At 62.3% G+C, this 57671-nt stretch carries 47 protein-coding genes and 2 pseudogenes (2 of these 49 running past the window's edge); 26 read left to right on the forward strand and 23 right to left on the reverse strand.

What is annotated here, in order from left to right; all coding sequences use genetic code 11:
* Both QFZ57_RS19205 and QFZ57_RS19210 read left to right on the forward strand, forming a co-directional pair.
* Positions 1–463: the final stretch of an alkaline phosphatase D family protein gene (locus QFZ57_RS19205; protein WP_306901361.1), read on the forward strand. Its footprint begins 1127 nt before the window's first position; only the last 463 of its 1590 coding nucleotides appear in the window; its start codon lies off the left edge, out of view; the stop codon is at positions 461–463.
* 102 nt (positions 464–565) lie between these two features.
* Positions 566–1324 (forward strand): hemerythrin domain-containing protein, encoded by a 759-nt coding sequence (locus QFZ57_RS19210; protein ID WP_306901362.1) that lies wholly within the window; start codon positions 566–568, stop codon positions 1322–1324.
* 65 nt (positions 1325–1389) lie between these two features.
* Here the strand turns inward: QFZ57_RS19210 and QFZ57_RS19215 are convergent, their stop codons facing one another.
* On the reverse strand, positions 1390–2391 hold the full coding sequence (locus tag QFZ57_RS19215; RefSeq protein ID WP_306632065.1) for a metallophosphoesterase family protein: 1002 nt from the start codon (positions 2389–2391) through the stop codon (positions 1390–1392).
* 333 nt (positions 2392–2724) lie between these two features.
* Between QFZ57_RS19215 and QFZ57_RS19220 the strand changes: the two genes are divergently transcribed.
* The 4 genes from QFZ57_RS19220 (at position 2725) to QFZ57_RS19235 (ending at position 6821) form a co-directional block, all read left to right on the forward strand.
* Positions 2725–3714, forward strand: a complete 990-nt coding sequence (locus QFZ57_RS19220) for a 2-keto-3-deoxygluconate permease (RefSeq protein WP_306901363.1) — start codon at positions 2725–2727, stop codon at positions 3712–3714.
* Positions 3711–4916, forward strand: coding sequence for a four-carbon acid sugar kinase family protein (locus QFZ57_RS19225; RefSeq protein ID WP_306901364.1), 1206 nt, complete (start codon positions 3711–3713; stop codon positions 4914–4916). The genes QFZ57_RS19220 and QFZ57_RS19225 overlap by 4 nt, the downstream gene beginning before the upstream one ends.
* Positions 4916–5920 (forward strand): 4-hydroxythreonine-4-phosphate dehydrogenase PdxA, encoded by a 1005-nt coding sequence (gene pdxA, locus QFZ57_RS19230; RefSeq protein ID WP_306901365.1) that lies wholly within the window; start codon positions 4916–4918, stop codon positions 5918–5920. Before QFZ57_RS19225 ends, pdxA begins: the two co-directional genes overlap by 1 nt.
* Before the next feature lie 127 nt (positions 5921–6047).
* A complete protein-coding gene (locus tag QFZ57_RS19235; protein ID WP_306901367.1) occupies positions 6048–6821 on the forward strand; it encodes a DeoR/GlpR family DNA-binding transcription regulator in 774 nt (257 codons plus the stop codon).
* A 32-nt stretch (positions 6822–6853) separates the two neighbouring features.
* On the opposite strand, the gene QFZ57_RS19240 is transcribed toward QFZ57_RS19235, so the two are convergent.
* On the reverse strand, positions 6854–7795 hold the full coding sequence (locus tag QFZ57_RS19240; RefSeq protein ID WP_306901368.1) for a metallophosphoesterase: 942 nt from the start codon (positions 7793–7795) through the stop codon (positions 6854–6856).
* A 257-nt stretch (positions 7796–8052) separates the two neighbouring features.
* Between QFZ57_RS19240 and QFZ57_RS19245 the strand changes: the two genes are divergently transcribed.
* The 3 genes from QFZ57_RS19245 (at position 8053) to QFZ57_RS19260 (ending at position 9796) form a co-directional block, all read left to right on the forward strand.
* Positions 8053–8316, forward strand: a complete 264-nt coding sequence (locus tag QFZ57_RS19245; protein WP_306901369.1) for a hypothetical protein — start codon at positions 8053–8055, stop codon at positions 8314–8316.
* Between the two features lie 824 nt (positions 8317–9140).
* Positions 9141–9407, forward strand: a complete 267-nt coding sequence (locus QFZ57_RS19255; protein ID WP_306901370.1) for a type II toxin-antitoxin system Phd/YefM family antitoxin — start codon at positions 9141–9143, stop codon at positions 9405–9407.
* Complete coding sequence (locus QFZ57_RS19260) at positions 9404–9796, forward strand: type II toxin-antitoxin system VapC family toxin (RefSeq protein ID WP_306901371.1); 393 nt, start codon at positions 9404–9406, stop codon at positions 9794–9796. Before QFZ57_RS19255 ends, QFZ57_RS19260 begins: the two co-directional genes overlap by 4 nt.
* Positions 9797–9830: 34 nt before the next feature.
* Here the strand turns inward: QFZ57_RS19260 and QFZ57_RS19265 are convergent, their stop codons facing one another.
* Positions 9831–10721 carry an SDR family oxidoreductase gene (locus QFZ57_RS19265; protein ID WP_306901372.1) on the reverse strand — a complete coding sequence of 297 codons (891 nt, stop codon included), beginning with the start codon at positions 10719–10721 and terminating at the stop codon, positions 9831–9833.
* Positions 10718–11170: a nuclear transport factor 2 family protein gene (locus QFZ57_RS19270; protein ID WP_306901373.1), complete on the reverse strand. Its 453-nt coding sequence runs from the start codon at positions 11168–11170 to the stop codon at positions 10718–10720. The genes QFZ57_RS19265 and QFZ57_RS19270 overlap by 4 nt, the downstream gene beginning before the upstream one ends.
* Positions 11171–11269: 99 nt before the next feature.
* Between QFZ57_RS19270 and QFZ57_RS19275 the strand changes: the two genes are divergently transcribed.
* The gene (locus QFZ57_RS19275; protein WP_306901374.1) at positions 11270–11932 is read left to right on the forward strand and encodes a TetR/AcrR family transcriptional regulator; all 663 of its coding nucleotides are present in this window, start codon (positions 11270–11272) and stop codon (positions 11930–11932) included.
* Positions 11933–12083: 151 nt separating this feature from the next.
* A complete protein-coding gene (locus QFZ57_RS19280) occupies positions 12084–12461 on the forward strand; it encodes a DUF7793 family protein (protein WP_306901375.1) in 378 nt (125 codons plus the stop codon).
* A gap of 23 nt (positions 12462–12484) precedes the next feature.
* On the opposite strand, the gene QFZ57_RS19285 is transcribed toward QFZ57_RS19280, so the two are convergent.
* Positions 12485–12964 (reverse strand): nucleoside deaminase, encoded by a 480-nt coding sequence (locus tag QFZ57_RS19285; RefSeq protein WP_306901376.1) that lies wholly within the window; start codon positions 12962–12964, stop codon positions 12485–12487.
* Positions 12965–13149: 185 nt separating this feature from the next.
* On the opposite strand from QFZ57_RS19285, the gene QFZ57_RS19290 reads away from it, so the two are divergent.
* On the forward strand, positions 13150–13725 hold the full coding sequence (locus tag QFZ57_RS19290) for an HNH endonuclease (protein ID WP_306901377.1): 576 nt from the start codon (positions 13150–13152) through the stop codon (positions 13723–13725).
* A gap of 12 nt (positions 13726–13737) precedes the next feature.
* On the opposite strand, the gene QFZ57_RS19295 is transcribed toward QFZ57_RS19290, so the two are convergent.
* From QFZ57_RS19295 to QFZ57_RS19315, 5 genes and pseudogenes are all read right to left on the reverse strand, one after another.
* Positions 13738–14994, reverse strand: coding sequence for a S8 family serine peptidase (locus QFZ57_RS19295; protein WP_306901378.1), 1257 nt, complete (start codon positions 14992–14994; stop codon positions 13738–13740).
* Between the two features lie 99 nt (positions 14995–15093).
* A complete protein-coding gene (locus QFZ57_RS19300) occupies positions 15094–15960 on the reverse strand; it encodes a class I SAM-dependent methyltransferase (RefSeq protein ID WP_306901379.1) in 867 nt (288 codons plus the stop codon).
* A gap of 37 nt (positions 15961–15997) precedes the next feature.
* Positions 15998–17311 carry a beta-propeller fold lactonase family protein gene (locus QFZ57_RS19305; protein WP_306901380.1) on the reverse strand — a complete coding sequence of 438 codons (1314 nt, stop codon included), beginning with the start codon at positions 17309–17311 and terminating at the stop codon, positions 15998–16000.
* A 371-nt stretch (positions 17312–17682) separates the two neighbouring features.
* Positions 17683–18739 (reverse strand): annotated as a pseudogene (locus QFZ57_RS19310) (2,3-butanediol dehydrogenase).
* A 15-nt stretch (positions 18740–18754) separates the two neighbouring features.
* Positions 18755–19066: pseudogene (locus QFZ57_RS19315) on the reverse strand (NAD(P)/FAD-dependent oxidoreductase); the annotation flags it as partial.
* Positions 19067–19169: 103 nt separating this feature from the next.
* On the opposite strand from QFZ57_RS19315, the gene QFZ57_RS19320 reads away from it, so the two are divergent.
* The gene (locus QFZ57_RS19320; RefSeq protein WP_306901639.1) at positions 19170–19673 is read left to right on the forward strand and encodes a hypothetical protein; all 504 of its coding nucleotides are present in this window, start codon (positions 19170–19172) and stop codon (positions 19671–19673) included.
* 396 nt (positions 19674–20069) lie between these two features.
* A complete protein-coding gene (locus QFZ57_RS19325) occupies positions 20070–21194 on the forward strand; it encodes a hypothetical protein (RefSeq protein WP_306901381.1) in 1125 nt (374 codons plus the stop codon).
* 148 nt (positions 21195–21342) lie between these two features.
* On the opposite strand, the gene QFZ57_RS19330 is transcribed toward QFZ57_RS19325, so the two are convergent.
* From QFZ57_RS19330 to QFZ57_RS19355, 6 genes are all read right to left on the reverse strand, one after another.
* On the reverse strand, positions 21343–22461 hold the full coding sequence (locus QFZ57_RS19330; protein WP_306901383.1) for a Wadjet anti-phage system protein JetD domain-containing protein: 1119 nt from the start codon (positions 22459–22461) through the stop codon (positions 21343–21345).
* An 11-nt stretch (positions 22462–22472) separates the two neighbouring features.
* The gene (locus tag QFZ57_RS19335; RefSeq protein WP_306901384.1) at positions 22473–23585 is read right to left on the reverse strand and encodes an SbcC/MukB-like Walker B domain-containing protein; all 1113 of its coding nucleotides are present in this window, start codon (positions 23583–23585) and stop codon (positions 22473–22475) included.
* Positions 23586–23697: 112 nt separating this feature from the next.
* Positions 23698–25908: an ATP-binding protein gene (locus QFZ57_RS19340; RefSeq protein WP_306901385.1), complete on the reverse strand. Its 2211-nt coding sequence runs from the start codon at positions 25906–25908 to the stop codon at positions 23698–23700.
* A gap of 2 nt (positions 25909–25910) precedes the next feature.
* On the reverse strand, positions 25911–26585 hold the full coding sequence (locus QFZ57_RS19345) for a DUF4194 domain-containing protein (RefSeq protein ID WP_306901386.1): 675 nt from the start codon (positions 26583–26585) through the stop codon (positions 25911–25913).
* Positions 26582–28054: a DUF3375 domain-containing protein gene (locus QFZ57_RS19350; protein WP_306901387.1), complete on the reverse strand. Its 1473-nt coding sequence runs from the start codon at positions 28052–28054 to the stop codon at positions 26582–26584. The genes QFZ57_RS19345 and QFZ57_RS19350 overlap by 4 nt, the downstream gene beginning before the upstream one ends.
* 149 nt (positions 28055–28203) lie before the next feature.
* Positions 28204–28830, reverse strand: coding sequence for a DUF4230 domain-containing protein (locus tag QFZ57_RS19355; RefSeq protein WP_306901388.1), 627 nt, complete (start codon positions 28828–28830; stop codon positions 28204–28206).
* Positions 28831–29266: 436 nt separating this feature from the next.
* On the opposite strand from QFZ57_RS19355, the gene QFZ57_RS19360 reads away from it, so the two are divergent.
* Positions 29267–30403 (forward strand): hypothetical protein, encoded by a 1137-nt coding sequence (locus QFZ57_RS19360; RefSeq protein WP_306901389.1) that lies wholly within the window; start codon positions 29267–29269, stop codon positions 30401–30403.
* 85 nt (positions 30404–30488) lie between these two features.
* Positions 30489–30716: a hypothetical protein gene (locus QFZ57_RS19365; protein WP_306901390.1), complete on the forward strand. Its 228-nt coding sequence runs from the start codon at positions 30489–30491 to the stop codon at positions 30714–30716.
* 201 nt (positions 30717–30917) lie between these two features.
* On the opposite strand, the gene QFZ57_RS19370 is transcribed toward QFZ57_RS19365, so the two are convergent.
* From QFZ57_RS19370 to QFZ57_RS19395, 6 genes are all read right to left on the reverse strand, one after another.
* Positions 30918–36287: a DUF3320 domain-containing protein gene (locus QFZ57_RS19370; protein WP_306901391.1), complete on the reverse strand. Its 5370-nt coding sequence runs from the start codon at positions 36285–36287 to the stop codon at positions 30918–30920.
* Positions 36178–37368, reverse strand: a complete 1191-nt coding sequence (locus tag QFZ57_RS19375; RefSeq protein ID WP_306901392.1) for a Swt1 family HEPN domain-containing protein — start codon at positions 37366–37368, stop codon at positions 36178–36180. Before QFZ57_RS19375 ends, QFZ57_RS19370 begins: the two co-directional genes overlap by 110 nt.
* Positions 37369–37585: 217 nt before the next feature.
* Positions 37586–37846 (reverse strand): DUF6994 family protein, encoded by a 261-nt coding sequence (locus QFZ57_RS19380; protein ID WP_306901393.1) that lies wholly within the window; start codon positions 37844–37846, stop codon positions 37586–37588.
* Entirely contained in the window at positions 37843–38052 is a 210-nt protein-coding gene (locus QFZ57_RS19385) for a hypothetical protein (protein ID WP_306901394.1), read from the reverse strand. The genes QFZ57_RS19380 and QFZ57_RS19385 overlap by 4 nt, the downstream gene beginning before the upstream one ends.
* Positions 38053–38157: 105 nt before the next feature.
* Complete coding sequence (locus QFZ57_RS19390; RefSeq protein ID WP_306901395.1) at positions 38158–38988, reverse strand: PIN-like domain-containing protein; 831 nt, start codon at positions 38986–38988, stop codon at positions 38158–38160.
* The gene (locus QFZ57_RS19395; protein ID WP_306901397.1) at positions 38978–40570 is read right to left on the reverse strand and encodes a DUF262 domain-containing protein; all 1593 of its coding nucleotides are present in this window, start codon (positions 40568–40570) and stop codon (positions 38978–38980) included. The genes QFZ57_RS19390 and QFZ57_RS19395 overlap by 11 nt, the downstream gene beginning before the upstream one ends.
* A 415-nt stretch (positions 40571–40985) precedes the next feature.
* Here QFZ57_RS19395 and QFZ57_RS19400 point away from each other — a divergent pair, with 415 nt between their 5' ends.
* The 9 genes from QFZ57_RS19400 (at position 40986) to QFZ57_RS19440 (ending at position 55878) form a co-directional block, all read left to right on the forward strand.
* Positions 40986–42956 carry a type I restriction-modification system subunit M gene (locus QFZ57_RS19400; RefSeq protein WP_306901398.1) on the forward strand — a complete coding sequence of 657 codons (1971 nt, stop codon included), beginning with the start codon at positions 40986–40988 and terminating at the stop codon, positions 42954–42956.
* Positions 42953–44191 (forward strand): restriction endonuclease subunit S, encoded by a 1239-nt coding sequence (locus QFZ57_RS19405; RefSeq protein ID WP_306901399.1) that lies wholly within the window; start codon positions 42953–42955, stop codon positions 44189–44191. Before QFZ57_RS19400 ends, QFZ57_RS19405 begins: the two co-directional genes overlap by 4 nt.
* A gap of 10 nt (positions 44192–44201) precedes the next feature.
* A complete protein-coding gene (locus QFZ57_RS19410) occupies positions 44202–44798 on the forward strand; it encodes a hypothetical protein (protein WP_306901400.1) in 597 nt (198 codons plus the stop codon).
* A gap of 8 nt (positions 44799–44806) precedes the next feature.
* Positions 44807–45757: a GIY-YIG nuclease family protein gene (locus QFZ57_RS19415; protein WP_306901401.1), complete on the forward strand. Its 951-nt coding sequence runs from the start codon at positions 44807–44809 to the stop codon at positions 45755–45757.
* Positions 45758–45760: 3 nt separating this feature from the next.
* Positions 45761–48838 (forward strand): type I restriction endonuclease subunit R, encoded by a 3078-nt coding sequence (locus tag QFZ57_RS19420; RefSeq protein ID WP_306901402.1) that lies wholly within the window; start codon positions 45761–45763, stop codon positions 48836–48838.
* Positions 48835–49377: a hypothetical protein gene (locus tag QFZ57_RS19425; RefSeq protein WP_306901403.1), complete on the forward strand. Its 543-nt coding sequence runs from the start codon at positions 48835–48837 to the stop codon at positions 49375–49377. Before QFZ57_RS19420 ends, QFZ57_RS19425 begins: the two co-directional genes overlap by 4 nt.
* 214 nt (positions 49378–49591) lie before the next feature.
* Positions 49592–50866 (forward strand): DUF6361 family protein, encoded by a 1275-nt coding sequence (locus tag QFZ57_RS19430; RefSeq protein ID WP_306901404.1) that lies wholly within the window; start codon positions 49592–49594, stop codon positions 50864–50866.
* Positions 50859–52739, forward strand: coding sequence for a phospholipase D family protein (locus QFZ57_RS19435; protein ID WP_306901405.1), 1881 nt, complete (start codon positions 50859–50861; stop codon positions 52737–52739). The genes QFZ57_RS19430 and QFZ57_RS19435 overlap by 8 nt, the downstream gene beginning before the upstream one ends.
* Positions 52729–55878, forward strand: coding sequence for a helicase C-terminal domain-containing protein (locus QFZ57_RS19440; protein WP_306901406.1), 3150 nt, complete (start codon positions 52729–52731; stop codon positions 55876–55878). Before QFZ57_RS19435 ends, QFZ57_RS19440 begins: the two co-directional genes overlap by 11 nt.
* A 244-nt stretch (positions 55879–56122) precedes the next feature.
* On the opposite strand, the gene QFZ57_RS19445 is transcribed toward QFZ57_RS19440, so the two are convergent.
* Positions 56123–56245: a hypothetical protein gene (locus QFZ57_RS19445; protein WP_306901407.1), complete on the reverse strand. Its 123-nt coding sequence runs from the start codon at positions 56243–56245 to the stop codon at positions 56123–56125.
* A 12-nt stretch (positions 56246–56257) separates the two neighbouring features.
* Between QFZ57_RS19445 and QFZ57_RS19450 the strand changes: the two genes are divergently transcribed.
* Positions 56258–57671, forward strand: the 5' end (the start) of a protein-coding gene (locus tag QFZ57_RS19450) for a helicase-related protein (protein WP_306901408.1). 1682 nt of this gene lie beyond the right edge of the window; the window shows 1414 of its 3096 coding nt (coding positions 1–1414); its start codon is at positions 56258–56260; its stop codon lies beyond the right edge, outside the window.

The following is a 57671-nucleotide window of genomic DNA, read 5'->3' on the forward strand; positions in this document are numbered from 1 at the left end:
CGCCGAACGCGACCGGGCCCAGGCGCTGGACGTCGACGACGTCTCCATGGACGGCTGGGACGGGTACGCGGCCTCCCGCCGGCGCATCACCCAGGGCTGGATCGATGCGAAGGTGCGCAACGCCGTCGTCCTCACCGGGGATGTGCACCGCCACTGGGCCAACGACGTGAAGGTGGACTACAAGGACCCCGCCTCCCCCGCGGTGGGCTCGGAGCTGGTGTGCACCTCCATCACCTCCACCGGCGACGGCACCGGCTCCACCACGGACGCCACCATGGCCTGGAACCCGCACCTGAAGTTCTACAACGACAACCGCGGCTACGTAAACACCCGCATCACCAGGGACGCGGTGACCGCCGACTTCCGGGTGCTGGACCACGTAACGACGCCGGGCGCACCGGCGTCCACGAAGGCCTCCTTCGAGATCCGCGACGGGGTTCCGGGGCTGCAGGCGCGGGCCTGATACTCCCCCGGGGGTCGGCGGCGGGTCCCGCCGTCGACCTTTCTCCCGGGCATTGTGCGCCTCCTGGCGTGCGGGGCTACGATGCTGCCGGGGAGAGGTCCTTTGGTCTCACTGACCGACGACAGGGGCCAGGCAATGACCGACTTCTTCACCATGCGTCCCGGTGAGACCGCCCCTCCCCTCCCGGCGGGACCCATCCTGTGCGGCGGGACTGCGGGTATGCGGCGCATCCACCGCTTCTTCCTCTGGGCTTACGGCGAAGCGCCCGGGCTGGTGCGTTCTGCCGCGGCCGGCGACACGGCCCGCGCCGCCTACGTGGGGGAAGTACTGGGGAACTTCGACAAGGTGCTGCACATTCACCACGAAGGCGAGGACCTGCTGATGTACCCGCAACTGAAGGAGCGGGCGCCTGCATGCGCCCTGCATATAGGGCAAATGCTCGATCAGCACCGACAGGTCACCCAGAGGCTCGAGGCAATCGAACCGGTCCGGCTGCGCTGGATGCGGACGGCGGACGAGGAGCAGGCTGCGGAACTTGCTGCCCGCTACGAGGACCTGTCCAGCGTCCTCAACACGCATCTGCGCCGCGAGGTTACGGAGATGATGCCAGTTGCGGACAGGGTGATGACTGAGAAAGAGATGAAGGAGGCCGGGCAGCACGGGATCCAGGAGCTCGACAAGAAGTTCCTGGTGGGCTACCTCGGCATGGTGCTGGCCACGAATCCTCCGGCGGACCGGAAGGAGCTGTTCAAGGAGATCCCTCCCCCGGTCCGGCTCGCCTATCGCTTGGTGGGGCGGCGCCTGTACCGGAAGCAGTACGCAACGCTCTTTCCGGGACGCCCGATTCCCGAGACGCTGTAGCGCGTTGTGTCCCCGCCACGCAGCCGGAAGTCGGAGCGGTTGAGGCCTCGGCTCTTACTGGTGTTTTACTGCGCGGAGCGCGTACCCGAATCTGTGCTCTTCCCGGTGGTCGGGACGAAGTTCCAGTCGAACGACCCATCGCCGCGCAACGTCAGCCGCAGGAATCCGCGCGTATCGCTGAACCGCTTGGCAATGTATTTCGGCTTGCTGGTGAACGGACGGAGATCGATGCCGCCCGTGGACACCTGGAATGCGGTCATCCCGTCATCGACGCACTTGTCCGCGTTGTTCACCGGGCAGGACCGTTCGTAGTTGTGCTGGGACCCGGACAGGGTCAGCCGGACCCGGTGCTTCCACATCACGTCGATCCACGGCTTCTGCTCATCGGCCCGCCCGTGCTCCTCTGTGTCCGACGTAAAGTACGGCTCGTGGTACACGACTGCCAGGTGCTTGCCCGCCGCCCGGGCGGCACCGAGGTCCTTATCCAGCCACTTTGTTGCAGCCTCGGCCTGCCCTTGGTCATACCGCCAGAGCGCGGATGACAGGAACGCGAAGTGCCAGTTCCCGAAGTCCTTTGAGTACGGTTCCCCGTTCCCGATGGACCCACGTTCCTGGTTGGTCGCCGCCTTCTCCGGGGCCCCCGGGCATTGGCCGTTCATGAACTTTGCCAGGTCTTCGTTACGGCCGGGTTCCCAGTCGTGGTTGGGGCCGGACACCCAGTACAACTTGGGCTTGGTGCCGCCCCACAGCCGCTTCCAGGAGTTCACGTAGCCGTCGCAGTAGCCGGTCTCGTACTGGAAGTCCCCGAGCCCCAGGAACGCGTCAATCTCGTTGTCTTCCACAAGCCGGGTAATTGCCGCACCGTTCCGCCCGGACGGGCTGTCAGGGTCAACGTTGTCCGCGGGGTTCATGTCACCCACGGCGGCGATGTGGACATCGGGCACAGGGGACGGGGAGTTGGGCGGCTTCGGATCGCCGGTGCAACCCGCAGCAGAAAGCGCCAGCAGGACTGCGGCAGCGACGGCTACACGCTTGGAGGGACTATGACGAGGGAGTGCTGGCCGCATCCCTTCCCCCCTTTTCAGCAGCAGGACTGCAGGTCGGCTTGGGGAAGTCAGCCAAGCGCACCGGCACCTTTGATGTTCCTTAGGGGCTGGTCCGGCTGTCAAGGGTGCAGCGCTGTGAGTTTCCGGGGCCACGGCCCCTGCGGTGTCCGCGGTTGTGGCTGGTGAACAGTGTTTAGGGCCCTTGAGGCTCCGGCGGGATGCCATGCTCCTGCACTCATTTGCGCGTTTTGCGCACTAAAGATTGCGCTAAACGCGCAGTTTCTCTATGATGTAAATCATGATCGGAGCCGGGCGGCTCGGTCCCCCCTCCCCCAACAACAATGAGGTTGCTTCATGTCTGTCCCAATCAAGGCCACCATGGAAAAAGTCCCTGGTGGCATGATGCTGATCCCGCTGCTCATCGGCGCACTGCTGGGCACCTTTGCACCGGACTCGGCCAAGTTCTTCGGTTCTTTCACAGGTGCACTCTTCACCGGCGGCACCACCATCCTGGCGGTGTTCTACGTGTGCATGGGTGCCAGCATCGACATCAAAGCCACACCGTACATCCTGAAAAAGGGCGGCGTCCTTTTCGGCAGCAAAGTCCTGTTCGCCATCATCATCGGTGTCATCGCCGGCAGGTTCATGGGTGAACTTCCGATCAACGGCGGACTCCTGACCGGCCTGTCGGTCCTGGCCATCCTGGCAGCCCTTAATGACACCAACGGTGGAATGTACATGGCCCTGATGGGCCAGTACGGCAAGCCCAAGGATGTGGCGGCCTACTCGGTCATGACGCTGGAATCGGGCCCCTTCCTGACGATGGTTACCCTTGGCGTCGCAGGCCTCTCGGCCTTCCCGTGGCAGGCCCTCGTGGGCGCCATCATCCCCCTGCTCCTCGGAGCCATCCTGGGTGCCCTCGACCCAGCCATGCGTAAGTTCCTCTCCTCCGCGGCCACCGTCCTGATTCCGTTCTTCGCCCTTGCACTGGGCTTTGGCCTGAACCTGAACCAGGTTCTCAATGCAGGACTTCTGGGTGTGGCGCTTGGCCTGTTCGTCCTGATCGCCGGCGGAGCTGTCCTCTTCTTCGCCGACAAGCTGACCGGAGGTTCCGGCATTGCCGGGCTGGCGGCAGCCACCACCGCGGGCAACGCTGCAACGGTTCCCATGCTGGTAGCCGCGGCCAATCCTGCGTACGCTGCCGCAGCCGGACCTGCCACCGTGCTGGTAGCCGCATCCGTGGTGGTCACCGCCATCGGCTGCCCCCTTATGGTTGCCTGGTACGCCAAGCGGCTGAGGGCCAAGGAGGCCGTGGCAGCACCGGAGGTATCGCACGCTGTATGAACACGGACGCAGCCATGCGGTGGGCAATCATCGCTGACGACCTGACGGGGGCGGCCGATGCGGCCGCCGCCTACGGCCCCACGCACAGCAGTTGCGTGATCCTCGACGTCGAGTCTGCTTGGCCTGACGCTGAGATTCTCTCGATCAATACCGAGAGCCGCTATTTGACCGGGGAGGAAGCTTCCGCTGCAGTCACCTCGGCGGTCGGTCGGGCCCTTGGGCAACACCGCAGGGTCTTCAAGAAGATCGACTCCTTGCTCCGCGGAAATGTTGGTGTCGAAGTCGCAGCGGCGCTCTCGCAGGTCACGCAGGGCCGCGGAAAAGGTCTCGCCATTGTGGCTCCGGCCTTTCCCGGCACGGGAAGGACCACAATCGGCGGCATCGTCCATGTCGACGGCGTGCAACACGCCAAAGGAAACTTCGGCGGCGACGTCGCCGCGGCGCTGGCCGCCGGTGTCCTGACCGCCGAGGTGGTTGCCGGCGCAGCCGGACGCAACCCCTCGGAACTGGCGCGGCACCTGCGGGAGGTGCAGGCCCGGGGTGCTGACGCCGTCGTACTCGACGCTGCTTCGGATGATGACCTGCAAACCATCGTTGCGGCTGCGGACCTGCTGGACTTCCCGGCGCTCCTGGTCGGCTCCGGAGGGCTGGCGGGACACATCGCTGCGCGAGAAGAAGGCACGGTTGCGCGAAATGTGCAGGAGCGGCGGGTCAGCCGGACCCTGACCGTGATTGGCAGCTATTCAAACCTCGCGCGGCAGCAGACCGAGGCGCTGGTCGAGGCGGGCGCCCAGCACATCACGCTGGACCACTCCGGCCTGGACGATACGGCGGTTCCCCGCCAGGTTGCCCAGGCGATGGCCCGGACGGATGTGGTGCTAACACCGGATCCGATGGGCATCATCGATAAGTCGCAGGCACTTGTGGTGGCAGAGGCTCTGGCCCGCGCCACCGCTGCGGGCATCGGGCACTGTGACGCCCTCGTCCTGACCGGCGGGGAGACGGCCACGGCCGTCCTCAAAGCCCTCGGCGCGGGCAGCTTTACGGTCCTCGGGGAGATTGAACCCGGCGTCGTCATGAGCCTGCTGCCCGAGCCCCTCCCCCTGCTGGTCACCAAGGCCGGCGCGTTCGGGGACGCCGGTACGCTGGCCCGGACCAAAGAATTTCTTACTGGCACAACGACTGAAATGAGTATCAAATAATGGGACGCCCGATTGTAGCCATCACCATGGGCGATGCAGCCGGCATCGGTCCGGAGATCATCGTCAAGGCCCTGGCCGACGACGAATTGCGGTCAAAGGCCCGCATGCTCGTCATCGGCGACCTTCGCCGGCTGCAGCTCGCCGCGGACATCGTGGCCAGCCCGCTGACCCTGCGCAAGGTCTCGGAACCGTCGGAAGCTTTGTTCGACGAGGGCACCATCGACGTGCTGGACATCGACTGCATCCCGGAGGACCTGGCCTGGGGCGAGCTCTCTGCAGCGGCCGGGCACGGTTCATACCTCTTCATCGAGAAGGCTGTTGCACTCGCCATGGACCGCCAGGTGGATGCTATTTGCACCGGTCCGCTGAACAAGGCGGCCCTGCACGCGGCCGGCCACAAGTTCCCCGGGCACACGGAGCTCCTCGCCGAGCTGACCGGCACCGAGGAAGTTTCCATGATGCTGACCGCCCCGAAGATGCGCGTCATCCACGTGACCACCCACATCGGCCTGATCGACGCGATCGCCAAGATCAACGGCGACCTGGTCTACCGGACCATCAAGCGCGGCTATGAACTGCTGCGCGCCTCCGGGATCGAAAACCCGCGGATCGCCGTGTGCGCCATCAACCCGCACGCCGGCGAGAACGGTCTGTTCGGCTACGGTGAGGAGGCGGAGAAGATCCAGCCGGGCATTGAGAAGGCCCAGGCGGACGGCATCGACGCGTTCGGCCCGCTCCCGGCGGACACCCTGTTCTTCCTGGCCGGCCGCGGCGACTTCGACCTGGTGGTAGCCCAGTACCACGACCAGGGCCACGGCCCGGTCAAGGTCCTCGGACTGGAGAACGGCGTGAACATCACCGTGGGCCTGCCCGTGGTGCGTACTTCCGTGGACCATGGCACGGCCTTCGATATCGCGGGCAAGAACATTGCCGACCACGAATCGCTGCTTGAAGCACTGCGGCAGGCAGTGGACCTGGCGCCGTCGCGGGACGAGGCTCTCTAAGCGTTCGCAAGGGACAAACGGCCGGTCAGCGTAGAATTGCTGACCGGCCGTTTTGCTGCTCCTTGCTGCCGACCTGCCGGGGGCCGGAACTAGCATGGTTACCACTGCCACGGGAAGGAGACCGGTAATGCTGAGCGCAAACGCGCGGCGCGAGGAGATCTACCACCTTGCCGTGACCACCGGTCTGGCCTCCGTGGAAGAGCTCTCCGCACGGTTCGAGGTGACCGCGTCCACCATTCGCCGGGACCTTGCGCTGCTGAACGGGCAGGGCCGGCTGGCCCGCACCTACGGCGGAGCCATGGCCCTGGGCGCGCACCCGGAAGCGTCGCTGCGACAGCGCACCGGCGAGGCATTCGAGCAGAAGCACGCCATCGCCCGCTGGGCCGCTTCCGTGATCCGCCCCGGGGAGAACATCCTGCTCGACGCCGGCTCCACCGTAGGTGCACTGGCCCACGAGCTGCGCGGCTTCGGGAAGCTGTCTGTGACCACGCCGGGCATCAACACGATGCAAGAGCTGGCCGATTCGGAGGGCATCGAGGTGGACTGCCTGGGCGGCCGGCTGCGGAGCCTTTCGCAGAGTTTTGTGGGTCCCCTGGCCGAGGCGGCCCTGGAGCGGATGAGCTTTGACCGGGTGTTCCTGGGCGCCGACGCCGTCACCGCCGAGGACGGCATCTGCGAAGCCGACCACTCCCAGACCCGGCTCAAGGAACTCATGGCCCGACGCGGCCGGGACGTCTACGTACTGGCGGACTCTTCGAAGCTCGGTCTCCGGCCCTTCCACGCCTGGGCACGGCTTGCGCTCCCCTGGACCCTGGTGACGGACGACGGCGCCGACCCCGAGCAGGTGCAGAAGTTCCGGGACGCGGGGGTTGCGGTTGAGATGGCAGCGATCGGCGGCTGAGGCTGCGGCCGGTGGCTGAGGCCCAGGCTTTACTACGGTGCCGAACGCGTACCTGAGTCCGCGCTCAGCCCCGACGTTGGTACGAAGATCCACTCGAAAGACCCGTCGTGCCGCAGTGTCAGCCGAAGGAACCCGTGCGTGTCATTGAACCGCTTCTCGATGTACGGCGGGCTGCTGAGGAAGGAGCGGAGACCCATACCTCCAGTAGAAACCTGGAACGCAGTCATCCCGTCACTGACGCACTCATCAGCGTTGTTCACCGGACAGGACCGTTCGTAGTTGTGCTGCGACCCTGACAGGGTCAACCGGACCCGGTGCTTCCACATCACGTCGATCCACGGCTTGTGCTCCGCAGCCCGCTCATGTTCGTCCGTGTTCGATGTGAAGTACGGCTCGTGGTGCACCACTGCCAGGTGCTTACCCGCCGCCTTGGCAGCAGCCAGGTCCTTGTCCAGCCACGCCGTTAGCTCCCGGGCCCGCCCGGGGTCGTACCGCCAGAGTGCGGACGACAGGAAGGCGAAGTGCCAGTTCCCGAAGTCCTTCGAGTACGGTTCCCCGTTCCGGATGAAGCCGCGCTCCTGGTTGACCGCAGCCTTTGCTGAAGACCCGGGGCACTGCCCATTCATGAAGTTATCGAGGTCTTCGTTGCGGTCAGGTTCCCAGTCGTGGTTTTGGGCGGACACCCAGTACAACTTTGGTTTCGTGCCGCCCCACAGCCGCTCCCAGTACTTTACGTAGTCTTCGCAGTACGCCGTGGAGTATTGGAAGTCCCCGAGCCCCAGGAACGCGTCAATCTCATTGTTCTCCACGAGCTGGGTGATCGCCGCACCGTTCCTGCCGGACGGGCTATCAGGCGCATAGTTCTTGTGGCCGTTCATGTCACCCACAGCAGCGATGCGGACCTCCGGAGGGCTGGTGCAACCTGCGGCAGAGCCCGCCAGGAGGGCCGCAGCGGTTGCGTACAAAATCCGCAAGGCTCTTGGATGAGGGAATGCTGGCTCCATCGCCACCCCCTTCAAGTAGCCGGATCACTCGTCGGCCTGCGATACACCAACGACGCGCCCCGGCACCTTGATAATGCTGAGCGCTGGACCGGCTGTCAAGGGGCGCGCAATGCCTATAGCGCCGCCCTGACGTGGAAGTCCTGGCGGGACCCATTCAAATTCGGCCTGCGCGGGTGGGCAGCTGCGGCAGCAACGGATAAGTGGTTGGGTCAACTGACTACCGCACGGTGACGCAGCAGCATGGCGACAACCACTATACGATCAACAACCGCGAGCAGCAGACTTTCGACAATGGCTCCAGCCAGTACTCGTCCGACTGGAAAACGCACGAGATGGCGAACGAAAAGGTGTCAAAGTTTAGTAGCCACAACACGTTTACCGAGAATGGCGAGACCTGCCGCATGAACTCCTTGTCGGTCGTCACCAACGACGTGATTTGCAGGGACACGGCGGACTTCTGCGGCATTGACGTTGCGGCAGTGGGCGGTTGAGCCTGGCGAAAACCCCGTCTGCCGTTACGTTCCAGCGGGCGTTTCATGTCCAGGCAACGCTGATGATCCCGGACCATCGCCTCAGCCCCACGTGATCGTGGAAGCTCCACTTCGCCGTTGAGCGGGCGCATTTCCCCACGATCACGAGGGGATTTTGAGTAGCATGACGGTTCCGGCGCACATCTATATGGGGCGAGGACGGTGAGCCCCGCCAGTACGTGAAATCACCGCGGCGCTGGGAACCCTCGTGTACTTCTGTGATCCGGCCAAGCCCTTGGCAACGCGCACCGAACGAGAACGCCAACGGACTGCTCCGCCAGTACTTCCGTAAGGGTGGAGACCTCAGCACAGTAGAACAAGCTGAAGTCCGCTTCGCCGCTGATGAGATCAACGGGCCGCCACCAGCCGTTTTTCACTGGGATAGCGCGGCCGCGCCCTTTGCTTCCCTTACCATTGCTGCACTTCAGACCAAGGCGGTTTCCAATGGCACTGGAAAAACGACTCGGCTGCCCACAGCACGTCGTCGGCGGGTGGCGAACATGGTCTTCCTCCCTCGCGATGTGGCTGGACGGCAGGGTTTCAACTCCTCCCATTAGTCAGGGCCCTGCGGACGGTCAAAACAAGGGTCAAAAGTCAGGCCTGTTTTCAGCGGGGCAGCCTCGCCTGCCAGCTCCCTTCGCTACGGATGCACCAGCACCGTCGCCGCCGTGTCCGTATGGTTTGTGAGTGATGCCCAGTTCCTGCGCAGCCTCGGCCACGGTTGTCTCCGGCCGGGACGGGCCTGGTTTCATCCGCGAGTGCTACGATTGCTACGGAGGCGATCCATGACAACAATTCCCCACCGTGAGTTACGCAATCAGAGCAGCAAGATACTGGAGCGGGTGAAGAACGGCGAGACCATCGATGTCACGAATAACGGTGAAGTCGCCGCCACCCTGATCCCACCTGCAGCTTCGCCTTTCGAGCGTCTGCTCCTGTCCGGGAGCGTGCGGCAGGCTTCGCAAAGCCCTGTCGACTTCCGGTTGCTCCAGCGCGTGGCAACTGATGTCGGCACGGCGGAGATCATCGCTGACCTCCGCGGCGACCGGTGATCGTCTACGTAGACACGTCGGCCGCCCTGAAGCTGGTGGTCGAGGAACCGGAATCCGGTCCCACCGCGGAGTTCCTTTCGGAGGCTGGACGGCGGGGTGACCGGCTTGTCGCCTCGATGCTCCTCTACACCGAACTGCACTGCGCCGCCAACCGCAGAGGCCTGCCACCGGAATTAATCAACGCTGTGCTGGACGCAATCAACTTGGTGGACCTTACACGTTCAGACCTCTTGTACGCGGCCGCGCTGCCGGGAAAGTTGCGCAGCGCAGACGCGGTCCACCTCGCCGCCGCGATCAGAGTTGAAACCCAGGCTCTGGTCGCCTTCGACAAGGAACTCGTGAGGGCAGCCACCCAAGCAGGACTCCGTACGATCTCTCCGGGCAGCTAATCAGCCTCCCCCGATTCTCTTAGACTGCATGCGGCTATGCCGGAAGTCCCGGCTGACCGGCCGCCTCGAGGACCTGCTGCAGCCCGGTGACGGGGATGTCCGGAAACTCGCCCCGCGCCGGACCAAACTCGAACGCAGCAGCCCCTGATTCTTCCCACAGCCCGGCCCGTCCGATGCGGGCAAGGAATGGTGAGAACGGCCGCGCTGCGACGGACATCAGCCGCTCGGCGGCGGCCGGGATGCGCCGGATCGAGCCGTGGCCGGCGCGGGAAAGCACGGCCTGCGCCACCTCAGTGCCGGTGAGCGTCTGGGACCCCCATTCCACGACGCGGTTCTGCAGCGTGGGGTCCCGGAGCGCGCGGACCACGAGAGCCGCCGCGTCCTGGACCGACGTGTAGGTGACCGGCACGGCTCCGGAGCCGAACACAAGGACTTTGCCCTTGGACTGAAGCGGGCGGGTCATGTTCTCGAGGCGCTGCTCGAGGAGCACCCCGATCCTGATGATCGTCCAGGCCATGCCGGAGCTGCGGACAGCTTCCTCGGCCGCGGCCTTGCAGCGGAGGTACTCGATGGGCCCGTGAGGGGCAGCCCCGCGCATCGACATCATCACCATGCGCCCCACTCCGGCCTCGGCCGCCGCGCGGACGAGGCGGATGGCGCCGTCGCGGTCCACGGTGCGTGGGTCGGAATCCTTGATGCCGAATCCGGAGGCCGCGAACACCACGGCCGTGCAACCCGCCACCGCCTTTCGGCAATCCGCGTCGGAGGTGAGGTCGCCGCGGAAGTGTTCGACGCCGTCGCCCGCCTTGTCCGGGAAGGCGTGGGACGCGCCGCGGGCCAGGACACGGACCTGGTGGCCGCCGGCCACGAGCATCGGCACTATGGCAGCGCCCAGGCGGCCGGTGCCACCGGCGACGAGAATCATGACCCGTCACCCCTTCCGGCTGCCCCGCCCACGGCCACGCCTACCGCGGCGTCCACGTCTCCGGACTCATACTCCACGGGTTCAAGGTAAAAGTGCGCGGCCGCAATCTTGCCGTCCCGGACTGTGAGGATGGAAACCCCGGCGGCGCGCTGCACGGATCCGTCCGGTCGCGTGCCGCGGTTGCTCCATTCCATCCAGATCTTGCCGCCCGGGCCGGTGGCTGCGTCGTGGACGGTGAGGGTGAGGTCCGGCAGGCCGGCAAAGAGCGCCGTCCAGTTCTTCCGGACCTGCGCGGCCCCTGTGAAACTGCGGTCCGGGTGGACGGGGGTGGTGTTCTGGTAGTCCTCGGCGAACTCGGAAACCATGGCCTCAAGGTCATGGCGGTTGGCTGCGGCCAGCATGCGCCGCACCGGACCTTCGGGGACGCGGTCGAATCCTGAAGCGTCCATGATCTGCTCCTTGGTTTCCGTCGCGGGAGGCGGAGAAGTTGGTACGCTGAATTTGATACAGCCAGCTGTATTCAAACTGATACAAGGAGCTTAAGCCCGATGAGACCCGCGGTCAACGGTGCATTGCCCCGCTCCAGGAGCTACGACGCCCGGCGCCGGCAGGAGGCTGCCGAGGAGTCGAGGAAGCGGGTGCTCGCCCAGTCGCGCGAGCTGTTCCTGGCCAAGGGATACGGCCGGACCACAGTTGCCGCGATCGCCCACGCTGCCGGCGTCTCCAAGGAATCCGTTTACAAGGCGTTCGGTGGAAAGCCGGGGCTGGTCAAGGCCATCTATGAGCAAAGCATGCTCGGAGCGGGCAGTACTCCGGCTCAAGATCGGTCGGACCGTGTGCAAACCACAGTCACGGACCCGAGTGAGCTCATGGAGCAGTTCGGCCGTTTCGTCGCCGAGGTCAGTCCGCTCGGATCACCTGTCTACCTCCTCATCAGGGATGCCGCCGCGAACGGGGATCCGGACATGGCGGCGCTCCTGCGCGACGTGGACGACGAGCGCTACCAACGGATGCTGCACAACGCGCGCCAGGTGCTCGCGAGAGGATTCCTGAGGCCGGATCTGACGGAGGAGGAAGTAGCCGATGTCATGTTCATGAGCACCTCGGCCGAACTCTACGAAACCCTTGTCCTCAAACGCGGCTGGAGCGCTGAACGCTACGGACGTCTTCTTGCTAGAACGCTCGCAGCCAACCTTCTGCCGGACAGCTAGGCCAGGCAGGTACGGAAGGCCGACGGCGGCACTTGCCTCCCGCCGTCGTCGTTCAAAACACGCAACGGAACACAGCACGAATAAGGGGAATGGCCTATCCAGTCCGTCTATATTGGCTCTGGAGACCGGTTAAGCCTTTGGGGGGTTGCAAGTGGTAGTAGCTGTCAGCACGGCCAATATTGAACTGCATTTGGACGAACACGGGATTCTTCAGCTCAAGTGGCCTCGCCAGGCCAGCATCCGGACACGTGACGCTGAGGCAGCCATGCATAGGGTCAACGGGCTGTGCGGGAATACCGAGCACCCACTGCTGGTGGACATGAGGACAACGGTCAGTGTCAGCCGTGGGGCGCGCGCTGTTTTCGCCCGGACCTGCCAAGCGTCCCGAGTGGCGCTGCTGGGCGCGTCGCCGGTAGACAAAGTCATCGCCAATTTTGTTTTGGCAATGAACAAGACCACTTGCCCCAAGCGCTTTTTCACTTCGCGGACAGAAGCAATGGCGTGGCTGCTGGCCAGTGCCACTGCGTGACGCCTCCACGACGTCGTGCAGGATTACTCGGCGATGTCCTCTGCCCACAGCTCCGGCTTGTCGGCCTGGAACGTGCGCATCATGTCCACGCAGCGCTGATCATCCAAGACCACCACCTCAACGCCGCGTGAGCGCAGGAGCTCCAGTTCACCGTCGAACGTGCGCGCTTCCCCCACCACCACGCGGGGGATCTTGAACTGGATGATGGTTCCGGCGCACATCGCACACGGGGCAAGGGTGGTGTACAGCGTGGTGTCGCGGTAACTCTGCTGCCGGCCCGCTGCGCGGAGCGCGGACATTTCCCCGTGCGCGATCGGATCGGCGTTCTGGACCCGTTCGTTGTGCCCGCTGGCAATGACCACCCCGTCCCGGGCGAGCGCTGCGCCGATCGGGATGCCGCCCTCAGCCAGGCTCTTTTGGGCAGCCCGGTACGCGGCTTCGAATGCGGGGTGGGCGGCGCGGTCCAGTTCGGGTGCGAAGGAATGATGCTGCTCGTGGGTCATGGCGTCATTGTTGCACGGGCTGTTCCTTATATCGGGACCCACGGGCGCCATATGCGGCCCCCATGGGACGCGGAAGCTGAGCAAAAACTGAGCAAAATCTGGGATACCGGCCGGCGCTTGGCCTATACGATTCCCTAGAGATCCGGGGCCACGGGCTTCCGGCGAACGGAAATTTGGGGGAATTAATGCAGGAACTTGGCCGCATCTATTGGACCCGGCAGGGGCTTCGCCTGGCGTACTTCGCAGTGATGGTGTGGATCGCTGTCGCAGTGATGTCGGCGCTCATGGCGAAGGCAACACCGGGTGCCGGAGCGGGGCCATCATCCGCCGCCGGGGTTCTGCGCGGCATGGTCGACGGCGTCGTCGCCGTGGCTGCGCTCCCCGGCGTGGCCGCGGTCGTGCTGGGCATTGCCGCCGCCGTCGTCACCAACCGGGATGCCCGGCGCAGGGATCCGGTCCGCCGCTTCACCCGCCAGCAGCGCCGCGAAGGAATGGCCCGGGCCGGCAGCCGGTGCGAGTTGGAAGCCGGGTTCGGGCGGCGGTGCGGCCGCCTGGCCGAGCACGGCGACCACTTTTATCCGTGGTCCAAGGGCGGTTCCACCAACCTGCAGAACTTTGTTGCAGCCTGCGCCAGGTGCAACCGCGCCAAGCGGGCCAGGATCCCGTCACCCGGCCAGCAGCGCCGAATGGAACGACGACGGCGGGAGTACCTGCCGCCGTCGTCCTCCCTCAGCGTAGGCGAACGCCAGCCACTCCCCTGACCGGGCGCGAACCTACCGGACGGCGCGGTCCGCGTTCACCCTCCCGTGGGCCCAGTCAGTCCCGATGACGCCAACTGTGTCGGTGGTGGATTCGACCTTGGCGCGGATGTCCAAGTTAGTGAAGCCGGGGTGGGCGCTGCGGGCGAGCGCGGCAACCGCAGCAACAATTGGTGAGGCCATCGACGTTCCGCTGCCGATGTCATACCCCTGGGAACGGTTGTATTCCCTGGCCAGGGTGAACCTGTGGTTGGGGAACGTGGAGAAGACGCTGACGCCTGGTGCTGCCACATCCACCCACGTGCCATAGGTGGAGAACGACGCCTTCTTGTCGTTGTTGTCCGTTGCCCCCACAGCAATGACATGGGAGTACGCGCCTGGGTACACCATGCCAGTGTTACCCCCGTTGCCGGCTGCAGCAACCAGCACCACACCCGCGTTCCAGGCGTTATTGACCGCAGTTTCCAGGGTGGTTGACGCGCCGACTGCCAGGCTCATGTTGATGACATGCGCACCATTCTTGACTGCCCAGTTGATGCCGTTCGCCAGGCCTGAGCTGGATCCCATCCCCGTGTCGCTGAGGATTTTTCCAGCCAGGATGCTGCATGCCGGGCACACACCGGCGACGCCAATGCCGTTGTTGGCGGTTGCAGCAACAATTCCGGCGACGTGTGTGCCGTGGCCGTAATTGTCGTCGTTGCTTCTCGACGTGGTGAAGTTGGTCCGGGCCACGACCTTCGGGGTGATGTCGGGGTTGTCCATTGCGACGCCGGAATCGAGAACAGCCACTCTCATCCCGGTGCCAGTGGTGACAGCCCAGGCTTCGACGGCGTCCACGTCGGCGTCTTTCGTTCCGGCAGCAACATCTATTTCAGGCGTGGTTTGGCCGCTGAAGTTATTTGTGAAGGACTGGCCATCATTCTGAAGCGCGTACTGGCGGGAAAAGTAGGTGTCGTCTGAGGCCGGAGTGACAACTCGGTCCGGTTCGGCATACTCGACCACCGGGTTCCGGCTTAGGGCTTCCACGAGCTGCAGTTCCTTCCCTGCCGGCACCGTGATCAGGTGCGCGCCGGTGCTGCCGACGCCGGGCCCGTCGCTAAGCCCGAATGGGCGCAGGACACCTGCGGCCGCAGCATTGTCGCGGAACTTGACCAGGATCTGCCCTGCCGTGATGGACGGGTCGGTCGCGGCGTTGCCTGGGGCGACCGCGCCCAGCAGGGTGCCAATGACCATGAGAAGAGCGGTGAAACTGGCCAACACGAGTTTTTTCATGGGGTCATCTTCCGCGCACATCTCCCGGCTGGATAGGGGGAAAGGTCCTTGAAGATGCCGATGAACGGCAACCGCTCCCCTCAGGCCGGCTCCTGCTGGTTAGTTTGCCGGTCGCGTGGCGGCCCGTTTTCCCCAGCCTTCGACAGCGTGAATATCCCGTAGCGCATCGCACCGGTGCGGTAGGCCAGGATCAGGCGGGGAATGCTCAGCACGGCGCTGCGATTGCGTCCACCAAGTGCGAGGCGGCGCATCTCGCGATCGACGAGCAGTGTCCTCACGAGCCGGCCCGGCGCAGATCGGCCATGTGCGGGCGACGCGGCAGCTGACATCCTCATAGCCGCTGACTGCAAAGCCGGCCGCCATTGCCATCGCCTCATACTCCTCGCGCGTGCCCATCGAGGGCAGGCGCCCTTCGCGGCAGATCGGCTCGAGCAGATGGCGTACCTTCCAACGGCTCGCATCGGTCTCGGCGAGCCACGCGCAGACGACGAAGCGGCCGCCGGGCGACAGCACGCGGTGCGCCTCCGCGAAGAACCTGGGCTTATCGCCCATGTGCTCGCTCGACTCGATCGCCCATGCGGCATTGGCCGAGGCGTCGGGCAGCCCGTTGGCGAGCCAGTCGCGCACATGGATGTCCACGTCCGGTGCGGGATGCGCAGCGGCGTAGTGGGCCTGCTCGGCGGACAGCGTGAAGCCGGTGACGCGGACCCCGTGTGTCACCGCGAGCCGCCTTGCGGTGGAGCCGTACCCGCAGCCGATGTCGACGCACGCGTCGCCGGGCGTAAGCCGCAGCCGATCGCCCACCGTGTCGACCAGCGCCTCGACGGCCTCGCCGGGTGTCTCGCGGCCCGTCGCCCATAGCCCGTGGTGGACATGCTCGCCCCACACCCGACGGTAAATGGGATCGAGCTCGTCGTAGTGATCAGCGACCGCCACGGCGTTCTGGGAAATATCGGGGACGATCACGCCATGACCCTACAACGGCGCTCCACCACGCGTTCCATCAGCGGGCCTTCGCCTTGGTCACGGTTACCGTGATGCGGTCCGTGACCGCGTGGGGGCTGACCCCGTTGGTGGCGGTCACCCTGAAAGTGAACTTGCCGGCCTTGGCCGGAGTGCCGGACAGGACTCCTGTGGCGGTGTCCAGGCTGAGGCCTGCAGGCAGTGCACCGGAGGACACATGGAACGTCGGGGCCGGGGCACCTGTGGCGGCGAACGTGTAAGTGTAGACGGTCCGCGTGTTCGCCTTGGTGGGCGGTGTGGCCGCTGTGAACACCAGCGGTGCCGCGTCCACGGTGATGACCGATACCGTGTTGGAAGAGGTGTTGACGACGTAGACAGTCGACCCGTCCGGGGAGACCGCAGCGCCGGTCGGAGGCGTCCCGACCTCGACTGTGGAGGTCACCATGCCCGAAACCACATCGATGACCGACACCGTGTTGGCACCGGAATTGGTGACGTAGGCCGCTGACCCGTCCGGGGCGATCGCAACACTGTCCGGCGCCCACCCGACCGGGATGGTGGAGGTTACAGCACCGGATGCCACATCGATGACCGACGCCGTGTCTCCCTCGTTGTTGGCGACGTAGGCTTTTGACCCGTCCGGGGTGAACGCAACGCCGCTGGGAGACGACCCGACCGGGATCGTTGAGGTCCACGCGCCCGAGGCGACATCGATGACCGACACCATGTTGGAGTCCTGCCCGTTGGTGACGTAGGCCGTCGACCCGTCCGGCGCGAACGCAACGGCGTTCGGAAGCGGCCCGACCGGGATCGTGGAAGTCACCGTGCCCGCCGCCACCTCGATGACTGACACTGTGCCAGAACCGCTGCCGCCGCTTGTGACGTAGGCGACCGACCCGTCCGGGGCGAATGCGACGGCGATCGGACCCGCTCCGACCTGAATCGAGGAGGTCACCGTGCCCGACGCGACGTCGATGACCGACACTGTGTCGGAACCCGGGCTGGCTACGTAGGCAATCAACCCATCCGGGGCGAACGCAACACCGTGCGGACCCGCCCCAACCGGAATCCTGGACGTCACCGCGCCCGAGGCAACGTCGATGACCGACACCGTGTTGGACTCCCAGTTGGTGACGTAGGCTTTCGACCCGTCCGGGGTGAACGCAACGTTCCTGGGGCTTGAACCGACCGGGATGGTGGAGGTCACTGCGGCTGCAGCGTTTGCAGGGACAGGGCTGACCAGCACGAGGGCCGCAAGGATCGTACCGAGGATGCCCGCGCGCCGGCCGCGAAGGCCGGCAGCTGACGAACGTGGACCTTGGTAGCGCCGGGACCCTGTATTGAGTAGCTGCATTACGTTTCCCCCTGCTTGAAGAGCGAATTCTGTTGTGGAGCGTGCGGACTTCGGAAGCCACCCTCTGAAGGCTGGCCGAAAATACGGCGTGAGCGGAGTCTATAGACCAGGTAAGACCATGGTCACCGTTGGCCCGTACCTGTCTTTTGGACCGGTACTACCTGTTTTGAAGTGCGGCGAGACTGGCGAGCACGAGTCTTTTCATGGGGGTAATCTTCCGCAGACGAGGCCCGGCTAGATAGGGGGAAAAATCCCTTGGAATGTTTCCGGCCACCCGGGCAGTGGTCAGCAGGCAGGGTAGGTGGCACGACGACGGCACGGGCGTCCCGCCGTCGTCCTTCCTTCGCTGCCGGGCGTCCGCCCGCCACGCCCTACGGGTGCACCAGCACCTTTACCGCGGTGTCCTTGTGGTTGATGAGGGTGTCGAAGCCCTGTTCCACCAGATCCTCGAGCGCGATGCGTCCGGTGATGAAGGGCTTGAGGTCCACCTTGCCCTCCTGCACCATTTTGATGACGGCGGGGTGGTCGCGGATGTAGGCGATGGTGCCGCGCAGGTCGATCTCCTTGAGCACCAGCTTCTGCATGTCCACGGTGGCGGGCGCGCCCCAGATGGACACGTTGACCACCACGGCACCGGGCCGGACAGCGTCGAGCATGGTGTCCAGCACCGCGTTCACGCCGGCGCATTCGAACGCGACGTCGGCCCCCGTCCCGCCGGTGAGCTCCCGCACCCGCGCCGGGACGTCCTCCTGGCTGGGGTCCAGCACATGGTCTGCCACCCCGCTGGAGGTGGCCTTTTCCTTGCGCGCCTGGGTGAGCTCGCTGATGATCGTGGTCACGCCCATGCCTTTCAGGACCGCGGCGGTGAGCAGCCCGATGGGCCCGGAGCCGCCCACCAGTGCGGTGTCGCCCGCCTTCACGCCGCTGCGCGCCACCGCGTGGTGCGCCACGGACAGCGGCTCGATCAGCGCCGCCTCATCCAGCGGAATGTCCCCGATGGGGTGCACCCACCGCGCGTCCACCACGATCTTCTCGCTCAGCCCTCCCCCGCCGCCGGACAGCCCGATGAAGCCCATCTGCCGGCACAGGTGGTAGCTGCCCGCCTGGCACATGTCACAGTCACCGTCCACAAAAATACGGTTCGACGACGACGTTGTCCCCCTTCGCCAGGCCCGTCACCCCTTCGCCCACTTCAGAGACAGTCCCGGAGAATTCGTGCCCCAGGGTCACCGGGGATTCCTCGTGGGAGAGCGGGTGCGGATGGCCGGGCGGAGGGCAGAAGATGGGCCCTTCCAGGAACTCGTGGAGGTCGGTGCCGCAGATGCCGCACCACGCGACGTCGATCTTCACCGCCCCGGCGCGGAGCTCCGGCTCCGGGATGTCCTCGATGCGGATGTCCTTGCGGGCGTGGAAACGTGCTGCCTTCATGGTGGGCTGTTCCTTTCAGCGGGTGTGGTGGCTGGGCTGCAGTTCGTACACCGGCGTCTCCAGTCCCTCCATCCGGGCCTTCAGCTGCAGGGCCAGGTAGGAGGAGTAGTGCCGGCTCTGGTGCAGGTTGCCGCCGTGGATCCAGAGGTTGGGGACGTTGGTTGGTTTCCACATATTGCGCAGCTCCCCCTCCCAGGGGCCAGGGTCTTTTGGCGTGTCTGAGCCGTAGCCCCAGCACTTGCCCACGCGGTCCGCAATTTCGGGAGAGACCAGGTCTGCCAGCCAGCCGTTCATGGACCCGTACCCGGTGGCGTAGACGATCAGGTCCGTACGTGGGTCCCGGCAGAGTGTCCGGCCTCCTGGCGGTGCGGTTTCGTCGCTGGAGCTGCTCGGCGACAGGCCCGCCGCAGTGTTGGCCGATGGGAGTCGGGTGCCGCTGACGCTGCGCCGGGCGGAGATCCTGGCGCTGCTGGACTCGCGGTCGCAGGGCTGGAGCGCCGAGGAACTGGCGTATGAGCTGCACGGTGACGCGGGCACGCCGCAGGCCATCCGGACGGAGATGTTCCGGGTGCGGTCAATGCTGGGCGATGCCGTGGAGTCGAACCCGTATCGGCTGGCTGCAGGCTTGGCCGGGGGCTCGGATTCGGGACGGGTGCTGCGGCTGCTGCGGGAAGGTCTTGTAGCTGAGGCGTTGGAGTCGTACAGCGCTCCCCTGCTCAGCCGGTCCGGTGTCCTGGCGGTGCAGCTGCTGCGGGACCAGCTGGACCTGGCCGTCGGATCGGCCGTCCGGTCGAGCGGGGACGCAGGGTTGTTGGTGCGGTGGCTGTCTATGGATATGGGTGCTGCGGATGCTGAGGCGGTGGAAGCTCTGGGCCGGCTGGTGGGTTGGGGGGATCCGCGGTATCTGGCCTTCCGGGCCTCCTGCAGTGATTGAGCCACACCAAAGTTGACTACAGGAGCCGGCCTCCGTGGTCGGGAGGATCCTCACCGGCTCTGTCGGGCCATCACGCGTCAAGGGAAACCCGACTATAAGTGAGCACGCGTCGAGGGAAGACCGGCTCTAATTAGCGGAGGGAAAGGGTTTATCGACTTCAAGTTAGGTGCCTAAAAATTCGTCAATCGATATGAATTACGCCTTAAGGTCCTGTCAAGCTAGTTCCCGAAAGGCTTTCCTCGTCGGGTGGGAAAGCTCTACTCCTGCGACTGAGTCCTCTGCCTCTACTACAACCCCGCATGTATTGAGCGGCGAGAGATCGCTCCCTAAAGCTGCTGTCATGAACAGCTATTACGGTCCGGCACTTCGCCCACACTCCAGTTGACTACACTCACAATGTTAGCCGGAGCCGCATTTGCGGCTCGCGGTGATCTGTCGATCTGGGGCACCTACATGAGTCTTGTACGAAATATCTGTTCAAAGGTTAAAGAAGAAACACGGAGGCAGTTGAACCGCCTAAAGTTAGTAATAGCCCGCGAGAAATATCGGCCAAGATATTGGATGGCCGGATCGATTATTCTCGGCCTCTTATTAATTCTCCTATCCGCAATAACCTCTGAGGTTTCCTGGCTCAGCGGAACGCTCTCGAGTGCGGGAGTAACGTCGGCCTTTGCCGGTCTGATTTACCTCTTCACAAGCGCGCTTTCTGCAACCCAGGAGCGCATTGATCAGCGTGTATCTTTTGTTCAAAATGACGTTAATAACATTGAAAATGCACTTGAAGTGCAGCATGAAGAAGCACGCAATCAGCGCATGAACGAAGTCGGGACTCGAGTCCGGGAAGCAGCGCTGGCTCCGTGGGAGGCACAGGATGCTCAGGTTGGGCTCCTCCATTCCGATGTCTCGTTTTCTGCGGTCAGACGTGCTATCTCCATGGGATATGAGGAACGCATCCTAAGTCACAAAGGACCGCGCGTGCCAATCTACGACACTGACCTTGTGGTTCGGTTCGAGCTTCCAGATGACCCTGACACGATCAACTGCCACATTGAAGGAGAAACTGGCACGTGGCGGGCAACCCACTTTTGGTCCACGGGGAAAAGCGAAACGAGCATTCTTACCCGAATAAATGCAACTTGCATCGAAATTTTAGGGCACAATCAAGGCGTCTTCCCAGAAAAGATCTTTCCCGATCTCGCGGACTTGATTCTCTATTGTTCCCAAGCACGTCGTGGAACAGTTGCTGGTGACCCCCGTGTAGTTCGGAACGTCATCCAATTCGCTTCGGGGTGGGTAGTCACCGACGACTCCATTTTCCCTAAGGAGAGGATCAGCTACGTCATTTACGCCGACCAGATCCAAGAAAGCGGCTGGCCAGAACACATACACCGGAAAGGCTGGGACGACGCGGCGGGCATAGACTTGGCTCTTGCTGTCGCAAGGACGCTGATTGACCCGGCGAAGCAAGAGACTAAACGATTCGTGCCAACGAACGTTGTTACCCCCGTGCATGGCGGATAGCCTTTATGTCTCCTGACATTGGCGCCCGTAAGGCAACGGAGTAGTAAAAAGTGACCGACCCGTGGCCCCCTGCAACCCCCAGTAACGCTTCCCGCGATGTAACGCTGCGGGGTTCTGGCTTGGTCATAAAAGGACGTGGGCAAGCCGGTCAGAACTTTGTCGAAATGAACGCATCCATGGCAGTACTCCAGTCGATTCGTTCCTGTTCCAGACGCACGTTGCCGCGTATTGCCAACTGCTCCACCACGTCAATCTCGTTCTGCAGAAGGTGCTGCATGGTCCCAACGGCCGGTTTTGGCTCGTGTCCCCACAGGTCGTTGAACTTCTCCAACGTGGCCACATCCATCAGCACCGTGACAACGGGAATGTCTTGGGCCCGCAAGCGGTTCAAAATGCCAAAGCCATGGCTGTCCAGGTCGCCCCAGTAGACCACGCCAACATCGCGGATCCAAGGAATGCGGGCCAACCGGTCCACGGCGTAGCCGGAACCATGGACCACCACAGCGCCCGGCAGAGGTGGCATGGCCAACACGGACTCCAGATTCTCAAACACGTAGACAACATCAGGGCTCAGGGCCATGGCGGCCAACTCCCTGACCGGTGCCGCCAGATCCCTCAGACCACCCGGGGCCAGAGCGGGGTCGAGGAAACGCACGCGGACCAGATCCGGCTTGTCCGCCAGACCCAACCCACTTCCACCGGTGGCCGCTTCATGCAGCCGCGTGACGAGGGGTCTGTACTTCTGGACCCATTTGGTGTCGACCCCGCGGATGGGCAATTGGCGGATGTACAGTCCCGATGCCGGGTGATCCCTGATCCATTCCAGCACCCCGCCAAGCCGGGTGAAGTCTGCCGGCGCCAAAGCGGCAAGTTCGACGGCGCTGCGGCCCACCGCGGTCGCGAACCCATCCCGGTGAGGAAGAGGCACCGAGTCGAGCAGCGTTTGGGCCCTGGAGGATGCCCGTTGCCAGTGGGTGGTTTTGCCGGCAAATGCCGCGACAGCCGCGGGGGTATCGAGTTGCACACGGTCGGGAATCCTCTGCTGGCCCAGGCTGGCCCAGCGGCGTTCAGTCCACAACACGTCTGCTGTCCCTTCCCATGACTTGGCCCAGGCGACGGCGGCCGGCAGGGAGGCTAATGCTTGTGCTTCAGTGGGCGGATGCAAGGGGATGCTCAAGGGAAGAGACGCGCCATCGCCCACGGACCACGAGCCAACGTGGCGGTTGTATTTCTTGAGCGCCTGCGCGGCCGCCCCGGCAGGAGTCACAGGTGTGGGGCTCAAAACAGTGCACCCGTCTCTGCCGGATCTTCAGCGTCCCCGGTTGCCAACACTCCTGCACCGGCTGACCGCTCGCGGCCCGGCACCGCGGCAGCCGGTGGCGTAGAGTCCTGGCTGCCGTCGTCGTCCATGGACAGGGCCCCGATGCGGGAGTCCTGGAACTCCCGGCAGGTGACCACGGCCATGCCCCCGATGTAGTCTTCCAGCGTTTGCAGGAGTTTCAGCGGGGTGGCGAGCACCATGTGGAACCCGAATTCGGTGAAGACGTCCATGGCGATGCGAGTGAAGTTGCTGTCCGCCTTGTCGAACGCCTCGTCCATGATGACGGTTCCGTAGCGCGGCACGTCCTCGCCATCGCCGGCCAGCTGGTAGCGCAGGGCCGCGGCCAGGCAAAACGTGACAAGCTTTTGTCGCTGACCGCCGGAGAGGCCAGCGCTGGAATCGTACACATTAAGCTGCCTGCCGGCGGAGTCCACCTCCGTGGCGGTGAAGCGCACGTGCAGCCGCGTGTCCAGGCATTGGTTCCGCCAGGAGGTGTCGGCAGGTTCGCTGGAGGCGAGTTTCTCCATGATGCGGCGCATGACCTCGAATTTGGCTTCGGCATCGTCGCGGTTCTGGGCCACCCAGGAGCCCGTACTGATGTCCTGCAGGTCGCTGAGAAACTTCCGGCCCAGCTCGCCCCGGTTCTCCTTGACGACGATCTTCAGGAACCGCCCGGCGTCGAAGGCAGACCGTTTGAGGGAGCCGTTGATGGGGGCCACCCTGTCCCGCACCTCCAAGGGCGCGCGGCGGATCTCATTGGCCAATGTGGCCACATTTTGCTGCGACTGGCGTTCCATGAGTTCGAAGAACCGGGTCTCAAAGTCCGGCAGGCGGTCCGCGACGAGCTGCTCCAACAGGGCAAGGTATCCGCCACCATCCTCCACCTGGTCGGTCAAGTCCCCGGCTTTGGCGGACCAACGACGACGGAACTCTCCCGCCAGCGAGGCGAAGGCTGTCCGGGCGGCCGCGGCCTGGGACGTGGCCTGTTTTTCCTCCGCGCTCAACCCAGTGGCCACCGTCAGTGCGACGTCGTCGATCACCTCGTGGACTATGTTGCGGCGCTGCTTCATGAATCGTTCCCGGAGACTGGCAGCAAGCTCCTCAGGCACGTCGGCCGACGCCGCAACACGCGGTTCAAGCCCTAACACGATGCGGTCCAATCCCGCCAGTTGAGTTCTGACGTCAGCCAGCGACTCCATGGCGGCCTGCTGGGCCTTCTGGGCAGCCGCCCAGCGCGCCCTGGCCTCCTTCGCGACAGCTTCGGCTGACCTCTGCTCGAAGGTCGCCACTCGCCGCGAGGATCTCCGCCAGCCGTTCTTTGTGGCTTTCCACCCGGGTGCGGGCCCGGCCAACATCCAGTTGGTCCCAGCCTTGGGTTTCAGTCAGTGCCAGTGCCTCGGCGCGCCGGCGTTCCGACTCGCGCCGATTCTCAGCGGCGTCGACCTTATCGGCGAGTTGGTCAGCCGTGGCTCGGGCAGCCTGGACGAGTGAACTCAGTAGCTCCAGTTTGTCGGCGTTGTCGAATCCGAGCACCCACCTTGAGCGGTCGTCCACCCGTGACCGATCGTCTTTTTCGTGTCGAGTGCGTGAGCGTTTGACCTGCCCGGCACGGGTGACGGCTTTCTCCGAACCGCCTAGTTCCGCGGGCGAATCGACGCATTCATAGTCATAGTTGCCCGACAGGACCGCGTGCAGCCAGCCGGCCATAGGACCATCGGCAACCTGGACCCGCGAGACCAAGGACCGCTCGGTCCGTGCGGGCCGCGGCGGTTCTGACCGGCTGGGGACGGACTCGAAGACGAGCCGCGAGCCCAGAAACAGCCCTTCGACGGCCTCGCGCACACGGTCGATGTGCTTCTCCGGGACGAGCATGACGGTGGCCAGCGGACGCAGCACCCGCTCGATGGCTCCGGTCCAGTCCGCGAATTCCTTCCGGACCTCTAACAGTTCACCGGCGAACGGAAACGCCGACGCCGGCAGGCCCGCCGCTTCGGCTACAACGGACCTCGCTGTGACCAGCTTGTCGTCGAGATTGGACCGTCGGCCGCGCAGGGATTTGAGCTCCGTTTCGAGGTCGCGGACGTTCGCTTTGGCGGCGCTGCGGGCCTCATGAAGCTCATTGATGGTCTGTCTGCTGGCCGCGCGGGCGGCCTCCAGGCCGCTGCGTTCGGTGCGGGCCGCGGCCCGAAGTTCCTCGTACTCTTCGAAGCTGGCAGGGAAACTGATGCCTACCGCCTCCAACTTTGAGGCCAGCTCCGCTCGCCGGCTCAGGACATCGCGTTCGCGTTCCTGTGCCATGTCCACCTGCGTCTGTTGGTCGCGGAGGGCCTGCCCGCCATGGCCGTCCACTTGTCGGCGGGCTGCCGAATGGGCCTCTTCCAATTCCGCTGTAGTGGCGGTGGCTAAATCGACGTCGTGCTGGGCGGTCAGTGCGGCAGACTCGGCGGCCGCTTTGGCGTCCTTGGCTAGCTTGAGCTTCCATTCATCCTTGAAGCTGGGCAGCGCCGCGGAAAGTGCAGCGGCCTCGGTGGCGCGGGCGCTGTTCAGCCCGAACGCGCCGGCCGGTTCCTCCATGCCCCTCAGATGTTCCACCTGCTCGCGCGCCTCCACCACCAGCCGGTGGGCCTCGGACAATTCGCCAAACTGCGCCACTGCGGTAGTGGCGATGTCGAACGTCTTCGGCCTGTCCAGCATGAATTGGCGGAATAGGTCATCAAGGCTGCCCAGCGACTTGGCCGATTGCGTCTTGTGCAGCAGAAGGACGGCATTCTCGCCGGAGATGCCCATCAGGCGGCAGAAGCGGCTGGCAAAGGCCGAATGCTTGTCGGTGACGTATGCGGCCGGCCAGGTGCTCTTGATGCGCCGGGTCTCGATGCCGTTGCGAAGGTAGTCGACAAAATCGGTGAGCGTCGCATCCTCCTGCAGGAGGATGCTCAATTCGCTGACTTCAGCGGGCGTGTTGCAGCCTCGGCGAAGGTGGTACAGCTTGAGCAACAGCACCGGCTTAGCCCCTGTGTTGTCGTTGTAGCGCAGCAGGATGCCGCTAAACGTGGCGCCGGTGCGCAGATATTCCGCACGCACTTCACCCGTTTCGTCATCGGCGCTGCGCCGCCACGCGCCGCGGATGTAGCTCACAATCGTCCGGTCTTCCCCCCGGGCGGAGGTGTCCTGGGCGGCCGCGTTGAAATGCAGCTTTCCTCGGGGCGTCAGCACGGCTGAGATGGCGTCGACCAGCGAGGACTTTCCCGAGCCGGAATGTCCAGTCAGCAGGAAGCCCTTTCGTGCAATGTCCAGGCCGTGGTGGCCTTGAAACGTCCCCCAGTTGAGCAGCTCTACCCGTTCCAGCCGCCACTGACCGGTCCGGGTGCTTGGTGCCGTGGCCGCCATCGTCATGCTCATTCTGTCTCCTCATTGGTGTCGAGCAGCTCTGCGGAGCTGGGCTCTACCTCCGCAGCCAGCCGCCGGTACTCCGCCTGCACGGCTGCAATCTCCTCCGCACCGAAAACGAGCCTCAAGACGGGCGAAACCTCGAAACGGCCCTCCGTGCTGGTTGCAGCCAACAGCCCGTATTTGACCATTTTTTGCCAGGACGAGTTGATGCGTTTGGAGAATCCCGCGATGTCGGCGTTGTCTTTCCCTCGATAAACCTGCAGCTGATCGGCCACTTCGTCCGCGCCGACGATGGTTTTCCGACCGCCGCCTTCCTGCAGTAGCGTCTGCCGCAGGTGGAGCAGCAGCGCCGTGTCCAGGAACGTCAGTGTGGCAGTGCGCATCACCTTTGGCGCGTCAACGTCCGCGGAGGTGTTGCGGACAAAGGCGACCTGTGCGGCGTGATCGGTGACTAGGTCCAGGAACAGGTCTGCCAAGCTGGACCGGACGGCGTCCTCGTCGGACAAGAGAGCCGTCCACAGATTGCCGTGCCGGGAGGCGGAGAGATAGGGGCCGCGTAGAAGCTGGACGAGGACCCGGCGGGAGGGCTCCCGCAGGGTGCCCGTGTCGCCCTCCCACAGCGCGACGTCGGACAACGTTCCCTCGCCTCCGGCCGGTCCGGGTACGCCTGATTCGCTCACGGGTGAATCCTTTCGGTGAAGAGATAGCGGCCCACAGTCCCGCGGCGCGTGGTGCCGGAGCCATCGGTGGAGCGTCCGGGGGACCGCCAGGTGACGTCTTCACGGCCGCTCAGCGCGATGGCGTGCTCTTCGGCTAGAACTAGGAGTCCGACGACGCTTGCCACACCTTGGGTGGCCGGACGATCAGCCAAAACGTCGGCAATGGTTGCAGAGCTTTGCCGGCTCAGCACGGCATTTATATTGCCAGTCAATTCGATCATGTCGATCTCGGAGGCGCGGGCCAGAGCCCGGAGTTCCTCAATGTCCACTGTCTCGGCGTCATGCTCGATGATCTCTCCAGCGGCTTCGAAGTCGGCCGGATTATGCAGATTAAGAGCGGCCACTGAATTGAGCGGAACACTGGTCAGGTCCAGCGACAATTCTGTCTTGGCATAAGGTTTCACCGACTGCGAGGTCTCTAAAGCTTGCCGCAATGCAGAACGCAGCCGCTGGTTGATCAACCGGTCCTGTTCGAGTTCCTGGGACTGGACAAAGCGGCGCAGGCTGCGGCTGAACGCAGTCATGACGGCATGGATTTCGGAGCTATGGTCCTGGAGCGTGGGCAGAATCCGGCGCAGAGTCCTCACCTGCGATGCGGAGAGCCGGGACGTGAATTGCCTGTCCATGATGGTGTCGATGCTGTCCTCGAAATCACGTCCCTGTTCCGGGTCAAGCAGTAAAGCATAGAAGCCGGAAAAGCTCCGTCCAGCCTCGGACTCGGCCAAGAGATCAACACCGCGGAAGATGTCATCCAGGACGCTGCCGCGCGGGCCATCCTGTTCGATCAGCCGTTCCCGCAGGTCCCTGTTGAGTTGCTCAAGCTCGGACCGGACCCGGGCAAAATCACTGGGTATTTCTTCGATGAGCGATAGTACGTCGCGCAGCCGTTCAGCGGCCTGCTCGGCGGACAGCACGTCAATGTCCCCGCCGGCGGCCCGCTCAATCTGGCCATCGATGCGGGCGCGTTCCTCATGCAGTGCGCGCAGCCGTGACGTACTGTCCGGGTCTGTTTCGCGGGCCAGTACGCGCACCCTGTCCAGGATTGTGGCAAGACGCGATTCGGTGACGGCCTGCCGCGGCTGGGACAGCTCCGCGACAAAGCGAATGGCCTGCAGAGCTCCCAGCGACAATTCAAAGGTCTCCTCGCGGGATCCCTCTGCAGTGCGACGGATCAGGACGCCGTCATTGCGCCACGCTGTGCAATAGGCCTGGGCCGTCTGCGGCAGATCGAACCCGTTGCCCCGCAGCTCCTCCAGATCCTCCTCAACGTGCTCAAAAAGCGCCGGCGCCGCCAACCGACGTTGCTCGCCGCCCAGATGCTTGCTCAGCACAGCTACTGCAATCGCTGCGTTATTTGTCCGGAGCAGACGCCACGCTGGATCCTCGCTCAACAAGCGAGAAGCCGTGAGTGCGGCGCGGAGAACAGTCATGGGTTCACACTAGCCAATGGCACTGACAATGATTCCTTGCCCGATAAGCCCGAAGTCGTCAACGGTGAGCGCCATCACCGCCCCTGTTGCTGCCAGCTAACCGGGTGATACAGCAGCAAGTTTGAGCCAAACCGGTCGATCAGCATTACTCAACTTGAGGTGCCGCCCTCAAAGGTAACCTCGTATCCGAGCGACCCGAACAGACCAGTCAGCATGCTCTTGGTATTTTCACCCGCTCGCTGCCGCAGCTCGGAGTTCTCAGCAGCGTCAGCCATGTCCGATTCGGCGAGGAGATAGAGCTCCGCTTGCTGAGGCGCCGTGAACGCATCTACGACTCGGTCAGCGATACCCCGATCCTGGCTGTACACATAGGACCGGTCATGGTCGATATTGGGCTTGTCGAGCTGCGGTTCGGGAAGCCGCAGCGTCACCGATTTGCCGTCCGCTGACAGGGTAAGGTCCTCTTCGGCGAGACCCGCAAGGTCGACATAGGCATTGACGGTGCCGGCGGCCACAAAGAGCGTCCGTCGTCCTGCTATGAAATCGGGAAGCCCCCCGGTGGTTTCTTTCTCGTCCAACAAAAGCTCAAAATTACCGACCGCAGCGTGGTACTGGCTTACGTTCTTGACGGACTTAAGAAGAACGGTTTGGTTTCGCTCGCTCTTGCTCGAAAACGGGCCGAACCCAAGCATGCTCGCTACCAGCAGTGCAGCCAGAAGCACCGCCACGGCAGATGCAATGAGCGCGACGGGCTTAAATGATTTGGCTTCGGACATTGGACCCCTTTGCCTTGAAACGGCTCGGGTTCCGTTCCTGTTGGTTGCCTTCCAGAACTGCTGGATGGCTAATTCAGCATCAGTGTAGCGGGACCAACCTACGGGCGCGGCAACGACACTTTCATAAATATTGGTCCCAATATGGGACGATAACGACCAGTGACGATTGGGCAAGGATCACGTTTGGCTCCCCCAGGCGCCGTTGCTAGCACCGCCCAAGGCAGATTTCACTTCCACGAGGGGAAACAAGTGACTACTACTGACAGCAAGGCACTCGTACCGGTGTGGACACTGGCTACAGAGGCGGTCAGCGTGCCTGACCTGCTTGGCACCGAGGGCCTAACGCCGGCTCGCCTTGCAGAACTGCGGACGGTTTTGGCAGCACTTGCGGACGCCCCGATCGCAACACTCGAGATGCATTCCATGCCACCGACTCGTGACCGTAAAGGCGGGATTACCGCTTGATGTTGCAAGTCCGCTGGCAAAGCAGTTGACGCAGCTGGTAACCCAAACAGCGAAATCCGCTCCCTCGCAGTTGAACGTCGCGGATACGGGAGAGGTGTTGTATCGGATGGTAGTTCCCGCCAAGGTTGCCGCGCAGGTGGGCAAGGGACTTGTTAAACCCATGCCATCAACGGCTGTTGCCGGAGGTGTTTATGACGGGCTGCTCGGTTCCACCGGCATTGTGGCTAAGGCTACGTTTGTCCCTGTTGCTGGTAAAGCCGCAGCTGCAGGCACTGCCGGCGCTGCAACTGGTTCGGCAGCCACAGCAGGCGTTGCGGTTGCCAGCGCTGGAGCTTTGACGGTGGCGGCGCCACTCGTGCTGATGGCCGTAGCCGTCAGTGTCAGCGCGTATGCCGAGCACCAGCGTCAGGAAGCAATTGAGCGGATTACTGACCTTTTGGAGCAGTTGCACGAGGACAACCTCGATAAGGAACGCAACGAGCTTGACGGTTGCCGTGAAGCGATCGACAAGGCTACCTCGATCCTTCTGGACCAGGGCCGGATCGGCTTTTCACTCGGCCTGGATTCCTCCGTGCACGGCATCAATACCGCTATCGCTGCCGCCCGGCGGCGTCGGAAGAAGTGGGAAGCGGCGCTGGATGCGCTGTCCGGAGGCGCAGTCGAGGTAAGCGAATTGAAAAAGCCGTTTCCCGGCATCACCGAGGAAGGCGGAACCTTCCGGGCGCACCTGGAGATTGCACGGCTGGCCATCGCTCTCAAACGGCGGGTGCTCGTGCTTCAGGCAGTCGAGCACGCCCAGCAGGACACCGGCAATTCCTTCAAGAGTTTCATCGGGACGCTCCACGACGACGGGCGCAGCACCGACGAGTTGGAGTCGGGTATCAACCAGGTGCTTCTTCGACTGTCTGCGCTCCAGGTGAAGCGCGACGGCGGTTTCCGCCTTCCCGCGTTTACGGCTGGTGAGGTGGACCAACTGCTACAAGCCTCGTACCGGCTTCGCGCTCTGGGAGACGATCTACAGCTATCTGGCCACCGGGATGACGTCGCAATTGAAATTGAACGGAAGCGTGACGGATCACTCGTAGTTTTCCCTGCAGTCGCAGCCTAATCAACTCGGATGGGCAAAGCGCTTACTACCATCTGACCCGTACTCAGCTCGCTTAGACAACCCGCCTACGATTTACGGAGCAACCATGGCCGGAAAAGCAGACAAAGCCGCTGCTGTTATGAAGGACGGCGGACAGAAGGCAAAAACTGCCGCCGCCAAGCTTTACGCTCTCGCCAAGGACCCCGAGGCGCAGGCCAAGGCAGGGAAACTGCTTGAGGACGGCAAGAAGATGTATCGTGCAGCAACAAGCCCCGAAGCCAAAGAGGCCTACCGCAAGGCAGCGGAAGTAATAAACAAGATGCGGAAGACATAGCCGAGGGCTGGATTCCCGCTAGGTCACCAAGCCGATGGCATCGCACTGGGCCACCAACTTCGCGAAGAGGTCCTTGGCATGGTTGATCCAGAAAAGCGGCTCTTCGCAGATAAGCATGCTTAGGGCTGGCTGAGACCACGCAGCACGGCCTCCGCCGTTACTGCGCGGCGTAGTGCGGATGGAAAGAAGTCAGAGCCTCATCTAGGGTTGAAACGATGTGGCCAGCCGCACAGTGTCGCCGCGCAGTTCAAGATGTCCGGTGTCCACTCCGTGCTGCAGTCCCTCATTCAGGCGTGCCGTGATGCCTGCAGTCCTGCGCTTCCCGCCGAACGTCTGAATCGTTTCCCGATGCAGCTCACTCACTCCGATACCGCCTGTCGCACTCACGATATCCACCATCGCATTCCGTAGTTCCACAACGCTGATGTGCTCCGGCTTACGAACGATGTCAGCGTCATTGGACCGGAAGATGCTCCAAGCGCGCCTGTCCACCGTGGCATCCCAAACAAATCCATCGTCATCAATAACGTGTGTCGACGGTTCGACCAGACGAAGCACGGAGTCCGCACGGGGACCGTTGACCTTATTGAGTCCGAATGCAGCACAGACCAGCCTTGCCAATCGGTCTTGATGAATTGGCCCCTCAGCCGCGACAACAACACGAATGGCATCTCGGACGGCCGCGATCGAACGTCGTGAGTGCAGGCTGTCAAGAACGTCCGTGGTTCCGAAAGCCTGCACTGTCCACGGATGGTACCTAGCAACTTCGGAGGTACCAGGCACCGACGACGACAGCCCTGCTGGCTTCCGAATCTCCTCAAACAGCGGCAGTGTTCCGATCGGGTCAGTGGCAATTCCAGCGGGCTCCTCAACAGCCTCACCACTAGCAAATCCTGGAAGGCTGACCTCGCGGGGAGCCGGATCAACGACAGCCTCTACCGAAACGTCATCGGCAGCTTCCCGCAGAGACAGTTCCAGCCGATCGAGTACGGCCTCACTGTCCGCCAGCCACGCCGGCAGCCATACCCGCTCCACTGAAGGCCACCGCATCATCCGCGTCAGGACATCCCGGGGCAGCCCGTCCCGGTCGCCCGCGGTCCGGCGCGCAGCCCAGGCCGGACCGTCCAGCAAGATGGCCATCAGCTGGCGGGACGGGTCTTCCGCCAGCGCAACGCTCAAATCCACCTTGAAATCGGACAATCCCACATCCGAGACAACCACGAACCCGCGGTCCCGCAGCGCGTCAGCTATCTCTTCCCGATGCAGGTCGACACTGGCGGCGCGGCGCCCGTCATAAGGCAGTGCAGTGGTGCCCTGCTCGGCCAGATCAAGGTAGGACCGCAGGTGCTTGATGCCAACGGAGCTGGTCTCCTCGGAGCGCAGGTCGGCCGGGTTGAAGCTGGAGAAAACAATAACCTGGCGGCGTGCACGGGTGACGGCAACGTTGAGGCGCCGTTCCCCACCAGACCGGTTCAAGGGTCCAAAGTTCAGCGGCAGATATCCCTTGTCATTCTTGCTGAACCCGGTGGAGAACAGGATGACGTCCCGCTCATCACCCTGAACGTTCTCAAGGTTCTTGACGAACAGCCCTTCAGAGTCGTCGTCAAGAGCAGCGACAATGCGCGGCTCCTCCGTGTCACGCAGCAGACCTTCGATCAGTGCACGTTGCTGCAGGTTGAACGTCACCACACCGATGGAGGGAGTCCCGGCGGGATCAGCATCAAACCTGCGGCGGATCTCGGCGACCACCGCCGCAGCCTCCACAGGATTGGTACGGAGGACCTTGGATGGTCCCGAGCGGTGGAACTGGCCATCAACCCGGACAAAGTTCACGCCGTGTCCGCGGACACCCGCGTTTGCAGCGCCGTGGGACGGGCCAGGGAACGACGAAAGCTTGCTGTCGTAGTACTGCTGGTTACTGAAGGCGATCAGGGATTCGTCCTGGCTCCGGTAGTGCCAGGACAGCCACTGCCGCGGAACCCGCGCTTCCACGCACTCGGAAAGAATCGACTCCATGTCCTCCACCACGGAGATCTCGGCGTCCCCGTCGCTGCCGGCGTCGGAGGAAATCTCCGCGAACGACGTCGGCGGCATCTGTTTGCTGTCACCCACCACCACCACTGAAGCACCGCGGCCCATGGCCCCCACCGCGTCGGCCACTCGGATCTGTGAGGCTTCGTCGAACACAACGATGTCGAACAGACCGGCCTTGGCAGGGAAGAACCGCGCCACCGAATCCGGGCTGACCAGGGTGCAGGGCATGATCCCCGTGATGAGGTCTGCGTAGTGTTCCATCAGTTTGCGGACGGACATGCCACCCCGCTGCCTGGTCAGCTGCCGTTGCAGCTCGCCCATGCGTCCGGAGGTCGACGACGACGAGACCGTCCGGGAACGCAGGACCCCGGCGGCGAGGTTGGTTTTGAGCAGCTCGCGTACGGTTTCGGCGCGCGTGGTGAACCGCTCGATGGTGCGCTCGTGCACCGCGGCATCAAAGTCGGCCAACCCGGTAGCGATGCGGCGTTCGGCCAGTGACCCTTCAGCCAAACCGCGTTCAAAGGCTGCTGCGGCGTCATCGGCCTCCAGCTCGCCGTCGAGGATGGCAATACGCGCGTCCACCAGCCCGGCAGCGCGCAGCGGCTCGACATGGCGGACCAGCTCGAGCCACCGCGTCAGCGGCACGGACCCCGCCGCGTCCAGTCGCCGCGCCACGGACGTTTCCCACCAGCGGGCCAGGAAGCCTCGCTCACCCGTCCACTTACGCAGGTCAGCGGAACCCACACCCTGGATCTGAAGGAATTCTTCCCAGGCCTGGGAAAGCTCCCGCAGCCAGCCAACAACGTTCTGGTGGACGTCCGGGGCGTCCTTCAGGAACTTCCGGAGCTCGCTCTGGAAGCTCACGACGGCGGCCTCCGGAGACGGCTGCACCGCTTGGGCGGCCCAGCGCAGCCAGGAAATGCGGTGCCGCAGGTCGGCTTGGGCGTCCGGCGTCAGCGGGTTCCATTGCTGATCAGTAGGAAGCCCCGGCAACGAGCCCCGCGTTGTCCGCAGGCCGGAGACCTCGTGCTGGACGGCCACCAGTTTCTCCAGCAGCGGCAACAGCTCCTTGTGGCGGACTTCAGCTCCAGAAACAAGCACGGGGTACAGTTCGGCGGCCACTGCCAGCAACCGCTTCTTGCGTCCCCAGAAGCCGGAAGCTGCGGCCTGCTGCGCGCGGCCGAGGATTTCCGGCAGAGGAAGATCCATAGCCTCCGGCGCCACCTGCTCAAGGCCCGGATGCTGGACGGATGCAAAGGCCGTCACCAGTTTCTCCAACTGTTCAGCGTTAACTGACCAGTCGCCGGAGCGGACCACATCCAGGGTCCCCAACGGAACGTTCCGGTCCTGCAGCAGTGCCCCGAGAGTATCGAGGTCGGCCGGCGTCTGCGCTGCGTCCAAAACCGACGGAAGTCCGGGGGTTGGCCGCAAGGCGTTCAGGGCCTCGTTGAGGCGACGTCCCAGAGTCAGCAGCTGCTGTTCCTGCTGCTCGCCACCGGCAACAGTGGCAAACCGCCATGGGTGGTCGGGCCCAGGACGGACGGGGTCGGTGAACTCCGGAAGTTCCCGGAACACCTGCCGGATGGAGGCGAGCGCGGAGTCATTCAAGGACGCTGTCAGTTCCGGGCTGAGCGGAACTGTCGCGTGATCAGGTTCATAGGTCAGAGCCTTGGTCCGCGCGCTGTAGAGGGAAAGCTGCGCGCCATTCTCTTCATGGACGTTGTTGGCATATCGGACCAGTCCACGCCGGGCTGCGGCAAGATCGGTGGAGGCAGTCTCAAGCTGCTGCTTATTCGCAGACAGGCTCAGCTCCAGGACGTGTTTGATCTGTGCCCTGACCACCGCCGGCTTGCTGCCCTTGTCATGCAGGTCAAGGGAGAACGGCCCCATCCCGACGTCGTCGAGCCGCCTCTGGACAACGTCGAGTGCTGCCCGCTTCTCCGCAACGAACAAAACCCGCTTCCCGTCAGCAATGGCGCGGGTCAGGAGGTTGGTGATGGTCTGTGACTTTCCGGTGCCCGGAGGGCCTTCCAGGACGAACGTCTGGCCGGCGACTGCAGACGCGACTGCCTCCAACTGCGACGAGTCCGCTGGTATTGGACACTGGGCAGCTAAGGCGTCCAGGTCGACGTCGGACGTGACGGGAACGCTGTCTGAATAGAGTTCCGTGGGGGTGCTGATCAGGTGGTTGACCAGGCTGTTGGCGGTAAATTCCTTCCAGTTCTCGTCAAGGTCCTTCCATAGGCGGAACTTGGCGAACTGCAACATGGACAGGTCCACGGTGTTTTCCACCCGAAAGTGCAGGCCCTTGGCCGAAACGGCGGCCCGGACTGCCGCGAAGGCGGTGTCCAGATCGATTCCGGATCCGTCTTCCTCCGGCTCGGCCAGGCCCGGAATGCGCAGGTCATGGGACTGCGCCAGCTTCTCAAGAAGGCAATAGTTGGGCGTCGACTGGCCGGTCTCATCAAGTGTGACTCGGTACAGGCCGTTTTTCCCTGCGGAGGTCAGTTTGACCGGGACCAGAACCAGCGGGGACCTGAGCGCCCGGCCATCCAGCTCCCACATCAGGCTGCCGATGGCCAGGTAGAGGTTGTTAGCTCCGGTTTCCTCCAGCTGGGTCTTCGCCTTGTAGGCGAGCCCGCGCATCTTGGCGTTGTAGCCGTCTTCGCTGACCTCGGCGAACACGGACTTTTTAGAATCGAGCAGATCCGCGAGTTCGTCTTGGGGCAGGTCCCTGCCGAAGCGGACGCCGCGCTCCTGGTGGACGGCGCTGATCTGGTTGGCCGGAAGCAGGCTGACCGACGTGCCCTTGCTGATGAGGTCCTCGAAGGCGCCCATCCATGCGGTGGGCACTGCCAGTGGGAACCGGGCCGTGTCAGTGAAGTTAATGAGCCTGTTCCGCAGGCTCAGGTCCAGCAGCGCGTTCTTCCATTGGACCACCCGGGGTGGAACGTCGGTTGTGGTCCTGGCCGTTCCTCCGCTGGAGGCTGCCTTCTTCGGCAGCGCCGGCACAGTCTTGGTTTCCGGGACGTAGTTGACCACGGTGTGGGTTCCGGCGTCGGAGGTAGTGCGGGCCGGCAGCGGGTAGATGCCATCGAGGCGGGCGCGCCTAATGTCAGTGACCGCGTTGATCTCGTCATTGCCGCTTTCCACATAGCGGTTCAGCGGGCTGCTGCGGAGTGCGGCCGCCGAGATCGGCTGGCTGCCGGTGAGGAGCGTGGTTTCCACGAGGCCGATGAAGCCCCGCTGTACAAGGCTGACCAGCTCGGGCACGTCGTCGGACGCCGCAGTGCTGAGGCTGCCTTCTTCCCGCCAGTAGCCGAGGAAGGCGTGGCCGTCCACTAGCCAGAGCAGAGGTCTGATGCCGCAGAACTCCAAAGCGGCGGCCAACACCAGCGTGGTGTCCAAGCACGTGCCCAGACGGTCGTCAAGGACCTGCGTCGGCGTGCGTACCTGCTGGCCCTCCAAGCCCCAGCTGGCGGGTGGCATGCTGTAGCGGATGTCGCGGGCGCTCATGGCCTGGGCGATGGCGAACACGATCTGGTCGGTCTTCCAGGTACCCGTCGAAGCTGCCGCTGCCCGTTGTTTGCATGAGGATGTCGGCGGCCTCGGACATAAGCCTGGCAATGCTGGGGTGGTGCGGCTGCACGTACGCGGCCAGGAACTCGTAGGAGACGAGTCCCCGTCCGGCGATCCACAGCTGGGCGGGCAGGAGCGTCAGGTCCGCCTCTGCGCGGCCCAGCTCCATGGCGGTGGCATCGGCGCCGGCCGATTGCACGGTCACCAGCACCTTTCCCATCTGCCGGTCAGCCAGTTCATACATGGTGGCGGCCTGAACTGGGACGTTGAGGTCGTCGAGCGTGATGGTCTGGCCTGCGGCGAGGTCCACGTACTGCTGGAAGTCGCCGGAGATCCGGCCCGACTGCGCGGAGGCCTCGATTTGAACAACGGCACCACGGATTTCCGTGCCAACGTTGGTGATCTTGACTTGCCTGACGAAGCGGAAGCCGTTATGGGCCATCGCGTAGCTCAATGCATCTGCAGTGGTCACCTCGACCACAACGTGAGGAGCGGAGGCCGGTTCAGGAATCGAGGGCTCGCCCGGCTGGCTTTCCTCCGAGATGTCGAACTGCCCGACGGCTGCGGGGAGAGCCTGCTGGTCTTCTTCCGGTTGTTCCTGGTTCCGGGAAGACCGGTTCTGGTACTCGGTGAGAAGCGCAGTCAACTCGCTGTGGGTGCCGGTCAGGCCGATCACTTTGGCCAGCCGACCGGCGGTGTCCAGGGCACGGAACGTATCGGCGTCGTCGAAGCTCTCATTGTGGGCCCAGCGGTTCCGTGCCTGGCGCAGCTCAGAGGTGTGGCTGCGTGCCTCATGCGGGAGGTTGAAGGGGTAGCCAAGTGAGCCCATGGATTCAGTCATGATGCGCAGCTGCAGGCTGAGATCCGTGGGTGCGTAGGTTTGCGCAGTGCGTCCGGCGTTCTCGTCTTTGTGCTGGATGATTTTGGTCCAGGCCACGCCGGGGGCTACCTCAGAGAGCACTGCTGCGATGTAGGGCTCAAGGCCAACCGCCAAGGCGTCAAGGGCCCGGCCCACATACTCGCGGTTGGACAGACTCATCAGATTCCCCCATCTACGGCACCGGCATCAGTACCGTCATTCAATCAATGCAACCAATCATGGCATCCGGCGCTGACAATCCTGCATGTTTTGCTGGTTCTGCCCCGCTCAGGGGCCAGCAAGCTCGTAAGTTACGGCTCGAACCAATGTTTGAGGCCCTCGCGGCCCTTCGGAGGACTTCCGGTTCATCGTGCGATCCGGCCTTCAAGTTCTTCGTCTATCCTTCGATTACGTGCGGAGATGAAAGCGTTGCTGGCCGTAAATACTCGAGGTATTCGTCACGGTCCTTTGGAACGGCTGGTGTGCTGAAGTCGGCGAACGGGTGGAAGAAACGGATGGTCTTGCCGTCATCCTCCACGAGGTCTTCCAGTAAAAAGAATTTGACGTACCCGGCGAAATTCCCGAACAGTGCGAAAAAATCCGCGTACCGGAGCAGGACCCGGACGGCCTCGAGCATGATGTCCAGCAGTGCGTTCACCTCGGCGCATGCGAACGCGACGTCTGCCCCCCCGTCCCGCCTAATTCCCGCACCACACCGGGACATCCTCCTGGCTTGGGGTCCAGGACGTTGTCGGCCACGCCGCTGGACGTGGCCTTTTCCTTGCGGGCGTGGGTGGGCTCGCTGATGATCGTGGTCACGCCCATGCCTTTGAGGACGGCGGAGGTGATCAAGCCGCTCTTCATGGCCAACCATGCGGTGGCGCTTAGTGGAGCCAAGGCCGGTGATGTGGCTCCGGCGGGCGGGGCCGGGTATGTGGGAACGCGGCTCTTGAAAGCGTCCACCCGTCCTCAAGAGGGAGAAATCATGCTCTCAAAGTCTTTCGAACCCATGATCTGCAGATGACGTCCCGTGAGCCTCATCAACTCGCCGACGAGCACTGGGTGCGGCTTCCCCGAAGCCTTCCAGTCTGGCTTGTCGTCATCGGTTACGAAGACTATCCGTTCTGATCGTTCACCCACTGGCGGCAAGGCGGCGCGAAGCACACCGAGAAGAAAGTCAGCCCAAACAAAGAAATCGCCTAGATTCTGCGTCGCTTTCTTTGTGTCAGAGAAGCCGGGAGCAGTCTTGGCCGCGAAGCGTACCTGCGCCAGTGCCGCAAATGAGGACCGCGGAACATTGCAGACGATTGCTTGAGGAAGAACGTTCTCCCAGAATCCCACAGAGTCTCTCAGCAGCTCGGGACGACGCGAGTCATGCATCTCAACTGCCAGCAGCTCAATGCTCGCCTTGATCTGCTCGACCGCTTCTCGTTGACTATCCGAAACGCTAAGTCCAGAAACCTTTTTGGTGAGGTCTTCCACCGTCTTGTAGACACCATCGATGTCACGGACGATTGCCCCGTGGTTGTTCCAGTACTCCTGCGCGCTCTGCCCGGGGATTATCAAGGGGATGGACTTCTCGCCAATGAAAGTCAGCAGGTTATCCGTTGTTAAAGGAGCCCGGCGCAAGATCTTCAAAATATTCGTGTCAAGCCCAATCGCCGCCACTTCCGTCGGCAAATTATTCCTGGCGTGTAAGGCCATCGTGGGCAGCCAAGCGGAATCATCAGCAGCTTGATCGAGGCAGTTAAACACGAGGTTAACAGCGTCGGGAAACGCGACTCGCGAATCAGTGTTCATACCACAGCGAACCGGTAGCATCGGCAGCGATCTCGTTGAGTCGACGAACATCGTCTGCTCGCCAAGCGTCGGCGGAGCGAACCTCTGGCAGTTCTTGCTGAATCGCTGTTGGTAGCAGACGTTCGACAGCTCCGCTCAGGGTGTTAGTAGCTCGAGGTCGCCTGTCCGCGGTCGACAAAATTACGTTGCCCAGCGTGAGCCCGAGCTCCTTGAAGTCAGAGTCATCGAAACCAGGCCAGTTCTCCGCATTTCGTGGTCGAATCAAATGAAAGTATCCCTCCAACGATGGAAGTACCGATTTTTGGAGTAGTGCATTCCGCAGAACTGATAGAACCCCCTTGGATTGACGGGTCTGCACTTGCTGCTCAAAGTCCATGCGACTTGGCTTAAGCCACTTCAGGCCATCGAGAACCGCTTCCCATTCCCCGGTTTGAAAAATCGTCTTTGCAGCCTCGGCGAAGGTTCGTTCAATACTTCCGGTTCCAAATGGACCCGTTACGATTCGAGGAACAATTATCCGGATAAGCTCTTCCAGCCCCTCTCGTCGGTTTGCGGTTTGACAGACCGCCAAAAAGATCGGGCGGACCGTCGTCAGCGCTAGAGCGTCCAGTATTGCAAACGAGCGCAGAACCTCATCCTCCTGCTCCACGTCGGATGTAGGGTCAACCATCTGAAGGTAGATCTCCAGCATGTACTCTAGCTCCCGAAAAAGAAGGTTGACGCCCGCCTCGCTCGTGTACCGACTCGTTATCTCTTGGTATAGATCACGGGGTATGACATAACCGTGCCTCAGTGTCACAACGTGACGAATGAACTGAGTGAACTGCAGTGGCGCGCCGAGGTCAGAAAATGATTTCTCTAGTTTGGACCAACGCTCGTAGATACTCCTATCGTTGCCGTTGGAGTAAGAACCAATTACGTAGCTTTTGATGAGTTCTGCTGGGGTTAGGTCTTTCCCCCGAGTATTTACGACCTCATAGACCTTATAGGCGGCATTTCTGTCGGGGTGCTCAAATAGTGCAAAAGTAATGCCACTCGTGAGGAACTGCGCCCATCTACCCAGAAGTGAGGAGTCGCGACCACTCAGTTCAGCTTCCACTTCTTTGTCCAAGAACCGCTGCACTTTTTCAACGTTCGACTTTGGAGCAGTTTGCTCGTCAACCGCCTCTGATAGCAGCGCTTCAAATGAGGCCCGATCAGTGTCTGAAGTAAGGCGGATTCGAGGTGAACGTTGTTCGGTCTCATAGTCAAGCGCGAAGAGAAACACGTCCCGCATGCTGTCCGCTACCAAATGGCGCCCTCGTCGAGTGGCCGCCTTTCTAATGGCATTAGCGAGCAGGCTAAGCGTTATGAGCCGCTGCTGGCCATCCACGACTGTTTTCGCGCCGTTCTCATCAGTGAAGATTAGAAGTCCAAGAAAATAAGGAGGAGTGCTGTTGCCATCTCTCAGATCCTTCCAAAACTCTAAGGCTTCGTCGTCTGGCTTCCAGCTATAGTCTCGCTGGAAATCGGGCACGGTAAACCTGTTTGTTGAGAAGAGTTGACCCGCCTGAATAGTTGAGGCATCGACCTGTGTTGCCATGGCGTCCTTAAAGTTCGAATACTGGAGCCGAGTGTACCGGCAGTGGCAACGCAATGCGGACAACTGCAATCAGTCTTGGCCGGAACACTGTAAACTGCCCGAGCTTCAGGCCTTTGCATGGGTCGGGGACAAGCGCTTCCGCCCCTCTCGGTAGGCCTGCAGCGGACGGCTAAGGAGGAGTCAACTTGATGCATGGACACTTGGCCAGCATTTCGTTGGTGAATGGCCGACGCACGCCTTGCAGGGTGCCAGCGCGTTGCAAACGGAGGTTTCACCCTTCCCCCATACAATGCAATGGCAAGTACGTGCGTGATCGATTGAACGCTGCACGGTAGTTGGGGGCGCCCGGATCGGCCAAAGCGCGGTCGGCCTAAGACAGAGCACCCCCCTGCCCGCAGCAAGGGAAGTGGGAGAAGTGGCCAGCAACAACAACGCCAACCTGGTATGGAGCATCGCGAATATTCTGCGAGGAACCTACAAACCAGCCCAGTACGGCTCGGTGATCCTCCCCTTCACCATCCTCCGCCGCCTCGACTGCGTGCTCGAAGAGACCAAGGACGCCGTTTTGGCGGAGCAGGAGGCCAAGAAGGACCTGAACATCCCGCTGGACACCTTCCTGCAGAAGGCTTCGGGCCACAGCTTCTTCAACACCTCCAAGTTCAACTTCGCCAAGCTCTTGGATGACCCCACGAACATCAAGGCGAACATCCTAAATTACGTCCAGGGCTTCTCGGAGAACACCCGGGACATCTTCGAACGCTTCGAGTTCTACAAAACGCTCGAGAAGCTGGACAGCTCGGACCTGCTCTACCACGTCACCAAGGACTTCGCCGCGATCGACCTCCACCCGGAGACCATTAGCAACATCGAGATGGGCCTCATGTTCGAGGAGCTCATTCGGCGCTTCGCCGAAGCCTCCAATGAAACCGCCGGCGAGCACTTCACCCCGCGCGAGGTCATCCAGCTCATGGTCCAGCTCCTGCTGAACTACGACGACGAAGTCCTCACCAAGGAGGGCATCGTCCGGTCCATCTACGACCCCACGGCCGGAACGGGCGGCATGCTCACCGTCGCCCAGGAACACCTCCACGCCCTGAACCCGAGCGCCTCGCTCGTCGCGTACGGCCAGGAAATTAACGACGAATCCTACGCCATCTGCAAGTCCGACCTGCTGATAAAGGGCCAGGACATCTCCAAAATCTCAGTTGGCGACACCCTCGCAAACGATCAGAACATCGGCCAGCAGTTCGACTTCATGCTCTCCAACCCGCCCTTCGGCGTGGAATGGAAAAAGATACAGCCCCAAATCCAGAAGGAACACGAACTCCACGGCTTCGACGGCCGCTTCGGCCCCGGTCTCCCTCGGGTCAGCGACGGTTCCCTGCTGTTCCTACTGCACCTAGTCCGCAAGATGCGCCCTGCGCACGACGGCGGCTCCCGCATCGGCATCGTCCTAAACGGCTCCCCACTCTTCACCGGCGGCGCTGGTTCCGGCGAGTCCGAAATCCGGAAGTACCTGATCGAAAACGATTTCGTAGAGGCCATCATCGCGCTGCCCACGGACATGTTTTACAACACCGGCATCGCTACCTACATCTGGATCCTCTCCAACAGCAAGAAGCAGAAGCATCCGGAGCGCGTAGGCAAGATTCAGCTCATCAATGGTGTTGACTTCTACCAGAAGATGCGCAAAAGCCTCGGATCGAAGCGCAAGGAACTGGGCCCGAAGGACATCACGAGCATCGTTCAGCTCTATGGCTCCTTCGAGGACGACGGCGAGACCTCCAAGATCTTCAACAACCAAGACTTCGGCTACTACGCCATCACGGTCGAGCGTCCACTCAAGCTCAACTTCGCGTTCACTCCGGAGCGCATTGAGGCCGTGCTGACGCAGAAAACTATTGAAAAGCTGTCCGACGACGACCGGCAGCTTCTGGAGAAGGCCCTCCTCTCTGCAATGGTTGAGCCGGCCGAAATCTACAAGAACCGCGAAGCTTTCCTCCGCGTGTTGAAGCCGGCCGCCACTCAGGTGGGCCTGAAAATCACGGCACCGGTTCTGAAGGCCATTATCGCCGGCCTCTCTGAACGGGATGAGACTGCTGACACCTGCAAGGGGCCGAAGGGAACCCCCGAAACCGATACGGACCTGCGAGACACCGAAAACATACCCCTGGGCGAGGACATCCAGGACTACTTCGCGCGCGAAGTCCTCCCCCACGTCCCCGACGCCTGGATCGACCAATCCAAGACAAGGGTTGGCTACGAAATCCCCTTCACGCGGCACTTCTACACATACGTCGCGCCCAGGTCTTTGGAGGAGATCGACACCGACCTCAACAAGCTCATCTCCGAAATCACGGCGCTGCTGGCCGAGGTGGAAAGATGACCGGGCTCAAGCCTCACCCCGAATACAAGGCTTCGGGCGTCGATTGGCTGGGCGATGTTCCTGCGCACTGGGAGATGGTCAAGCTGAAGCACGGTTTTGACTTGCAGAAGAGACCCCCACTCAAAACTTCCGGGATTGTCACGGCCTTCCGGGATGGTCAAGTAACACTGCGGGCAAACCGAAGGATAGACGGCTACACGGAGGGCGACAAGCAGATCGGCTATCAGGCCATTCACCCCGGAGACCTTGTCATCCACGCAATGGACGCCTTTGCCGGGGCAATCGGGGTCTCGGACTCGCTTGGACAGTCGACTCCGGTATATTCGGTCTGCACTGCAAAGCCCGGGTTCAACGCCCACTTCTACGCTCTAGCGCTGCGGCACATCGCATTGACAGGGTACATAAGTTCGCTTGCGAAGGGTGTCCGCGAGAGGTCTACCGACTTTCGATGGGCGGACGCAAAAGAGCTGCCCGTGCCACGGCCTCCATTCGAGGAGCAGAACAATATCGTGTTGTTCCTTGCCCGCGAAACCGCCCAGATCGATGACCTGATCGGCAAGCAGGAGCGGCTTATCGAACTGCTCACCGAAAAGCGCCAGGCCGTCATCGCCCATGCCGTCACCAAAGGCCTCGACCCAACGGCCCCCACCAGGCCGTCCGGCATCCCATGGCTAGGCAACGTCCCGAGCCACTGGGAGGTCAAGGCCATGCGCTATATATGCAAGATAGGCACCGGCGCCCGAGACACGGTCAATGCCGAACCGGACGGACAGTTTCCGTTCTTCGTTCGATCACAGACCGTGGAACGAATCGGAACTTCCTCATTCAATTGCGAGGCGGTCCTGACAGCCGGAGACGGAGCCGGCGTTGGAAAAGTCTTTCACCACTTTGAAGGACAGTTTGACGCGCACCAGCGGGTGTACGTGATGCGTGATTTTGAGCAAGTCTCGGGCAAGTTTTTCTACTATTTTTTCTCAACTCTTTTTGCCAAGGTGGCGTTGGACGGCTCCGCAAAATCAACCGTCGATTCTTTGCGCAGACCAATACTTGCCGACTTTGAATTCACCATTCCCCCGTTTGCAGAGCAGGAAGACATTGTGGCGTACGTCGACCGCAAGGTCAGCGCTTATGCGCGCTTGGAGTCTACCGCGGCGGGGTGCATTGAACTTCTGAAGGAAAGGCGCACAGCCCTCATCTCAGCTGCCGTGACTGGCAAAATCAAAGTAGATGCGTAGGAGACTCTTGATGCCTGATACCACGTTGAGTCCCGCCGTCCGGCAAAAGTGCCTGTTGCTGTTGGCCTACGATCTGGTTAACGGAGAACCGGAACTTGTCGTCGATTCTGATCGATTCAAGAATCAGGCCTGGGACAGGTTCGGAGTCACCACCCGCGTCCAACGACAGGACTTGTTGGCCCTGTCGAGGCAGCGCCTGGTCCGAATCGCCGGCTCAGCTTTCGGCCGCCCTGACATTGCGATCACGCAGCGCGGCATCGAGGCGGCTCAGGAATTCCAGATAGATCAGCGTCGTGAGCCAAAGAGATTCCAGGCTGCCTGCAACGATTTGCTGGACTGGCTCTACGTGGAGCCCACTGCCAAAGCACAAGGTATCGAAATCGATGAGTTCTTGGCGGAGTCAGTTGGGCATCTCGGGCTCAAGTACTCCGCTCCAGAGGTCCATGATGCCTTGAACTGGCTCGTGGTCGAGGGATTTGTGGCTGAGGGCTCCAAGCCGTCTCTCAAAAGGTTGACGCGCCAGGGTTTCGATTCCATCGAATCCGGAATAAGTGTCAACGAATACTTCGCTGCCGTGCGTGCCGACCGCGCCACGTACCCAAGCTGACGCGGAGCTTGGAATTGAATTCACGCCCGCAAACAATCCAGATATTCCTCCCACAGGGAGATCCCTCCGGCATTCGCCAAGCCGAAATTACGACCCGTACGGTGCGAGTTTTTGAGGTCCCCCGGACCCAGGTGGGCGCTTTCCTGCAGACGCCTGAAGCAAATCAAGTGGGCTTGTATTTTTTGTTTGGCAGCCAGGATGAGAATACTCCTGAATGCTATGTTGGGCAGAGCGGTAATGTTGGCCGCCGGCTCGGTCAACACGTCGCGGCCAAGGACTTCTGGGAGCGCGCTTTTGTCGCCGTCTCTTTGACCAATTCCTGGACTGACACTCACGTGGGCTTCATGGAATGGAAAGCCATCCAGACTGCGGCGCTGAGCGGCCGCTACGCGCTGCTCAACGCCAACTCTGCTTCCAATCGCCATACTCCGCTCCCCCTCGAGACTGACTGTCACGAGTACTTGGAGACTATTTCCATTCTCCTCGCGACGCTGGGAAGGCCTGTGCTTCAGCCGCTCAAACGTGCCTCGGCCATCCCTGGCGTTAACCAGGAAGCCCAACAGCCGATGGATGTTCCGGCGACTTCGACAACATCCGGAGAGCGAACGTCGGAACTTCGCCTTCAGCTTCGGCAACGGGGTTGCGTCGCCGAAGGCGTCCTAAGTTCCGAAGGCCTCATAGTACTGGGTGGCAGTCAAGGCAACGCGGTTGGTCGACCCGGAATCCCGGCAGGAATCGAGCGCATCCGGGAAAGGCTTCTAAGTCAGGGAATCGCTTCCATAGTTGACGGCATTTTTGTCATGAACCGCGATCACCTCTTCAGCTCCCCGAGTTATGCCGCGGGCGCCCTCGTAGGCAGCGCCCAGAATGGACGGACCGCTTGGAGAGATGCTACGGGGAGAACGCTAAAGGAAATCGAGGAGCTGCAATTTGTCGAGACCAGAGAGGCCACGGACTGACCTATGGCACAGCACAATGAAGTGACGTTCGAAGATGAAATCTGCCTAGCCCTCGCGGCGCAGGGGTGGATTTATGAACCGCATCGAGCGGCAGGCGAGCTCTATGATGCCACTCGGGCCCTCGTCCCCGAGGATGTCCTCGCGTGGCTAGAGGACACGCAGCCGGAGCAACTGGCCAAGGTCTTGAAGCCTGCGGACTCCCCTGCCGAACACGAGATCGCTAAGCGGCTGCTTCTTGACCGGCTCTGCAAGGTCCTTGATAAGCCGGCCGCCAAGGAAGCGGGCATGCTCTCGGTCCTGCGCACCGGGTTCAAGGACGTCGCAGCGAAGTTCGAGATGTGCCAGTTCAAACCCGCCATGGGCCTCAACCCGGAGACCCTCGACCGCTACGGCAAGGTGCGCCTCCGGGTGATCCGGCAGGTCCACTACTCCACCGTTGACACCATGAAGAGCATCGACCTGGTGCTGTTCGTGAACGGCCTGCCGGTGGCGACCATCGAGCTCAAGACGGACTTCACGCAGAACATCAATGACGCCGTCGAGCAGTACCGCAAGGACCGGCTGCCCCGCAACGGCAAGAACAAAGACGAGCCGCTCCTGTCCTTCGGGCGCCGCGCACTGGTGCACTTCGCCGTCAGCAACGATGAGATCCAGATGACTACCGAGCTGAAGGGCAAGGACACCCATTTCCTGCCCTTTAACCTGGGCAATGACGGCCGCGCCGGAAACCCAGTCAACCCGAAGGGTTCGGCCACGAGCTACCTGTGGGAACAGGTGCTGCAGCGCGACTCCTGGCTGAACATTATCGGCAAGTTCCTGCACCTGCAGATTAGCGACAAAACCAACCCCGTCACCGGGGAACGTGAAGTCCGCAAATCCTTGCTTTTCCCGCGGTACCACCAGTGGGACGTCGTCAACAAGCTCATCGAGACTGCCCGCGCCGAAGGCCCGGGCCACCGCTACCTGGTACAGCACTCCGCCGGCTCCGGCAAGACTAACTCCATCGCCTGGACCGCTCACCAGCTCAGCTCTCTCCACGGAGCCGGCAACGAGAAGAACTTCGACTCCGTGATCGTCGTGACTGACCGGACCGTGCTGGACGCCCAGCTGCAGGACGCGATCTACCAGATCGAGCACAAGTCCGGCGTCGTGGTTCCCATCCGCGGCAACGCCGGCTCCAAGTCCGCCGAACTCACCGCCGCACTGGTGGCGCGGACGCCGATCATCATCGTCACCATCCAGACCTTCCCCTTCGCACTGAAGGCCATCGCCGAATCGCAGGCGCTCACGGGCCGGAACTTCGCCATCATCGCGGACGAGGCTCACTCCTCACAGACCGGCTCCACGGCGAACAAGCTGAAGAAGGTGCTCTCCGCAGAGGAACTGGCGGACGTCAACGACGGCGGCGAGTTCGACGTCGAGGCCTATCTGGCCGCCGAGATGGCCGAACGGGCCGATGCCAAAAACATCAGCTACTTCGCGTTCACCGCCACCCCCAAGGCCAAAACCCTAGAGTTGTTCGGCCGCAAGGGTCCGGACGGGCTGCCGCAGGCGTTCCACTTGTATTCCATGCAGCAGGCAATCGAGGAGCGGTTCATCCTGGACGTCCTGCAGAACTACACCAGCTACAAGGTGGCCTACCGGCTGACCCACGAGGGCCGGGACTACGACTCAGACGACTCCCAAGTGGAGAAGTCTGAGGCGCTGAAGTCCCTGATGAACTGGGTGAAACTGCACCCCTACAACATCAGCCAGAAGGTCCAGGTGATCGTGGAGCACTTCCGCGCCAACGTCGCCTGGCGCCTCGACGGCAAGGCAAAGGCCATGGTAGTCACTGGCTCCCGCAAGGAAGCGGTCCGCTACAAACTCGCTATCGACAAATACATCCACGACGCCGGCTACTCCAACCTGGGCACCATGGTCGCCTTCTCCGGCGAAGTGAACGACGACGAATCCGGCCCCGAGGCGTTCACCGAGCTCAACATGAACCCCGGACTCAAGGGGCGCACGCTCCCGGAAGCCTTCTCCACGGACGAGTACAAGATCATGCTGGTGGCCAACAAGTTCCAGACCGGCTTCGACCAGCCACTGCTCGTCGCCATGTACGTAGACAAAAAGCTCTCCGGGGTCTCCGCCGTGCAGACGCTGTCCCGGCTCAACCGCACCGCCGTGGGCAAGGACCAGACCTTTGTGCTGGACTTCGTCAACGATCCGGACGAAATCCTTGCTTCCTTCCAGCCGTACTTCCGTGAGGCCGCGCTGGACGGCGTCTCCGATCCTAATGTGGTGCACGATCTCCAAGCCAAGCTCGACGCCGCGCAGATCTACCTTGAGTCCGAGGTGGACGGACTGGTTAGGTCCTATGTACTGGAGGAAGGCAACAACGCACTCTCCGGCTGGGTTGCACCGGCGAAGTCGCGCTTCAACACCCGGTACAACACGGCAGTGGCTGAGGGAGACAAGACCGCCCAGGACGAGTTGGACCTATTCCGGAAGGATCTCGGTTCATTTGTGCGGGCCTACGACTTTCTCTCGCAAATCGTCGACTTCGCCGACACTGATCTCGAGAAACGCTCGATTTACTACAAGCATCTTTTGCCGGTCCTGCGCGTAAACGACGCGAAGGTGGCGCTTGACCTTTCCGGCGTGGTGCTCGCTAAATACGCCCTCAAGGACAAAGGGCAGGCCCAACTGCAGCTCTCAGGCGAGGATGCGCTACTCACGCCTCCGACCGACGTCGGCACCGGGCAGGCGAAGGACCCGGTTCTGGCGACGTGGGAGGAAATCATCCAGCAGGCCAACCTGCCATTCGAAGGCGAGGAACTGGACGCCGTGGCGCACTTTGTGGAAGGTGTGCGACGGGAGTTGGTGAAGAACGAGACGCTGCAAAAACAGGCAAAGAACAACACACGAAGCCATTTCAACTCCAGTCCTGAACTCCACGGGGCAGTGAGCACAGCAGTCATCAACTCGATGGAAAGCCACCGTAACTTGAGCATCCAAGCGTTGGGCGACAAGACCAAGATGCGGGCCTTGCTCAAAATGTTGAGCGAGCTGGTTTACGAGGACATGCGGTCATGACCACGGGATGGGAATGGGTTGAGATCGGCGCACAGTTCGCGACCATCGTGACTGCGTTGGCGGTGTTCCTTGCTCTGCTGCAGTTGACTCACGGTCGCACGGCAAAGCACCGCGACTTCGAAAACCTCTATGTACAGCGCTACTGGAATTTGATGGACCGGTTCGAAGGAAATCCCTGGACGGCGACGTCGGTCGATGACCTTGTTGAAAGCGACAGATCCAGGGTCTCGGCCTACCTCCAGCTGTGTGAGGATGAACTCGATCTGCGACGCAATGGCTTCATTTCAACGAAGACGTGGGGAATTTGGGTCGACGGCATGAAGAGTCAGTGCGCTCGCCCGGCTTACAAAGACGCCTTGAACGTGATGGAACCGGCCGAGCTCCCTGCGCTGCGCGACTTTCTCGACAACGGAAACGATGACCCCTTGAAGATGAACTGGTTCGTGAAGTGGTGGACGGGTATCGGCAACACTGGCCGAGAACCAGCCACAAGGCGATCAATTGCGGCCGAAGAAGAACGGGAAGCGGCCAGATCCTAATTCGTCGCCGGGTTGAGAACGCGCAGGTTTCGTGGCCTCACCTTCCCTATGTTGACACCCGCAATCGTGACCGGAAACGCCTGCCTATCGAAGAGCCGCGTTGCTTTCACTGGAGGGTCGGCATTGCCTCAACACCAAGGATTCGCTCAAAAATGTCGCAGCTTCTCCCGCACTAAGTCCCCGTGCCCTAATGTGCATAGTGGGGGGACAAGTCGTGGTCGCGAACGGCCCTCCAACGCCAACCGTTCGCCAACTAAGCAGAAGTGAGTCCACGCACCCTATGGCTTCCCTCATCTCCTGGCTCGATGCATCAACCGAGGAAAACTCGAAGATGCGCGAGCTCGTCAAGCTGTTCGGCACGCCGGAAACCACCGACGACCTCGGCATGGGCCAGCTCCGGGACGTGATCAGCAACAGCCTGTTTCCCGGCACTTCCGTCCTGCACCTCGGCGCGCGCTACATGCTGCTTGTCCCCTGGGCCTACCAAACCGCTCACCGCGGCACCAGAAACCCTGATGACGTTCGGAAGCGGTCCGAGGAATCAGAGCGGCAGTTGATCGGCCGGTTCAAGGAACTGGGCGTGGAGAGTTTCATCGGCCGCGATGCGGGCAAAAACGTGCAGCAGCTTCCCTCTGCGGCTTACTGGTCGGCGCTTCGCCGATACGGGATCGTGAACCCAGAAACAGATCGCGCCGCCGTCGCGCAACTCATATGCGCCGAGACCCCTTCCCCTGAGGAAGGCGAAAACGCCTACTACATCTGGGATCCAAGCCTGCCAAAACCTCCGGAAGGCTTTCCGCAGTCCGATGAGAACGGGCTGACGCTGTCCCACGATGAGGCCCGTTGGCTCCAGGAGCGGATCCTCACCACTTGCCAAGGCACCTTGCTGGCACACGTCGTTGGCTCCGCGACCAGTCCCGAACCAAAGTCGTGGGCACCTTGGGTTGACCCTGCGTGCCGCAGTGCGGAGGGCGAACCGGCGCAATGGCTCAAAGATGCTGAAGCATTCTCTTTCATTCACAACGGCGCCACCATCCTCTATCAGCACCTTATTGCGGAACTATCAGGCCAGACCTTCTCCAATGAGGCAAACCCCCTGGAGTCAACACAGAAACTACTCGGGGGATGGGAAGAACGCCGCGACAGCAAGCGCGGACTCCTCGCCAACTGGGACATCGAGGATTACCTCGGCCGTGCCAAAACCCTGAACAAGGGCATTAACAGCAACACTGCGGACTTCGCTCGGGCCATGCTCGCCGCCGCCGTCAGCGCAGAAAAGCTGATCGACAACGCAGACTTCCGCGCCGCGGTCGAAACCCGGGAGAAGCTGATGAAGAAGTCCAACTCACGCTTCCGCAACGAACGCCGGCTCCGCGCATGGCAACCCTCAACCCAAGTTGCGTCGCTGACCTTCCGCTGGACCCAAGTCCGCCGCAACGTACTGGATATTCATGCCGGGCTGGCCCGGGAAGGACAGGCCAATGCTTAATCCAGCAAACAGGCAGGCACTCACCCAACAACTGCGCCCGCCAGCCGGATTCCGGCTCGTCCATGCCGTGGGCACCACCTTCACGCTGGACATGACCAGCGCGCTGTCGGTACCGCTAAGCTTCGTCGCCGGTTCCGGAGAAGAATTCACCAACCCGGTGGCGGTTCTCAGTGCCCTGCGTAAAGTCTCCGACCGCGTAGACATCTTCTGCCAGGCCGGTCACATCAAGGCGCCTTCGGACGCCTCCGACCTGCTCGCACTGCTGGAACCCATGGTCCACCAGGTCAGCGTCAAGCGCGGATTGTTCCACCCCAAAGTCTGGCTCCTTGAATTCGAGAACGACGACGAGCGCCGCTACCGCTTCCTGTGCAGCAGCCGCAACCTCACCACCGACGCCAGCTGGGACCTCCTCGTCCGGCTGGACGGTCAGCCAGTACGGGACAGCGAGGACGCGGGTCCCGACAGCGGGCCCCTGGCACGCTTCATCGCCGGGCTTCCCAGCCTCTGCACGGTAAAGCCCGACGCCGACCGGCTGGCCAGGGTGCGCGGCCTCGCCTCCCGCCTGGCGAATGTCCGCTGGGACCTGCCCGAGGACATCCAGCGTCTGGCGTTCCGTCCAATGGGCATGGGAGAAGACTTCGAACAGGGCTCGATTGTGGCCCACCTCCGAGACCCAGAGAACTTCATTGCGCTGAACAACAAAACGGGGAACGCAGCCTTCCTGGGACGCGACAAGCTGGTCATCTCGCCATTTTTGGACGACCGGCTGATCGGCCGGCTGCAGGACCGCTGGACAGAGAACCTCTACGTCTACTCGCGAGGCGACCAGCTGGACCTGCTCAACGAGAAGACCGTGGCGGACACCCGGACGTCCTTTCACGCGTTTGACGAGCTCGGCATCCCGGAGTCGGCGGACTCTGGCTTGAGCGAGATGGCCGAGTCCGGGAGTCAGAAGCTTGCCGATGATCTGACCGGCCTGCACGCCAAGGCGTACTTCTGCGACTACGACCACTTCACCTATGCACTCTTGGGTTCCGCTAACGCCACTGAGGCGGGTTTCACCAAGAACGTTGAATTCCTGCTGGAGATGCGCGGAGCCAAGAAGCGCCTGGGCGTGCAGCGAATCAGGGAAAGCATGAAGGACGTTCCCTTCGCGGTTTATGACGGCACGGGCGGCCAAACCCGTTCGGAGGAAGACAAGGCAGCCTTCTGGCTGGAGAACGCCCTGCGGGAGGCCGCAGCGCACCGGTTCCTCCTCGACGCCGTCCCCGACGACGGACCCAAGAACGCCTTCACAGTGACCGTCTCACATGACTGGTCACCGAAGCCTGAGTTCACCGCGACGCTGAGGCTCCTCTCCCTCCCCCACCCGAGCGCCGTCGTCGAACCTTCCTCTGGGCCGCACGGCCATTCCTTCCACGACATACCGCTCGCAGACGTGACCCCTTACCTGGTGCTCACGCTCGAGGACCAGGAAGCTCGACTGTCCAAGAGCACAGTGATCCAGGGCAGCCTGCGGACCGACCCGGCGGGGCGGCTGGACGAGATCGTTGCGCGCCAGCTGGACGATCCGCAGAAGCTCCGCCAGTTCCTGCTGCTGTTCCTCACGCCCGAGGATGCTCTGCCTGGGTCGGGAACCGGCGCCGGATGGTTCGCGAGTTCCGGATTCGGGGACGGATCTATCGCCGGCCTTTTCGAGGCGATGGTGGGAGCTATGGCGGGCCCGGACGCTTTGTCCGTGTTTCCGGACCTGAAGGTCGTCATGGACCGGCTGCTCGCCCTTCGCGGCGATGATCCGGAGATTCAACAGCTGCACGCACTGTGGACGGCGGCCACGGACGCACTAGACATCGGGGAACTTCATGGGGTTTGACGCAGCGCCTGCACTGGACGGCCTCCGCGGCTTCCAGCGCCGGACAGTGGAACACGTCTTCAAGCGCCTGTACCTGGACGACCAGCCGGCGGACCGCTTCCTTGTGGCCGACGAGACCGGCCTGGGCAAGAGCATGGTGGCCCGCGGCGTCATCGCGAAGGCCATTGAGCGGCTCGACCAGCGGGACTCCGGTGTGGACCGAATCGACGTCGTCTACGTTTGTTCCAACGCAGACCTGGCTAAGCAGAATCTCAGCCGGCTGAACGTCACGGGCCAGAAGGACATCATCGAGTCTGGACGGCTTACACTGCTGCCCACCGAGTTAGCCAAGCTCAATGCCCCGGCGGCGCCCGGGACCCGCAAGCGCGTCAACTTCATTTCGCTGACACCGGGTACTTCGTTCAACGTGGGAGGCGCCACGGGGCAGGCACGGGAACGTGCCGTGCTCTTCCGCATCCTGGCGCAACTCGGAGTCATTAGCGAGGAGCAGCATTCCGACACCGTTGAGCTTCTTCGCGCTGGCTCCTCCACCGAGCGATTCGCTCGCCGCGTGCAATACATGCACGAGCAATTCCCGGGTGGCTTTTCCGTAGCGGTAAGGAACCGTTTCCGGACTATTGCCCACCAGAGCGGCAATCTACCCGCGTTCCGCAAAGCCCTCCGTGATGCTTCGCGCGAAGGAGCTAATGCTGTTCGGCCCCGCATGAGCGCCATTATCGGTGGCCTACGGGGAGACCTCGCCCAGGCAGGCCTGGATTGCCTGGAACCGGACCTGATCATTCTCGATGAGTTCCAGCGCTTCCGCGATTTGCTCTACTCCCCCGGCAACGCGCTGGACGAGGGGGATGCCGCCGCAGAGCTCGCCCGGCAATTCCTCAATTACAAGGGGGCCAAGCTCATCCTGCTCTCGGCTACGCCTTATAAGGCGCACACGGCTGCGAACGACGCCGACGGCGACGATCACGCCGCGGACTTCCGGCAGCTGCTGCGGTTCCTGAGCAGCGAGCGTTCCGGGTATATGGAAAGCCTCGAGGCGGATCTGGACGACCGGCGGACGCAGCTGCTCAAGCAGGTACCGGACGATGCGCTGACCGAACGGATCGAAGCCCGGCTGAAGATGTTTATGGCCCGAACGGAGCGCCCGCAGCTGGGCAAGGACGACATGCTGTCCGTGATCGAGATGGCGCCTACCGATGTCCGGGCTACTGACCTTGCGAGCTACAAGTCTCTCTCCGGATTGTTCCGCGCCACCCGCACGGGCAATCCCATGGAGTATTGGAAGTCCGTGCCGATGTTCGCCCACTTCCTCACGGACTACAAGGTGGGCAGGATGCTGGACGGGCGGATCCAATGCGACCGCGAAGCCGTTGACCCGGTGCTGCCGGCGCTGACCACGATCGACGCGGATGCCTACCGCCGCTTTGGCGCGGTGGAAACCGACAACGCGAAGTTCAGGGCCGTGCGGGACCACACCGTTGGGCAAGGCTGGTGGAAGCTGCTGTGGATGCCGCCGTCGTTCCCCTACGTTGAGCCTTCCGGGGCTTTCGCCGGAGTTGGAGCTGCCGTCACCAAGCAGCTGGTCTTCTCCGCGTGGAACGCCGCTCCGACGGCGATCACCACGATGCTCTCCTACGAGGCTGAACGGCAAATTCTTGAGGGGTCTCCGCTGCATGGAGAGAACACCGCTGATGCCCGCAAGCGTTTCCGTGGTCGTCTGCGGTTCCGTGTCCGCGAAGGCGAACCGCAGGCTATGTCCACCTTGGCGTTGTTCATTCCCCATGCTGCCCTTGCCTTGGTTGGTGATCCATTAGAGAGCGCGTCCATGAGTGGCTTTGCGGTGCCCGCCGACGTTGTACGGGATGCTGCGGCCACCGCCGGCGACACCATAGTGGGCGGCACGGCCGTCGACCCTGCAAGCCGCCTCGGCGCATGGGCTTCCTATTTCGCAGTTCCGGGCGCTCTGCCGGACGAGTGGAAGAATGATGCCAAGCTGGCGATGCGGGAGCTCAGGCAGCTGGACGAATTCACCCAGCAGCAAGGTAAGGCCAGCGAGGGCGGGGAAGCCGACCACGAAGGCGGTTCCGAGGCCGGGCTCTACCTTGCCCACGTTGACCGGATGCTAGAGGCGGCTGCCGGTGAGCCAGCTTGGGAGGGCGGGATTGAAGACCTGGCCGTCAATTCTCCGGCTAACTGTGTTTATAGGGCCCTGCGGCGCATTGTTCCTGATGACTTCGACGGTGCCGAGCTGTGGAAGGCGGCCGTTTTCGCTGCGACAGGTCTCCGCACGCTGTTCAACCGCCTTGATGTAACCGAGCTGCTGGACAAGCTCCATGCTGAGGGGGACTACTGGCAGAAGGTCCTGCGCTACTGCGAAGCAGGTAACCTCCAAGCCGTGCTGGACGAGTACGTCTTCCAGCTCCGCAGCCAGCAGGGCCCGGAGACTATCGACCAGGATCAGCTGTGGGCGCTGGCAGGCGACATCAGGCGGGCACTGTCCCTGAAGCCGGCGCAGATGCTCGCCAAGTACCCGGACGGCTCTGAGGAGGATCTCCGGATGGGTGTTCGCTTCGCCGTGAGGTACAGCAACGCCAAGACGGACGACGGCGACAGCAACCGTATGCCCGACGTTCGGCGAGCGTTCAACAGCCCGTTCTGGCCGTTCGTCTTAGCCTCCACGTCAGTGGGGCAAGAGGGCATCGATTTCCATTGGTGGGCGCATTCGGTGATCCATTGGAACGTGCCTGGCAATCCGGTTGACTTCGAGCAGCGGGAGGGCCGGGTGCACCGATACTTGGGGCATGCGGTGCGGAAGAACGTTGCTGCTGCCCATGGTGCCGCGGTAATGAAGCCTGGGGTGACGGACCCATGGGGAACATTATTCGGAGTCGCAGCGGCCGACATCGCTGCTCAACCTGAGACAGCCAGCACTGAGTTTGCTCCTCATTGGATTCATCCTGGAGCTCACAAAATTGAGCGCCGGTTGCTGGATCACCCGCTGAGCCGGGATGTGCCGCGGACCAAGCACATGCTCGATGGGCTGGCGAAGTATCGGCTGACTCTTGGACAGGCTCGGCAGGACGATCTGCTGGGGCTCATCAAGGACGGGGCCGAGTTGAAACCACTGAACTTGCGGCCGTAGAACGTCACAAAGCTGCCGGTGACCAGGCGGAAGAACTGATGAAAGTGTCATGCCGCCTACTTGACTCGACAAGCATTTAGAATTCAGCTAACGAATTGTCAGACCCCTGATTCAAAGTTGTCTCAGGAAGTCTCTGCTACAACTGGGGGAAGTTATCAATCAGGATATGTGCGGATACCATCCGCAAATTTCGGACCTTGTCCAGCTCGGCTCTTCTTGGGGCCGGGTACTCCAGGTGGGCCCGTCACAGGATCTTGAAGTCGACGCGGAAACCCGCGTACTGGCTCGGCCGGACGAGGATCCGCAGCTTCCGCCGGGTATATATTGGGCAAGGGTTGACGGCGTCACCGATGCTCTTGTGCTTCACGGAAGCGACGATTTGAGCACGCTGCCAATGCCCGCCAAACAGACATCATTGGACGAGGCAGCCGAGGATGACCTCGGGCCCGCAGGACTCAACTGGTTGGATCACTGGTGGCCGGAGGGCCTGAACGTCCCAGCCCCGTCCTTCTCACTCAGAGACCTGGCCGTAGCCCGCTCGACGGGGCGGGATGCCACGATCATGAAGCGCAGACTGGACCGCACCGTGTGGACCTACTACGTGCGGACTGACGGCAAACATCAATGGGTGTCCGAGAGCGACCTCGAGCCTATTCCTGACCTCGTTGGTGAAGCAGAGTGGGTATCCGCCGAGCCGTCGCCGGCCGCTAGCTTTTCCGCGATGCTTACGCGGGCAAAACTGAACCGTGGCGTAACAGACGCTTTGTTCTCCTACGGAGTTTCCAAGACCAACATTTTGCCGTACCAGTTCAAGCCCGTTCTCAAATACCTCGATTCCGCTACCGAGCGTATGCTGATCGCCGACGAAGTGGGCCTCGGCAAGACAATTGAAGCCGGACTACTGTGGACCGAAATGGCGGCCAGAGGCCAGGCCGACCGTGTCATGATCGTGTGCCCCTCAGCTCTTGTTGAAAAGTGGCGGGGCGAAATGCAAAATCGCTTCGGCTTTGAGTTGCAGCGATGTACCTCTGCGGACCTCTCCAACATCGTAGAACGTCTTCGAAACGGAACGCTTCCCAGCCGTTTCGCCTACGTTGTCTCGCTGCAAACGTTCCGGAGCTTCAAAGACCTGGACGAGCTGGACGGCCTGAACTTTGGTCTGGACCTCTGCATCGTCGATGAAGCCCACCAGATGCGCAATTCAATAACCTCAAGCCACAAACTTGGACTGCTACTGCGAGATTTTTCGGCGTCGATGATCCTGCTTAGTGCCACTCCACTCAACCTTGGCAACTCCGATCTGCTGTCACTGATGCAGCTGCTCATGCCCGGAGAGGTGGAGACAGTTCAAGATCTTGAGGCCAGGCTTGACCACCATGAACCGCTTCAGCTGCTCCGCCGCAGCGCAACAGATCCATCAGTTACTAACGCGCAGCGTCGTTTATGGCTAGGACGCATTGCCAGATCCAGCATGGGCGCGGCGTTGCGGCAACGCGCGGCGTTCAGCAAACTCGAGGAACTTCTCGACGGCGAAGGTTTCGCCCCTGAAAAGGTTCCGGCTCTGCGCGAAGCCTGCTCTCAGCTCCATGGGCTCTCCGCAGTCATTACTCGAACAAAGAAGTCTGAGGTTAGAGAGTCGACGACGGTTCGTCATGCCACAAATGCACCGGTCGTATGGACAGAAGCAGAGCGCGACTTCTATAAGGCCTACTACGAGTGGCTACGTCAAGTTTCCATACAACTTCAGCTCCCGACCGGATTCGCTCTTCAGATGCCTCTCAGGCTCGCGGGAA

It is taken from the genome of Arthrobacter sp. B1I2, from assembly GCF_030816485.1.
GTDB lineage: Bacteria > Actinomycetota > Actinomycetes > Actinomycetales > Micrococcaceae > Arthrobacter.

What these genes read in the sequence shown, in the direction of transcription:
- QFZ57_RS19385 (WP_306901394.1), bottom strand. Translation starts at nt 38,052, where the DNA reads ATGAAGAGCGGCTTGATCACCTCCGCCGTCCTCAAAGGCATGGGCGTG.
- QFZ57_RS19275 (WP_306901374.1), top strand. Translation starts at nt 11,270, where the DNA reads ATGAGACCCGCGGTCAACGGTGCATTGCCCCGCTCCAGGAGCTACGAC.
- QFZ57_RS19220 (WP_306901363.1), top strand. Translation starts at nt 2,725, where the DNA reads ATGTCTGTCCCAATCAAGGCCACCATGGAAAAAGTCCCTGGTGGCATG.
- QFZ57_RS19270 (WP_306901373.1), bottom strand. Translation starts at nt 11,170, where the DNA reads ATGGACGCTTCAGGATTCGACCGCGTCCCCGAAGGTCCGGTGCGGCGC.
- QFZ57_RS19225 (WP_306901364.1), top strand. Translation starts at nt 3,711, where the DNA reads ATGAACACGGACGCAGCCATGCGGTGGGCAATCATCGCTGACGACCTG.
- QFZ57_RS19290 (WP_306901377.1), top strand. Translation starts at nt 13,150, where the DNA reads ATGCAGGAACTTGGCCGCATCTATTGGACCCGGCAGGGGCTTCGCCTG.
- QFZ57_RS19350 (WP_306901387.1), bottom strand. Translation starts at nt 28,054, where the DNA reads ATGACTGTTCTCCGCGCCGCACTCACGGCTTCTCGCTTGTTGAGCGAG.
- QFZ57_RS19395 (WP_306901397.1), bottom strand. Translation starts at nt 40,570, where the DNA reads ATGGCAACACAGGTCGATGCCTCAACTATTCAGGCGGGTCAACTCTTC.
- QFZ57_RS19410 (WP_306901400.1), top strand. Translation starts at nt 44,202, where the DNA reads ATGCCTGATACCACGTTGAGTCCCGCCGTCCGGCAAAAGTGCCTGTTG.
- QFZ57_RS19355 (WP_306901388.1), bottom strand. Translation starts at nt 28,830, where the DNA reads ATGTCCGAAGCCAAATCATTTAAGCCCGTCGCGCTCATTGCATCTGCC.
- QFZ57_RS19295 (WP_306901378.1), bottom strand. Translation starts at nt 14,994, where the DNA reads ATGAAAAAACTCGTGTTGGCCAGTTTCACCGCTCTTCTCATGGTCATT.
- QFZ57_RS19340 (WP_306901385.1), bottom strand. Translation starts at nt 25,908, where the DNA reads ATGACGATGGCGGCCACGGCACCAAGCACCCGGACCGGTCAGTGGCGG.
- QFZ57_RS19440 (WP_306901406.1), top strand. Translation starts at nt 52,729, where the DNA reads ATGGGGTTTGACGCAGCGCCTGCACTGGACGGCCTCCGCGGCTTCCAG.
- QFZ57_RS19215 (WP_306632065.1), bottom strand. Translation starts at nt 2,391, where the DNA reads ATGCGGCCAGCACTCCCTCGTCATAGTCCCTCCAAGCGTGTAGCCGTC.
- QFZ57_RS19265 (WP_306901372.1), bottom strand. Translation starts at nt 10,721, where the DNA reads ATGATTCTCGTCGCCGGTGGCACCGGCCGCCTGGGCGCTGCCATAGTG.
- QFZ57_RS19305 (WP_306901380.1), bottom strand. Translation starts at nt 17,311, where the DNA reads ATGCAGCTACTCAATACAGGGTCCCGGCGCTACCAAGGTCCACGTTCG.
- QFZ57_RS19405 (WP_306901399.1), top strand. Translation starts at nt 42,953, where the DNA reads ATGACCGGGCTCAAGCCTCACCCCGAATACAAGGCTTCGGGCGTCGAT.
- QFZ57_RS19425 (WP_306901403.1), top strand. Translation starts at nt 48,835, where the DNA reads ATGACCACGGGATGGGAATGGGTTGAGATCGGCGCACAGTTCGCGACC.
- QFZ57_RS19235 (WP_306901367.1), top strand. Translation starts at nt 6,048, where the DNA reads ATGCTGAGCGCAAACGCGCGGCGCGAGGAGATCTACCACCTTGCCGTG.
- QFZ57_RS19365 (WP_306901390.1), top strand. Translation starts at nt 30,489, where the DNA reads ATGGCCGGAAAAGCAGACAAAGCCGCTGCTGTTATGAAGGACGGCGGA.
- QFZ57_RS19335 (WP_306901384.1), bottom strand. Translation starts at nt 23,585, where the DNA reads ATGAAGCAGCGCCGCAACATAGTCCACGAGGTGATCGACGACGTCGCA.
- pdxA (WP_306901365.1), top strand. Translation starts at nt 4,916, where the DNA reads ATGGGACGCCCGATTGTAGCCATCACCATGGGCGATGCAGCCGGCATC.
- QFZ57_RS19375 (WP_306901392.1), bottom strand. Translation starts at nt 37,368, where the DNA reads ATGAGTCTGTCCAACCGCGAGTATGTGGGCCGGGCCCTTGACGCCTTG.
- QFZ57_RS19420 (WP_306901402.1), top strand. Translation starts at nt 45,761, where the DNA reads ATGGCACAGCACAATGAAGTGACGTTCGAAGATGAAATCTGCCTAGCC.
- QFZ57_RS19285 (WP_306901376.1), bottom strand. Translation starts at nt 12,964, where the DNA reads ATGACCCACGAGCAGCATCATTCCTTCGCACCCGAACTGGACCGCGCC.
- QFZ57_RS19255 (WP_306901370.1), top strand. Translation starts at nt 9,141, where the DNA reads ATGACAACAATTCCCCACCGTGAGTTACGCAATCAGAGCAGCAAGATA.
- QFZ57_RS19435 (WP_306901405.1), top strand. Translation starts at nt 50,859, where the DNA reads ATGCTTAATCCAGCAAACAGGCAGGCACTCACCCAACAACTGCGCCCG.
- QFZ57_RS19325 (WP_306901381.1), top strand. Translation starts at nt 20,070, where the DNA reads ATGTTAGCCGGAGCCGCATTTGCGGCTCGCGGTGATCTGTCGATCTGG.
- QFZ57_RS19390 (WP_306901395.1), bottom strand. Translation starts at nt 38,988, where the DNA reads ATGAACACTGATTCGCGAGTCGCGTTTCCCGACGCTGTTAACCTCGTG.